54 protein-coding genes, 4 tRNA genes and 1 riboswitch (1 of these 59 running past the window's edge) are annotated in these 55,836 nt (G+C 58.6%); of the genes, 36 read left to right on the top strand and 22 right to left on the bottom strand.

The window, feature by feature from the left end; translation table 11 throughout:
• Positions 1-2,690 carry the 3' portion of a retention module-containing protein gene (locus D3Z90_RS19745; protein WP_256658260.1) on the top strand. 8,104 nt of this gene lie to the left of the window's left edge, so the window shows 2,690 of its 10,794 coding nt (coding positions 8,105-10,794); the start codon falls outside the window, past its left edge; the stop codon is at positions 2,688-2,690.
• A 64-nt stretch (positions 2,691-2,754) separates the two neighbouring features.
• Here D3Z90_RS19745 and D3Z90_RS19740 read toward each other — a convergent pair whose 3' ends face one another.
• Both D3Z90_RS19740 and D3Z90_RS19735 read right to left on the bottom strand, forming a co-directional pair.
• On the bottom strand, positions 2,755-3,120 hold the full coding sequence (locus D3Z90_RS19740; RefSeq protein ID WP_136477611.1) for a YbaN family protein: 366 nt from the start codon (positions 3,118-3,120) through the stop codon (positions 2,755-2,757).
• 10 nt (positions 3,121-3,130) lie between these two features.
• A complete protein-coding gene (locus tag D3Z90_RS19735) occupies positions 3,131-3,724 on the bottom strand; it encodes a YecA family protein (protein ID WP_136477610.1) in 594 nt (197 codons plus the stop codon).
• A 247-nt stretch (positions 3,725-3,971) separates the two neighbouring features.
• Here D3Z90_RS19735 and recQ point away from each other — a divergent pair, with 247 nt between their 5' ends.
• On the top strand, positions 3,972-6,107 hold the full coding sequence (recQ, locus tag D3Z90_RS19730) for a DNA helicase RecQ (RefSeq protein WP_136477609.1): 2,136 nt from the start codon (positions 3,972-3,974) through the stop codon (positions 6,105-6,107).
• Between the two features lie 117 nt (positions 6,108-6,224).
• Positions 6,225-6,659, top strand: a complete 435-nt coding sequence (locus tag D3Z90_RS19725) for a MarR family transcriptional regulator (RefSeq protein WP_136477608.1) — start codon at positions 6,225-6,227, stop codon at positions 6,657-6,659.
• Positions 6,660-6,665: 6 nt separating this feature from the next.
• Here D3Z90_RS19725 and D3Z90_RS19720 read toward each other — a convergent pair whose 3' ends face one another.
• A complete protein-coding gene (locus D3Z90_RS19720) occupies positions 6,666-8,852 on the bottom strand; it encodes a patatin-like phospholipase family protein (RefSeq protein WP_136477607.1) in 2,187 nt (728 codons plus the stop codon).
• Between the two features lie 69 nt (positions 8,853-8,921).
• On the opposite strand from D3Z90_RS19720, the gene D3Z90_RS19715 reads away from it, so the two are divergent.
• Positions 8,922-9,206, top strand: coding sequence for a SelT/SelW/SelH family protein (locus tag D3Z90_RS19715; RefSeq protein WP_136477606.1), 285 nt, complete (start codon positions 8,922-8,924; stop codon positions 9,204-9,206).
• Here the strand turns inward: D3Z90_RS19715 and D3Z90_RS19710 are convergent, their stop codons facing one another.
• The 4 genes from D3Z90_RS19710 to D3Z90_RS19695 form a co-directional block, all read right to left on the bottom strand.
• Positions 9,207-10,091 (bottom strand): DMT family transporter, encoded by an 885-nt coding sequence (locus D3Z90_RS19710; RefSeq protein ID WP_136477605.1) that lies wholly within the window; start codon positions 10,089-10,091, stop codon positions 9,207-9,209.
• 121 nt (positions 10,092-10,212) lie between these two features.
• Entirely contained in the window at positions 10,213-10,977 is a 765-nt protein-coding gene (locus D3Z90_RS19705) for an AraC family transcriptional regulator (RefSeq protein ID WP_136477604.1), read from the bottom strand.
• Between the two features lie 37 nt (positions 10,978-11,014).
• Positions 11,015-11,608, bottom strand: a complete 594-nt coding sequence (locus tag D3Z90_RS19700) for an HD domain-containing protein (protein ID WP_136477603.1) — start codon at positions 11,606-11,608, stop codon at positions 11,015-11,017.
• Between the two features lie 96 nt (positions 11,609-11,704).
• Positions 11,705-12,016: a DUF962 domain-containing protein gene (locus D3Z90_RS19695; protein WP_136477602.1), complete on the bottom strand. Its 312-nt coding sequence runs from the start codon at positions 12,014-12,016 to the stop codon at positions 11,705-11,707.
• Positions 12,017-12,175: 159 nt separating this feature from the next.
• On the opposite strand from D3Z90_RS19695, the gene D3Z90_RS19690 reads away from it, so the two are divergent.
• Positions 12,176-13,267, top strand: coding sequence for an AraC family transcriptional regulator (locus D3Z90_RS19690; RefSeq protein WP_136477601.1), 1,092 nt, complete (start codon positions 12,176-12,178; stop codon positions 13,265-13,267).
• Here the strand turns inward: D3Z90_RS19690 and D3Z90_RS19685 are convergent.
• Positions 13,224-14,678: a TrkH family potassium uptake protein gene (locus tag D3Z90_RS19685; RefSeq protein WP_136477600.1), complete on the bottom strand. Its 1,455-nt coding sequence runs from the start codon at positions 14,676-14,678 to the stop codon at positions 13,224-13,226. The genes D3Z90_RS19690 and D3Z90_RS19685 overlap by 44 nt on opposite strands.
• Before the next feature lie 100 nt (positions 14,679-14,778).
• On the opposite strand from D3Z90_RS19685, the gene D3Z90_RS19680 reads away from it, so the two are divergent.
• Positions 14,779-15,333 carry an NAD(P)H nitroreductase gene (locus tag D3Z90_RS19680; protein ID WP_136477599.1) on the top strand — a complete coding sequence of 185 codons (555 nt, stop codon included), beginning with the start codon at positions 14,779-14,781 and terminating at the stop codon, positions 15,331-15,333.
• Positions 15,334-15,414: 81 nt separating this feature from the next.
• On the opposite strand, the gene D3Z90_RS19675 is transcribed toward D3Z90_RS19680, so the two are convergent.
• From D3Z90_RS19675 to D3Z90_RS19650, 6 genes are all read right to left on the bottom strand, one after another.
• Positions 15,415-16,731, bottom strand: a complete 1,317-nt coding sequence (locus D3Z90_RS19675; RefSeq protein ID WP_136477598.1) for a HAMP domain-containing sensor histidine kinase — start codon at positions 16,729-16,731, stop codon at positions 15,415-15,417.
• Between the two features lie 66 nt (positions 16,732-16,797).
• Positions 16,798-17,211, bottom strand: coding sequence for an LTXXQ domain protein (locus tag D3Z90_RS19670; protein WP_136477597.1), 414 nt, complete (start codon positions 17,209-17,211; stop codon positions 16,798-16,800).
• A 119-nt stretch (positions 17,212-17,330) separates the two neighbouring features.
• Positions 17,331-18,008: a response regulator transcription factor gene (locus D3Z90_RS19665; protein ID WP_136477596.1), complete on the bottom strand. Its 678-nt coding sequence runs from the start codon at positions 18,006-18,008 to the stop codon at positions 17,331-17,333.
• Between the two features lie 7 nt (positions 18,009-18,015).
• On the bottom strand, positions 18,016-18,420 hold the full coding sequence (locus D3Z90_RS19660) for a translation initiation factor 2 (RefSeq protein WP_136477595.1): 405 nt from the start codon (positions 18,418-18,420) through the stop codon (positions 18,016-18,018).
• 119 nt (positions 18,421-18,539) lie between these two features.
• Positions 18,540-18,839 (bottom strand): YciI family protein, encoded by a 300-nt coding sequence (locus tag D3Z90_RS19655; protein WP_136477594.1) that lies wholly within the window; start codon positions 18,837-18,839, stop codon positions 18,540-18,542.
• Position 18,840: 1 nt separating this feature from the next.
• Complete coding sequence (locus tag D3Z90_RS19650) at positions 18,841-19,443, bottom strand: septation protein A (RefSeq protein WP_136477593.1); 603 nt, start codon at positions 19,441-19,443, stop codon at positions 18,841-18,843.
• 66 nt (positions 19,444-19,509) lie between these two features.
• Here D3Z90_RS19650 and D3Z90_RS19645 point away from each other — a divergent pair, with 66 nt between their 5' ends.
• The 7 genes from D3Z90_RS19645 to arfB all read left to right on the top strand — a co-directional run bounded on the left by D3Z90_RS19645 (position 19,510) and on the right by arfB (position 26,463).
• Positions 19,510-20,373, top strand: coding sequence for a PHP domain-containing protein (locus tag D3Z90_RS19645; RefSeq protein WP_136477592.1), 864 nt, complete (start codon positions 19,510-19,512; stop codon positions 20,371-20,373).
• Between the two features lie 13 nt (positions 20,374-20,386).
• Positions 20,387-21,016: an L-threonylcarbamoyladenylate synthase gene (locus D3Z90_RS19640; protein ID WP_136477591.1), complete on the top strand. Its 630-nt coding sequence runs from the start codon at positions 20,387-20,389 to the stop codon at positions 21,014-21,016.
• 128 nt (positions 21,017-21,144) lie between these two features.
• On the top strand, positions 21,145-21,843 hold the full coding sequence (locus D3Z90_RS19635; protein ID WP_168198523.1) for a ScpA family protein: 699 nt from the start codon (positions 21,145-21,147) through the stop codon (positions 21,841-21,843).
• Positions 21,844-21,857: 14 nt separating this feature from the next.
• Positions 21,858-22,631, top strand: coding sequence for an SMC-Scp complex subunit ScpB (scpB, locus tag D3Z90_RS19630; protein WP_136477589.1), 774 nt, complete (start codon positions 21,858-21,860; stop codon positions 22,629-22,631).
• 147 nt (positions 22,632-22,778) lie between these two features.
• Positions 22,779-23,915, top strand: coding sequence for a 23S rRNA pseudouridine(2605) synthase RluB (gene rluB / locus D3Z90_RS19625; RefSeq protein WP_136477588.1), 1,137 nt, complete (start codon positions 22,779-22,781; stop codon positions 23,913-23,915).
• A gap of 630 nt (positions 23,916-24,545) precedes the next feature.
• A complete protein-coding gene (locus D3Z90_RS19620) occupies positions 24,546-25,964 on the top strand; it encodes an amino acid permease (protein WP_136477587.1) in 1,419 nt (472 codons plus the stop codon).
• 85 nt (positions 25,965-26,049) lie between these two features.
• A complete protein-coding gene (arfB, locus tag D3Z90_RS19615; RefSeq protein WP_136477586.1) occupies positions 26,050-26,463 on the top strand; it encodes an alternative ribosome rescue aminoacyl-tRNA hydrolase ArfB in 414 nt (137 codons plus the stop codon).
• Positions 26,464-26,551: 88 nt separating this feature from the next.
• On the opposite strand, the gene D3Z90_RS27155 is transcribed toward arfB, so the two are convergent.
• The 4 genes from D3Z90_RS27155 to phhA form a co-directional block, all read right to left on the bottom strand.
• Positions 26,552-26,680, bottom strand: a complete 129-nt coding sequence (locus D3Z90_RS27155; RefSeq protein WP_256658259.1) for a hypothetical protein — start codon at positions 26,678-26,680, stop codon at positions 26,552-26,554.
• Between the two features lie 180 nt (positions 26,681-26,860).
• Positions 26,861-28,054: an amino acid aminotransferase gene (locus D3Z90_RS19610; RefSeq protein ID WP_136477585.1), complete on the bottom strand. Its 1,194-nt coding sequence runs from the start codon at positions 28,052-28,054 to the stop codon at positions 26,861-26,863.
• The gene (locus D3Z90_RS19605) at positions 28,054-28,410 is read right to left on the bottom strand and encodes a 4a-hydroxytetrahydrobiopterin dehydratase (protein ID WP_136477584.1); all 357 of its coding nucleotides are present in this window, start codon (positions 28,408-28,410) and stop codon (positions 28,054-28,056) included. Before D3Z90_RS19605 ends, D3Z90_RS19610 begins: the two co-directional genes overlap by 1 nt.
• Before the next feature lie 42 nt (positions 28,411-28,452).
• Entirely contained in the window at positions 28,453-29,241 is a 789-nt protein-coding gene (gene phhA, locus D3Z90_RS19600) for a phenylalanine 4-monooxygenase (RefSeq protein WP_136477583.1), read from the bottom strand.
• Between the two features lie 291 nt (positions 29,242-29,532).
• Between phhA and D3Z90_RS19595 the strand changes: the two genes are divergently transcribed.
• Positions 29,533-31,092: a sigma-54-dependent transcriptional regulator gene (locus tag D3Z90_RS19595; RefSeq protein ID WP_136477582.1), complete on the top strand. Its 1,560-nt coding sequence runs from the start codon at positions 29,533-29,535 to the stop codon at positions 31,090-31,092.
• Between the two features lie 121 nt (positions 31,093-31,213).
• Here D3Z90_RS19595 and D3Z90_RS19590 read toward each other — a convergent pair whose 3' ends face one another.
• Positions 31,214-31,474 carry a DUF2790 domain-containing protein gene (locus D3Z90_RS19590; protein WP_136477581.1) on the bottom strand — a complete coding sequence of 87 codons (261 nt, stop codon included), beginning with the start codon at positions 31,472-31,474 and terminating at the stop codon, positions 31,214-31,216.
• 406 nt (positions 31,475-31,880) lie between these two features.
• Between D3Z90_RS19590 and acs the strand changes: the two genes are divergently transcribed.
• The 13 genes from acs (at position 31,881) to astE (ending at position 46,439) form a co-directional block, all read left to right on the top strand.
• Positions 31,881-33,842 carry an acetate--CoA ligase gene (gene acs, locus D3Z90_RS19585; protein ID WP_136477580.1) on the top strand — a complete coding sequence of 654 codons (1,962 nt, stop codon included), beginning with the start codon at positions 31,881-31,883 and terminating at the stop codon, positions 33,840-33,842.
• A gap of 515 nt (positions 33,843-34,357) precedes the next feature.
• Positions 34,358-35,143: an ABC transporter substrate-binding protein gene (locus tag D3Z90_RS19580; RefSeq protein ID WP_136477579.1), complete on the top strand. Its 786-nt coding sequence runs from the start codon at positions 34,358-34,360 to the stop codon at positions 35,141-35,143.
• Positions 35,144-35,233: 90 nt separating this feature from the next.
• Entirely contained in the window at positions 35,234-35,923 is a 690-nt protein-coding gene (locus D3Z90_RS19575; protein WP_136477578.1) for an ABC transporter permease, read from the top strand.
• The gene (locus D3Z90_RS19570; RefSeq protein ID WP_136477577.1) at positions 35,920-36,618 is read left to right on the top strand and encodes an ABC transporter permease; all 699 of its coding nucleotides are present in this window, start codon (positions 35,920-35,922) and stop codon (positions 36,616-36,618) included. Before D3Z90_RS19575 ends, D3Z90_RS19570 begins: the two co-directional genes overlap by 4 nt.
• A gap of 66 nt (positions 36,619-36,684) precedes the next feature.
• The gene (locus D3Z90_RS19565; protein ID WP_136477576.1) at positions 36,685-37,449 is read left to right on the top strand and encodes an ABC transporter ATP-binding protein; all 765 of its coding nucleotides are present in this window, start codon (positions 36,685-36,687) and stop codon (positions 37,447-37,449) included.
• Between the two features lie 98 nt (positions 37,450-37,547).
• Positions 37,548-38,528: a transcriptional regulator ArgR gene (gene argR, locus D3Z90_RS19560; protein WP_136477575.1), complete on the top strand. Its 981-nt coding sequence runs from the start codon at positions 37,548-37,550 to the stop codon at positions 38,526-38,528.
• 279 nt (positions 38,529-38,807) lie between these two features.
• The gene (locus D3Z90_RS19555) at positions 38,808-40,028 is read left to right on the top strand and encodes an aspartate aminotransferase family protein (RefSeq protein WP_136477574.1); all 1,221 of its coding nucleotides are present in this window, start codon (positions 38,808-38,810) and stop codon (positions 40,026-40,028) included.
• A gap of 131 nt (positions 40,029-40,159) precedes the next feature.
• Positions 40,160-41,179, top strand: coding sequence for an arginine/ornithine succinyltransferase subunit alpha (gene aruF / locus D3Z90_RS19550; protein ID WP_136477573.1), 1,020 nt, complete (start codon positions 40,160-40,162; stop codon positions 41,177-41,179).
• 74 nt (positions 41,180-41,253) lie between these two features.
• A complete protein-coding gene (gene astA, locus D3Z90_RS19545; protein WP_136477572.1) occupies positions 41,254-42,279 on the top strand; it encodes an arginine N-succinyltransferase in 1,026 nt (341 codons plus the stop codon).
• Positions 42,276-43,742, top strand: a complete 1,467-nt coding sequence (gene astD / locus D3Z90_RS19540) for a succinylglutamate-semialdehyde dehydrogenase (RefSeq protein ID WP_178084221.1) — start codon at positions 42,276-42,278, stop codon at positions 43,740-43,742. The genes astA and astD overlap by 4 nt, the downstream gene beginning before the upstream one ends.
• A 24-nt stretch (positions 43,743-43,766) precedes the next feature.
• Positions 43,767-45,116 carry an N-succinylarginine dihydrolase gene (astB, locus tag D3Z90_RS19535; RefSeq protein ID WP_136477570.1) on the top strand — a complete coding sequence of 450 codons (1,350 nt, stop codon included), beginning with the start codon at positions 43,767-43,769 and terminating at the stop codon, positions 45,114-45,116.
• A 14-nt stretch (positions 45,117-45,130) separates the two neighbouring features.
• Positions 45,131-45,421: a topoisomerase II gene (locus D3Z90_RS19530; protein ID WP_136477569.1), complete on the top strand. Its 291-nt coding sequence runs from the start codon at positions 45,131-45,133 to the stop codon at positions 45,419-45,421.
• A 10-nt stretch (positions 45,422-45,431) separates the two neighbouring features.
• On the top strand, positions 45,432-46,439 hold the full coding sequence (gene astE, locus D3Z90_RS19525) for a succinylglutamate desuccinylase (RefSeq protein ID WP_136477568.1): 1,008 nt from the start codon (positions 45,432-45,434) through the stop codon (positions 46,437-46,439).
• Positions 46,440-46,504: 65 nt separating this feature from the next.
• Here the strand turns inward: astE and D3Z90_RS19520 are convergent, their stop codons facing one another.
• Positions 46,505-47,011, bottom strand: coding sequence for a 6,7-dimethyl-8-ribityllumazine synthase (locus D3Z90_RS19520; protein ID WP_136477567.1), 507 nt, complete (start codon positions 47,009-47,011; stop codon positions 46,505-46,507).
• Positions 47,012-47,104: 93 nt separating this feature from the next.
• A riboswitch (FMN riboswitch) is annotated at positions 47,105-47,256 on the bottom strand.
• A gap of 235 nt (positions 47,257-47,491) precedes the next feature.
• Here D3Z90_RS19520 and alaS point away from each other — a divergent pair.
• The 8 genes from alaS to mgtE all read left to right on the top strand — a co-directional run bounded on the left by alaS (position 47,492) and on the right by mgtE (position 54,234).
• A complete protein-coding gene (gene alaS, locus D3Z90_RS19515; protein WP_136477566.1) occupies positions 47,492-50,110 on the top strand; it encodes an alanine--tRNA ligase in 2,619 nt (872 codons plus the stop codon).
• A gap of 88 nt (positions 50,111-50,198) precedes the next feature.
• Positions 50,199-51,434: an aspartate kinase gene (locus tag D3Z90_RS19510; RefSeq protein WP_136477565.1), complete on the top strand. Its 1,236-nt coding sequence runs from the start codon at positions 50,199-50,201 to the stop codon at positions 51,432-51,434.
• Positions 51,435-51,615: 181 nt separating this feature from the next.
• Positions 51,616-51,804 (top strand): carbon storage regulator CsrA, encoded by a 189-nt coding sequence (gene csrA / locus D3Z90_RS19505; RefSeq protein WP_002554426.1) that lies wholly within the window; start codon positions 51,616-51,618, stop codon positions 51,802-51,804.
• Positions 51,805-51,876: 72 nt separating this feature from the next.
• Positions 51,877-51,967: transfer RNA gene (locus D3Z90_RS19500), tRNA-Ser, on the top strand.
• Positions 51,968-52,075: 108 nt separating this feature from the next.
• Positions 52,076-52,152: transfer RNA gene (locus D3Z90_RS19495), tRNA-Arg, on the top strand.
• Between the two features lie 76 nt (positions 52,153-52,228).
• Positions 52,229-52,305 (top strand) — tRNA-Arg (locus D3Z90_RS19490).
• A 77-nt stretch (positions 52,306-52,382) separates the two neighbouring features.
• A tRNA-Arg gene (locus tag D3Z90_RS19485) sits at positions 52,383-52,459 on the top strand.
• 332 nt (positions 52,460-52,791) lie between these two features.
• Entirely contained in the window at positions 52,792-54,234 is a 1,443-nt protein-coding gene (gene mgtE, locus D3Z90_RS19480; RefSeq protein ID WP_136477564.1) for a magnesium transporter, read from the top strand.
• Between the two features lie 65 nt (positions 54,235-54,299).
• On the opposite strand, the gene D3Z90_RS19475 is transcribed toward mgtE, so the two are convergent.
• Positions 54,300-54,626, bottom strand: a complete 327-nt coding sequence (locus D3Z90_RS19475; RefSeq protein ID WP_038616878.1) for an Arc family DNA-binding protein — start codon at positions 54,624-54,626, stop codon at positions 54,300-54,302.
• 344 nt (positions 54,627-54,970) lie between these two features.
• Here D3Z90_RS19475 and phnN point away from each other — a divergent pair, with 344 nt between their 5' ends.
• The gene (phnN, locus tag D3Z90_RS19470) at positions 54,971-55,567 is read left to right on the top strand and encodes a phosphonate metabolism protein/1,5-bisphosphokinase (PRPP-forming) PhnN (RefSeq protein ID WP_136477563.1); all 597 of its coding nucleotides are present in this window, start codon (positions 54,971-54,973) and stop codon (positions 55,565-55,567) included.
• 3 nt (positions 55,568-55,570) lie between these two features.
• On the opposite strand, the gene D3Z90_RS19465 is transcribed toward phnN, so the two are convergent.
• Complete coding sequence (locus tag D3Z90_RS19465) at positions 55,571-55,786, bottom strand: hypothetical protein (protein ID WP_136477562.1); 216 nt, start codon at positions 55,784-55,786, stop codon at positions 55,571-55,573.
• Positions 55,787-55,836 lie beyond the last annotated feature (50 nt).

Here is a 55,836-nt window from a genome sequence, read left to right as displayed (position 1 = left end):
TCGTTGGTTTCCCGCAATCTGGAACGACGCCACTGGGCAACGCTCTGACCATAACCGGCTTCAATCCGACAACCGGTGTTGTGAGTTACTCGTACACCCTGCAGGACAACGAAAGCCATGCCAATGGCAATGGCACCAACAGCCTCAATGAAGCCATTGACGTCAGCGCAACCGACAAGGATGGCAGCACTGCCCATGCGACCCTCGATGTAAACATCGTTGATGATGTGCCCGCCGTGGTCGGTGCCGATCGTTCGGTGACGCCGGGGCAGGTGGACTCCAACCTGCTGCTGATCATTGACGTATCGGGCAGCATGAACGATCGCTCGGGTGTTCCCGGCAAGACGCGTCTGCAACTGGCCAAGGATGCCATTAGCACCTTGCTCGACAAGTACGACGAAATGGGGGACGTCAAAGTCCAGATTGTCACGTTCAGTTCCAATGCATCGGACCCATCCGGTGTATGGGTGTCGGTCGCCGAGGCCAAGCAACTGGTTGCCGGGCTGACCGCGGGGGGCGGCACCAACTACGACCAGGCAGTAGCGGTAGCGAAGTCGGCATTCGCCAACGCTGGCAGTTTGACCGGAGCGCAGAACGTCGGTTATTTCTTCTCCGACGGCAACCCATCGACAGCTTCACAAGGCATCGGGCCGGCCGATGAGGTTTCCTGGAAGAATTTCCTCGACAGCCATGGTATCAAGTCGTACTCCATCGGCCTGGGTTCTGGGGTCGATGTCGATAACCTCAACCCCCTGGCCTATGACGGCAGCACACACACCGATACCAACGCGGTGGTGGTCACCGACCTCAATGTGTTGAATCAGGTACTGTCAGGAACGGTACAGGGTGCACCTATTACCGGCAGCTTGATGAGTGGTGGGATTTTTGGTGCCGATGGCGGCTTTATCAAAGCCCTGCTGGTCGATGGCACGACCTACACCTATGATCCGAAAGCCAATGGTGGCAACGGTAGCTATAGCGCCGCCGGTGGCGTTGATCGCGGCAGTTTCGATACCGCAACCAACACCTTCAACATCAAGACCGTGCATGGCGGAACCTTGCTGGTCGATATGGATACCGGCGAATTCACTTACACCCCTCCAAAAGACACCGGTGCGACGGTGACCGAGACCATCGGCTTCACCGCCAGTGACACAGACGGCGACCTGAGCAGCGCCAACCTGGTCGTCAATGTCTATTCCAACGCCGCACCGGTGGCGGGTGCCGACCACATCATCACCAACATTCTTTCCAGTACCATCACCTTGCCGGCAGAGGCGCTGCTGGCCAATGACAGTGACGCCAACAACGATACACTCACGGTCTCGCCGATCACCTTCAACACCGACTGGGCAGCCAAGGGGGCTGGCTTCACAGTGGGCAACGGCCTGCCGACGCTCAGCTTCACCGGCAGCTCTGCCCAGTTCAGGGATGTAGCGCGCAGCTCGTTCCGCACGGCAGCGAACACCACCACAGCGGCATTACTGGTCAATGGGTGGCTGGGATCGCTCTCCAGTGGTGCCAATGCTGAGGATGTGCTGACTGTTTCTTTGAAGAAAGGTGAGTCGCTAAAACTTGATCACGACCGTCCGCTCGGCAACATCCTGATGGAATGGAAGGATGAAAACGGCAACTATCAGACCATTGCCGATGGTCACAGTTTTACTGCCGATCACGACGGGGTGTACAGCATCCATGTGACCAACCTGTCCAACCCTTTGGGAGGTAATGCCAATGGTTCGGAAAACTATGGCCTGACCATGACGGTCGACTACGCCAATGCTGAAAACCAGACCTATAACGGCACCTACACAGTCAGTGACGGGCATGGTGGCAGTGCAACGGGTAACGTGGATATTTCCTACCAGAGTGGTAGCACATTGACCGGCACCGCTGGCGATGACACCTTGCTCGGCGGCAGTGGCCACGACACCCTCAATGCCGGCGCTGGCAACGATGTGTTAATCGGTGGCGATGGCAACGACATTCTCAACGGTGGCGATGGCAATGACTTGTTGATCGGCGGTGCCGGCAATGACCAGCTCAACGGCGGCGCTGGAATCGATACCGCCAGTTACGCTGGTGCCGGCAGTGGCGTAACTGTCAGCCTGGCCAGCGCTGGCGCGCAGAATACCGGAGGGGCAGGCACCGATACCTTGACCGGTATCGAAAACCTGATCGGCTCAGATTACAACGATCACCTCACCGGTGACGGCAATTCCAACTTGCTTATCGGTGGCCTGGGCAACGATACGTTGATTGGCGGTGGCGGCAATGATGTGTTGATCGGTGGGGCCGGTAACGACACCCTGACCGGCGGCAGCGGCAACGACATCTTCCTGTGGCAGCAGGGTAACACCGGGCGAGATGTGGTGACCGACTTCACTCCGGGTTCCGATCGGCTTGATCTGTCTCAATTGCTCCAAGGCGAGAACGCCACTTCGGCTTCACTGGATGACTACTTGCACTTCAAGGTTACCGGCAGTGGTTCCGGGGTGGTGTCTACCATTGAGGTCAGCGCGGTAGCGGGGGCTGCACCGACCCAGACCATCGATCTGGCAGGGGTCAACCTGGCGGAGCATTACGGGGTGACAGCGGGGGCGGGTGGGGTGATTGCTGCAGGGCAGGACACCGCGACCATCATCAACGGAATGCTCAATGATCATTCGTTGAAGGTGGATACGGTCTGAGGCGTGCGTTTTGGGAGCTGCGCAGCCAATCACAGGTTGGCCTCAGCTCCTGAACGTATGGAACTCAGGAAGGGCGGCGCAGTGTCTTCTGGCGCAAGATATAAATACTGACCAGCACGGCGCTGGTCAGCATGAATCCGCGTGCCCAGATCAACGGTACCAGATAACAGGACACGCCAATGCTCAGCCACATCAGGCCAATTGCATAGACTTTGCCTTTGAGGGGAATGCCTTCACCACTGAGGTAATCGCGTATCCACGGTCCCAGCCGCGGATGATTGACCAGCCAATGGTGAAAACGCGGCGAGCTGCGCGCAAAGCATGCAGCAGCCAACAGTAGAAATGGAGTGGTCGGCAACACTGGCAGGAAAATGCCGATCACTCCCAACGCGACGCTGAGCCAGCCGATGGCCAGCAGCAGGTAGCGCATTTACGTCGACTCAGTGGTGGCGAGGCTTGAGCAGTGCAGGTGCAGGCTTCTCGTCTGGCGCATGCTGCAGCAGGTACAGGGCAGTCAGGGCCTCTGGGATTTGCACGATCATGTCATCCATCAGATTGGCATCGCTGGCGATATCGGCGAATTCAGGTTGCTCATCGAACAAGCCCGAACCGACCATGATCGGCAGCAGCATTTCGCTGACTTCTTCTTCGGCGGTTTCGAACCAGGCCTCTTCACGCATGAATACGCCTTCCATGAAGCCGATGCACCAGCCACGCAGGTCGGAATCGTCCGGCTCATCGCCAAGGTCCAGGTCGCACGGCAGCTCGAAGTCTTCGTCGCTGGCCAGCTGGCGCGCGATGTGCGCCTTGAGCTGGATCAGTGTGGATTCGATCTCTTCACGCTGGGCATCGTCTTTGTAACGAGGCTCTTCAGCGAACAAGGCGTCGATCCATTCGCGATCAGGAACCGCTTCGGTACCAATCGACAATGCAGTCAAGTAGCCGTGTGCGGCAACGTAGTCCAGTGCTTCTTCGTGCAGCTCGTCGGCGTCGAGGAAGGCTTGCAGGCGGGTCAATTGCTCGGCGAAGGACATTACAGGGCTACCTTGGGAATAAACGATGATCGAATTCTAGCATCTTGCGGCCGTTACGAGGCAAAGGATGACGCCTATCGCAGAGCACCCTGTGCAGGTCGACGCTCGGGTATAATGCGCGGCTTTTGTATCTGGCCACCGGCTGATGCGCGGGTCAGGTAAAAGCCGCTTACGCATTTACAGGTGTGGCGGGGAAGATTTTCATCCAGCCTGTGGCCAGGATGGTTCTGCGATTTATGGAGTTTCTATGCTCGAACAGGCTCAGCGCGTCCTCAAGGACATCTTCGGCTATGACAGCTTTCGAGGGCGCCAGGGGGCGATCATCGAATGCGTGGCCAAAGGTGGCGATGCGCTGGTACTGATGCCTACCGGGGGCGGCAAGTCCCTGTGCTTCCAGGTGCCGGCACTCCTGCGTCCGGGGCTGGCGGTGGTGGTTTCGCCGCTGATTGCACTGATGGAAGATCAGGTGGCCACGCTCGATGAGCTGGGGGTGGCGGCGGCTTCGCTCAACTCCACCTTGAGTGCCGAGCAGCAGCGTGAGCTTGCCGGGCGTATTCGTCGAGGCGAAGTAAAAATGCTCTACCTGGCACCAGAGCGTCTGGTGCAACAACGCATGCTGGACTTCCTGCGCACGCTGGATATCGCGCTGTTCGCGATTGACGAAGCCCACTGCGTATCGCAATGGGGGCATGACTTCCGTCCCGAGTATCTGCAACTGGGGCAATTGGCAGAACTGTTTCCGCATGTGCCGCGCATCGCCCTGACCGCAACTGCTGACATGCGTACGCGCGAAGAAATTGTCACGCGTCTGCACTTGCAGAATGCCGAGCGCTTTCTCTCGAGCTTCGACCGACCCAATATTTTCTACCGCATCGTGCCCAAGGAGCAGCCGCGCAAGCAATTGCTGGCGTTCCTCGGCGAGCGTCGCGGTAATGCCGGTATCGTTTACTGCCTGTCGCGTAAAAAAGTCGACGATGTTGCCGCCTACCTTTGCGACCAGGGCTTCCCAGCGCTGCCTTACCACGCTGGTCTGCCGGCGGAAACGCGAGCTTCCAACCAGCGCCGCTTTCTCAATGAGGAAGGGCTGATCATGGTTGCCACGATTGCCTTCGGCATGGGTATCGACAAACCCAACGTGCGCTTCGTTGCCCACCTGGACCTGCCCAAGTCGCTGGAAGCCTACTATCAGGAAACCGGTCGCGCCGGACGCGACGGTCTGCCTGCCGATGCCTGGATGGCCTATGGTCTGCAAGACATGGTCATGCTCAAGCAGATGTTGCAGAACTCCGAGGGTGACGAGCGCCACAAGCGTATCGAGCAGCACAAACTCGACGCCATGCTCGCACTGTGCGAGGAAACGCGTTGTCGCCGGCAGATTCTGCTCAATTACTTTGACGAAGAATTGCCTCAACCCTGCGGCCATTGCGACAACTGCATCGACGGCGTGCAGACCTGGGATGCCACCGAACCTGCGCGCCAAGCCCTTTCGGCGGTGTATCGCACGGGGCAGCGTTATGGTGTAGGTCACCTGGTTGATGTGTTGTTGGGCCGGGACAACGAAAAAGTCCGCAGCTTCGGCCATGAGAAACTCGCCGTTTATGGTGTTGGCAAGGCCCGTTCCGAAAGTGAATGGCGCTCATTGTTTCGTCAGTTGGTAGCTCGCGGTTTGGCCGATATCGACCTGGAAGGATATGGCGGCTTGCGCTTGTCCGACAGCTGCCGGCCGCTCCTGCGCGGCGAAGTGAGCCTGGAGTTGCGCCGTGATCTCAAGCCGCAAACCAGCAGCAAGGGCAGTAGCAGTGGCGGCAGCCCGGCCAGTCAGCTGGTGCGTGGTGACGAGCGCGAGCAATGGGAGGCGCTGCGGGCATTGCGGCGCAAGCTGGCAGAGGAGCACGGTGTGCCACCTTATGTCATCTTCCCGGACTCCACCTTGCTGGAAATGCTGCGCAGCCAACCTTCAAGCCTTAGCGAAATGGCCCAGGTCAGCGGCGTGGGTGCGCGCAAGTTGGAGCGCTACGGCGAAGCCTTCCTTGAAGTCTTGGGAGGGGCAGCCGAAGCGCCACCGCAGGTCACTGACTTGCGTCATGAGCTGACCAGCCTGGCGCGTGCAGGTATGACTCCTGCACAAATCGCCGGGCAGCTCAATTGCAGCGAAAAGAACGTCTACAGCATGCTGGCTGAGGCCATTGGCCGCCATCAATTGTCGCTGGAGCAAGCCTTGGACTTGCCCGAAGATCTGCTAGCCGAAGTTCAGGATGCCTTCCTTGATGGCGAGGGCGAATTGCCGCCGGTATCCGCCATTGCCGAACAGTTCGGCAGTCGTGTGCCAGAAGGGGTCTTGTACTGCGTTCGAGCGGCATTGGCGGCAGAATTCGAGATGTAAACGGCGTTTCGTCATCTTTTATAACGATTGTCAGACAGATTGAACCTTGAGGAGTCTTGCCTGTTGCGCAGGAGCATGGTTAGCTGACTAATAATTAGTACTGATGATGAGTTTTCTATGCCGTTGACCGATCAACACCGCTTCGGAATGCAGTTGGCGCATATGTCCAGAGGTTGGCGCGCCGAGCTGGATCGACGCCTGGCGGGACTGAATCTGTCCCAGGCTCGCTGGCTGGTATTGCTCCACCTGGCTCGTTTCGACGAAGCACCTACTCAGCGTGAGCTGGCCCAAAGCGTGGGCGTAGAAGGCCCGACTTTGGCGCGCCTGCTCGACAGCCTGGAATCCCAGGGCCTGGTCCGTCGCCAGGCCGTACTGGAGGACCGTCGAGCGAAGAAAATCCATTTGTGCCCGCCAGCCAAACCGTTGATCGATCAAATCGAAACCATTGCCAACGCTTTGCGCGCCGAGTTATTCATTGGTGTCGACGAAGAGGACATGCGCGTGTGCATGAAGGTCCACGCGCGCATCCTCGCCAACCTGGAAAAAACCTGAACGGCTTCAGAAGGTGTGGCCCAGGTTGAGGTACAACGCCTTCTGATTTTCGCTGTTGGCCCCGTAACTGAAGTTCAACGGGCCCAACGGCGTTTCGAAGCCGACAAAGATACTGGCGGCGTTTATGTAACCACTGTCGAATTCGTTGTCGTTGTTCCACACCTTGCCACGCTCCAGCGACCCTCCTATGTAAAGCGGAAAGTCCAGTGGCAGGTACGCGCGGGGCGTCAGTCTGCGGTAATAGACCATGCGCATCAGACTCATGTTCTGCCCGGACACCGAATCCTGGCGAAAGCCCGACAATTGCCTGGCGCCACCGAGCACAAAGCTTGAAGTCACCACCTCGGCGTCGTCCAGAGTCCTTCCATACTGAGATCCCAGCACCCAGGTGTTGGCGCCGCTGCTCAGGGCCTTGTCCAACTTGAAAGTCCATTGCCGGTAACGTTGGTCAGACCCAAGGTCGGGCTCGAACTGGCGCAGGGTCAGGCTGATGTCTTCACCACTGTGAGGGAAGTAGACATTGTCCAACGTGTCGAATGAATACTTCAGTTCGTAGAACCCTTCGTTGAAGCTGAAGTGCGGCAGGTCCTGGTCACCAATGCGTACATCAGCATTGCCCCAGGCCTGGCCTACACCGAAGCGTACTTCGCCGCTGGTGCCGATCTGACGTCCCAGGTTCAGGCCGAATCCGTAACGCTCCAGCCGGTATTCGGCAACCGGATCGTCTTCCAGGGTCGCTTCGATGTTCTGCGAGCCCAGATCGATATAGGGGGCGACGAAGTAACGCGAACCGGCGTCCAGGGGCTGGTAGAACTCGCTGTACAATTCCTGCTGGTCGCCGATCTGCGCCCGGGTAAGCCACTCGGCACCCAGGCGGTTGATGCCGTTCACCCGGTAGCTGGCGCCGATATTGAAGGCGCTGTCGCCGCGCATGTCATCGGACAGGTTCAAACCCAATCGCAGATAGTCAGTACCTCCACGGCGCCCGCGGGCATTGATTACCAGGGTGTTGTCATTGCCTTTGTGCACAACCCGATACTGCACACGGTCGAAGTAGTCCAGGCCATAGAGGGTGCCCATGTCGGTCTGCAGGCGCCCTAGCTCAAGGGGCTGGCCAATGGGCTGGCGAATGTAGAAACGGATGACGTCATCGCTGACTTTCGAGTCGTTTTCGATCTTGATCGAGGTAATGACCGGTGTGCGCTGGCTGGGTGAGCGGGCGACCTTCAGTTCTTCATCGTTATCAGGACGTTTGAGCACCGCCAGGCGCGCATCCAGGGCGCGGGCGGCCCGATAGCCCGCTTCGATCATTTCCTCGGCGCGGCCGAAGTCGGTAACGCCGAAACTGGCCAGCGGTGGCTCGATCAGAATGTCGTCACGGTGCAAGGTTGCCAGTTGCTCTTCGGAGTTGCGCCGAGTCATCAGGGTGATCGACTGGTTGAGTACATCAACTACGGTCGCCAACTGCTTGCGCGTGCGCAAAGGCGTACCGATATCGACGACAATCGCGATGTCTACGCCCATCTCGCGCGCGACATCCACCGGGATGTTGTCGACCATGCCGCCATCGACCAACAGTCGGCCGTCCAGTTCCACTGGGGCGAACACAGCGGGAATCGACATGCTGGCGCGAATGACCTGAGGTAGGTGGCCGCGGCGGAACACCGCTTTTTCACCGCTGGCGATGTCGGTGGCTACTGCCCGAAAAGGAATAGGCAGCTTGTCGAAATCGCGGGTATCACTGGTGTGCGCCAGCATGCTTTCCAGCAGCAGTGCCAGGTTCTGTCCCTGGATCACCCCCAGTGGCAGGCCAAGGCTGCCATCGTCGCGGAAACTGAGTTTCTGTTTGACCAAAAAGTCGCGGTCATCCTGCTTGCGCCGAAACGGTACGTCTTTACGCGGCGGCGCATCAGACAGTGCCTGCTTCCAGTCGATGTTCAAGGCGAGCTTTTCCAGCTCGTCGACCTTGTACCCCGAGGCGTACAGCCCACCCACCACCGCGCCCATGCTGGTACCGGCAATGGCATCGACCTTGATCCCTTGCTCCTCAAGCGCTTTGAGTACACCGATGTGGGCAAGGCCACGAGCGGCACCACCGGACAATACCAGGCCCACTTTCGGACGTGGGGGTTCGGCAGCCACAAGCGGGAGGGAAACAACGATCAGCAACAGACTCAACAGCAAGCGGTGCATCATGGCTCTCGGAGCGAAGGCTAAAGACCGCTAGTATAAGCGCGACCGCCTGTCAGGAAACTGTTACCCATGAATGCTCGTAAAGCCGAAGTCGTAATCACCTATTGCACTCAGTGCCAGTGGCTGTTGCGTGCCGCCTGGTTGGCCCAGGAACTGCTCAGCACGTTCAGTGACGACCTTGCCCGGGTCGCGCTCGAACCCGCCAGCGGTGGCGCATTTCGCATTACCTGTGACGGCGTGCAGATCTGGGAGCGTAAGGCCGATGGTGGTTTTCCTGAAGCCAAGGTGCTCAAGCAGCGGGTCCGTGATCAGATCGATCCGCAGCGCGACCTTGGTCACAATGATCGCCCCTGATCAACCTTGAGCGGCAACTGACTTGTTGGATTGGTTGCTGCCTGCAAGGCGACTGGATATCACGATCGCAAGAATGATCAGCACACCGCCCAGCAGCATTCGTGGGGTGGGTGCTTCGGCGAAAATCAACCAAGCCAGGGCAATGCCGTAAACCGGCTCCAGAGCGAATACTACAGCGGCAGTGCGGGCCTTGATGACGGCCAGGCTGGCAACGAATAAACTGTGGGCGACGCCGGTGCAGAACACCCCGAGCAACGCGATCCACAGCCAGTCGATCGCCGAGACGTCGACAAGCGCCGGGGCGGCTGCCGGCAGCAGGCACAGCGCGACCACCGCATTCTGGCACATCGCTGCCTGCACGGCCGGAATACGTCCGCTGGCGGCGCGATTGGTCAGCGACAGCAATGAGAACAGCAAGCCCGACAGCAAGGACCAGAGCAGCCCGCCGGTAGCCTGACTGGCGAGGTCGAATTCCGGGGTGACCAACACCAGGCCGATGCTCACCAGCAACACCAGGATGATTTCATTGCTGCGTACCCGCTCCCTGAACAGCAGCCCTTCAAGAATCACGGTAAACGCAGGGAAACTGGCAAAACCCAGGGTGGCGATAGCAACGCCCGCCACCTTCACGGCAATGAAGAAGCTTACCCAGTGACCTGCGAGCAACACGCCCCCCAACAGCAAGCGGCGCCAGTCCTGGCTTTGCAGTGGTTGCCAGGCCTTTTTTGCAAAACGGGCGAAAAAGGCGAGGGCCAGCACTGCGAACGCGGCGCGGCCAAAAACAATTATCGAGGGACCCGCCTGGGCCAGTTTGCCAAATACGCCAGTCAAGCCGAAGAACAGTGCGCCGATGTGCAAGGCGCCGAGGGCGGTGCGGTGGTTCATGGGATTCCTATGCGCCTGGCTGAAGGCAGCGGTGTTGCGCTGAAGTTTGGGTGCTGGCCTTGCCAGTATTGGACCTCAGTTTACGAGGGCATAGCGCTCGGTGTCTGTTGCCGAACTCGCGTCAATTGTCGCCAGACTCTTGGCGCAAGGCCCTGGGTGAACAGCCGAAGGCGTTCAGGATGGCGGCGGAGAAGGCGCTTTGCGAGCCGTAGCCCACCTGCGCGGCAATCTCGCCGATCGGTCGCGTGCTGGTTTGCAGCAGTTTGCGCGCCTTGAGCAGGCGGCGTTGGCGGATATAGTCCATCGGTGTCATGGACGCTTCGGCGATGAAGCGGGCATGCAGTCGGGCATTGGAAAGCCCGGCGAGACGGGCAAGATCGGCTACCTGCAACGGGTATGCGGCGTGCTTTTCGATATGCGCATCAAAGCGGGCGAAGGGAAGCTGTTTTTGTGCAATGGCCGGTCGAGCGGCACCGTTCAGGCTGGCAAGCAAGAGTATCGCACCCTGTTGGGCGATCAGTGGATCGGTTACCTGGCCTGCCGCCAGCCAGTCGACCAGTAGCTGTTGGTGGTTGTCCAGTTCGCGTGTACCACGATGCTCCAGCAGTCGCTGGCTTGCCGAGACCTGTTCGCCCATGCTGCTGTTGATCCAGGCATCGCCAGGCACATCAAGGACCAGGCAGTGGCTCCCGGCAACACTGCCGCAGGTGTGGTGGGTGCCTGCTGGCACCACGATCAGCCCGTGGCGTTGGATGCGGGCGCCTTGACCATCGAGTTCGAAGTCCAGTTGCCCACTCAGGCCGAACACCAGTTGGGGGTGCTCATGGCTGTGGGCGATCAGGTCGTCACTGTAGTGACGCAGGGAAAGTATCGAGCCGCTGTTCATTGCCGTGTCCTCTACGCGGTAACGGCAGTGTACAAGCTCATGCGTCGGCATTCATCGATTGCAGCGCTGCTTTGTAGAGCGATTGCCTCGGCTGGGCGAACAGACGCCTGAGCATCGGCTCGAAAAAGCTCAGCGGCAGGCTGTCGTAGTGGGGGTCAAAGGCGGCGGCGTCGTAGCGCGCGCAGAACTCGATGGTTTGTTGGTACTGCGGGTGATCCTCGAATTGCTCGCGCAGATGCCGGTCCATCCCCAGGTGATGGAAGAAGTAATAGCCCTGGAATACCCCATGCTTCTCTACCATCCAGAGGTTTTCCGGGCTGACGAAAGGCTTGAGGATGGCTGCAGCGATATCAGGATGGTTATAGCTACCCAGGGTGTCGCCGATGTCGTGAAGCAGCGCGCAAATCACATACTCTTCGTCGCGTCCATCCCGCCAGGCACGGCTAGCGGTTTGCACGCAGTGACTGAGGCGATCAATGGGGAAACCGCCGAAATCACCATCGAGCAGGCGCAGGTGCGCGAGGATCCGGTCGGCGAGTTGGCTGGCGTAAGCCCTGAAATCGCTGGCGATGATCGCCCAGTCCTGCTGCGTGCCATCCTGCATGTGCGTAAAGCGGGCCTGCTCGGTCATTGACGTTCCAAAGAGTGGTCTAGGGCCTCACTCTACCTTGGCCGTTTATCGGAGCAGTGGCCGCGCAGGACGCGTTTCTGACCTTGTGGGCCGAAATCAGAACGGGACCTTGCCGCGCAGCATGTCGCGGTACATGGCGAAATCGCCAATCAGGCTGTACAGCGGATGCCTGAAGGTTGCCGGGCGATTGCCCTCGAAAAAGAAGTGTCCGACCCACGCGAACCCGTAGCCGGCGAACGGAATCGCCAGCAACACGATCCATTTGCCACTGGCAATCGTGTAGGCGAGCAGGGCGATGACCAGGCTGGTACCAACGAAGTGCAGGCGCCGGCAGGTGGGGTTGCTGTGCTCGTCCAGGTAATACGGGTAAAACTCGGCAAAGCTGCGAAATTGCTGAGGACTGTTCACGTCGTAGCTCCTGAAACTCTCGATACGGTGAAGATACACGGCGTGGAGCCTGAACTGAGTCTAGAGTGAGTAAAACCATTGCGCAGTGACAATGGGCGCCAATTGAGTATCCTTTGAGTTCACCGCAGGAGCGGTCAGTTCGAACATAAGAAGCCAGCCATGAGCGAGAGAACCACGTCAGCAAGCTGGGCATCAGGGATCGTCAAGGCACTCGAGCTCGAAGGGCTGGATTGTCGTGCAATGTTCCAACAACTCGGCCTGGATTTCGCCGCCCTGGATGACCCCGACGCACGTTTTACCCAAGACTCCATGACCCGTTTATGGCAAATGGCGGTCGACCTTTCCGGCAATCAGGCCATCGGCCTGAACATGGCCCGGGTGGTTCGTCCGGCCTCCTTTCATGTGGTCGGCTACGCCTTGATGTCGAGCCGTACCTTGGCCGAAGGGTTTGAGCGATTGGTGCGCTTTCAGCGCATCATTGCCGAGAGTTCCGACTTGAGCTTTCGCCAGGAACCAGAAGGTTACGCGTTAATTCTCACTGTCCACGGTGATCATCTTCCGCCTACCCGGCACAGCGCTGAAGCGTCCCTGGCCTGTGCCTTGTCGCTGTGCGGCTGGTTGAGCGGGCGGGTAATTCAGCCGCGACGGGTATTGGTCCAAGGGCCGCAGCCAGTCGACCTGACGCCGTACAAGACAGCTTTCCATGCACCCCTGGTATTTGGCGCGGCTCATGATGCATTGATATTCGAGCGGGCTGACATGGAGGCGCCATTACCGACGGCTAACGAAGCCATGGCCGTGTTGCACGACCGGTTTGCCGGTGAGTATCTGGCCCGTTTTTCCGAAAGCCGCGTCACCCATCGTGCACGTCAGGTGCTGTGCCGAGTGTTGCCGCAAGGAGAGCCCAAGCGCGAGACGGTGGCGCAGGCTCTGCATTTGTCCCAGCGTACCTTGCAACGGCGCCTGCAGGACGAAGGCACCAGCTTTCAGACCTTGCTTGACGACACCCGCCGAGAGTTGGCCGAGCAGTACCTGGCGCAGCCGGACATGACACTGCTGGAAACTGCCTACTTGCTGGGCTTTGCCGATCCAAGCAACTTCTTCCGGGCGTTTCGTCGGTGGTTCGACGTTACTCCCGGCGAGTATCGGGCTCGAATTGCGCTGGGCACAGCTGTTGCGCCAGAAACCGAAGCGGTGGAGGTCGCGGTCAGTGACGCCAGAACGCCGGCATACACAGCACCAACACCGTAATGATTTCCAGACGTCCCAGCAGCATCCCGAACGCCAGGATCCATTTGGCCGCATCCGGCAATGTCGCAAAGTTGCCGGCCGGGCCAATGGTTTCACCCAGTCCCGGACCTACACCGGAGACGGTACTGGCAGCACCGGTCAAGGCGGTCATCCAGTCTACGCCGAGCAATGACAGGAGCAGGGCGATTACGCAGATGGTGATGGCAAAGAAGAACGAGAAAGTCAGGATCGAGCGCACGATCTCTTCGTCCAGACGATGACCGTTGTACTTCTGCTTGATCACGGCGCGAGGGTGAATGAGTTGATTGAGGTTGGCCTTGAGCAGGATGTAGGCAACCTGAAAACGGAAAATCTTGATACCACCAGCGGTCGAGCCCGAGCAACCACCAACGAAGCCAAGGTAGAAGAAAAGCATCAGCGAGAAGTTGCCCCACAGGCTGTAGTCGCCCAGGGCAAAGCCGGTGGTGGTCACTACCGAGGTGACGTTCAGCGCCACATGGCGCAATGCATCCAGCCAGTGCAGGTCAGTGGTCGCCCAGTACCAGGTGCCCAATACCAGCCAAGTGACCAGCAGCATGGCCAGAAGACCCTGGACCTGCTGGTCCTTGATCAGCGCCTTGCGATTGCCGCGCAGGGTAGCGACGTAAAGCGCGAACGGCATACTGCCGAAAATCATCACGACCACGGCAACCCAATGCACCGCCGGCTGGTGCCATTTGGCCAGAGATTGGTCGGAGGTAGAGAAACCGCCAGTGGAAATTGCCGACATGGCGTGGTTGATGGCATCGAATACGCTCATGCCGGCCAGCCAGAATGCAAGGCCCCCCAAGGCAGTGAAGCCGATGTACACCGCGACGATGGATTTGGCAACCATGTGCGACCGCGGCATGACTTTTTCGGAACGGTCCGAAGACTCGGTCTGGAACAGGCGCATACCACCGATGCGCAGCAGCGGCAAAATGGCTACCGCCATGGCGATAAAACCGATGCCGCCGAGCCAGTGCAGAAGCGAACGCCACATCAGAATGCCTGGCGACATGGTGTCCAGGCCGCTGAGTACCGTGGCGCCGGTCGCGGTAATACCGGACATGCTCTCGAAGAATGCGTCGGTATAGCTGATGTGTTGAGTGAGCAGGAACGGTAGCGCGGCGAAGATACACACCACCAGCCAACTGCTGACGGTAAGCAGATACATGTCGCGCGGACGCAAGTGCACATGCTCTGGGCGCCCCTGGATCACCAGGGCAAGGCCGGCGATAAAGGTGATCATGCTGGCCCACAGGAACGACGGCAGGTCACCAGTGCGATCAAAGATCACCAGGGTGGCCATGGGCACAACCATGCTGATCGCCAGGGTGATCAGGAAGATGCCGATGACAAATCCAATGATCCTTAAGGTCGGCAACGCCATGTGATCTGCTCTGACTTGAAACGGAAGGGCGCCATTCTACCTATGGCCCTTTTTAAGTAAACGCTAGAATAGCTGCACATTTCTCTTTAGGGGGTAGCCAATGGAGGCTCTCGACGCATTGCTCAACCGTGTTTCTGTACCACGGCTGATGGAACCCGCACCTAATGCTGCTCAGCGCGAGGGCTTGTTTCAGGCTGCCCTGCGGGCGCCGGACCATGGTCAATTGCGGCCGTGGCGCTTCTTGACGGTCGAGGGCGAGGGGCGTGAAAAACTGGGGGCGTTACTGGCCGAAGCGGTGCAGGCCGAGGGTGACGCCACTGAAGCGGCGCTGGACAAGGCCCGCGCCATGCCAATGCGCGCACCGCTGCTGGTGGTGGTTATCGCGCGCTTGCAGGATCACTTCAAGGTGCCGGCCTCGGAGCAACGTCTGGCCGCTGGCTGCGCAGCCCACGGCATTCTATTGGCGGCTCATGCCCAAGGGATTGGTGCTGTCTGGCGAACCGGCGAGCTGTCGTACAGCAAGCATGTAGCCAAGGGGCTGGGACTGGCTGACAACGAAGAGATCATCGCCTTCTTGTACCTGGGCACTCCGCAGTCGGAGCCCCGTACCGCGCCAGTGCTGGCAACGGCGGATTTCGTTTCGGCCTGGGAGTAGTACTGGCGCCATCGCGGGCCAAGCCCGCGCCTGCAGGCAGATTGCGCAAGGTAATTGTGCAGGAGCGGGCGCGGTTTCAGGTCAGGCACTGAGCTCCAGCCGGGCAACAAAACCACCCTCTGGATGATTTCCCAGGGTCAGGCTTCCACCGTGCCGCTCTGCTGCCTTGCGCGCAATGGCCAGACCCAGGCCATGACCTGCAGCGCTCTGGCCCGGGGCGCGGAAGAACGGCTCGCCCAATTGCCCAAGGTGTTCTTCGGCCACGCCCGGGCCGTGATCGCGCACACTTATCACGATGCGGTCGTTGTCACGCAAGGCTGAAATTTCAATCGCTTGCCCTTGCGGGTTGAAGCGCACGGCATTGCGCAGCAGGTTATCTACCGCACGCTCGATCAGGGTTGGCCAGCCCTGCAGGCTCAACCCTGGTTCAAGCTGCAACTGGATGTCCTGTTCCGGCGCACTGAGCTGGGCATCCTTGTGCAGGGACTGCAGCAGCGCATCGAGGTCCACCGGTTCGGCGCGCGATTGTTCGGCGTCCACTCGTGCCAGCACCAGAATTTCACTGATCAGTGCTTCCAGGCGGTCGCATTCCCGCGTCAGGCGTGGCCATAACGCTTCGCGTTGTTCCGGTTCGGCCCGCTCGGCGAGAGCCAGGGCAATGCGCAGGCGCGCCAGCGGCGAGCGCAACTCGTGGGACACATCGCGCAGCAGTTGGCGCTGGCTGCCGATCATGCTCTGCAGGCGTGATCCCATACGGTTGAAGTCATTGGCTAACACGCCGAATTCATCGCGGCGACTGGCCAGGCGCGCCAGGCTGTTCTGTTGATAGGTAGTTTGTCCCAGGTCATGTACGGCTCCGCGCAAGCGGCTGAGCGGACGGGTAATGGACAGCGTTACCAACAGGCTGAACAGGGTCAAGACCACCAGGGCAATGCCCAATGCACTCAATGGCCATAGCAGGCTGTCACGGTGCCAGGCATCCAGTTCGGGATGGGGAATGCGATAGATCAGCAAGTACGTCTCGCCAGTCTCGGGACTGGTGTATTCCTCGGTCAGGCGCCGCCAGGGCAAGCGCCGGTCGTCGTTGTGTCGCCGTGCCTCGAAAGCTGCGGCACGCCGTGGGAAGGTGCCAGGTACCACTGCATCGCCACTGTCGTTGAGTACTTGCACATCGATGTTGTAGTGGCGCTTGCGATGCTCCAGAAAGTGCTGGGCGTTCTCGGGGCCCTTTTGTTCGTAGCGTTGGGTCCAGGTCTTGGCCAGGGTATTGAGACCCGGGTGACGGCTGAGAATCCAGGCATCCTGGTTCAACATGTGCCCGAGCAGAATCGACAGGCCGGCGACCAGGGCAATGGCCAGCCAGAAACTGGCCAGGATGCGCCAGAACAATGAACGCAAGGGAGGCTCCTTCAACGGCAAAAAAACCGGCTTGCACAGAGGCAAGCCGGGCGGGTGGCTGTCAGCTTACTGGGCCTTGTTGGCTTTTTCAGCTTTCCAGGCTTTGAACTCGCTCCATTCGGCGCGACGTTGGTCCTGGTCTTTTTTCAGCTCATCGAATTTCTTCTGCTGATCAGGCTTGAGCAGTGCGCGGATTTCAGCCTGAGTCTTGTCTTTTTTGCTTTGCAGTTCATCTTTCAGCGCTTTCTGATCGGCGGCCGGAAGTTTTTCCAAATAGCGTTGGGTGATTTCATGGCGGCTTTTCATTTGCTCGCCCATCAGCTTGCCGATCTGCTGGCGTTGTTCACGGCTCAAGTCCAGCTGGGCGTAAGGCGCTTCGCCGCGATGGTGGTCGCCGTGGCGCGGCCCGCCTTCTGGCATGGCCATGGCAACGGTCGGCAGTGCAGCAGCGAACATCAGGGCGATAAGGGTCTTGCGCATGGTGTCTCTCCTATCTGAGGCCGGTAGTTACCGGATGTGCCCAGTCTAGGGAGATCAAGGTCAGCGGCGGTCAGGCAAGGGTAAAGCTTGAGTAAAGATGATTGAGCGCCGTCCTGACATTACAGGCTGTAGTAATAGCCGCGGCTGCGCAACGCTACGATGCGTGGGCGTCCGTCTGGGTGTGGGCCGATTTTCTTGCGCAGGTTGCTGACGTGCATGTCCAGGCTGCGATCGTACAGGGTCAGCTTGCGACCCAAGGCGATCTGCGCCAGCTCCTGCTTGTCCAGCGGCTCGCCTGGCTGGCGTAGCAGTGCTTCGAGAATGCGGCTTTCGGATAGCGTCAGGGTCAGGTCCTGCTGATCGATGCTGACCACGCCACGCGCCGGGCTGAAGCTCAGGTCGCCAATTTCGATCTGGCTGGGCGTGGCGTTGGGATGGCTTCGGCGCAGTACTGCGCGTAGGCGAGCGGTTAGCTCGCGAGGGTCGCAGGGTTTGGCCAGATAATCATCGGCGCCCAGTTCCAGGCCCAGAATACGGTCCAGGGGTTCGCCCCGTGCAGAAAGCATCACCACCGGAAGCTCGGTGTGCTCGCTACGCAGTTGCTTGAGCAGTTCCAGGCCACTGCCGTCAGGCAGCATGACGTCCAAGACCACCGCTGCGGGCGCTTGTTCAGCCAGGGCGCGACGGGCGCTCTGGCCGTCGTGACAGGCGCGTACGGAGAAACCTTCCTGGGTCAGCCAGCTGCCGAGCAGCTCGCAGAGTTCCTGGTCATCATCAATCAGTAACAGCTCGCTCATGACTCACTCAATTCAACCATTGCCGACGCTTTCTGTGTCCGCCACTGGCAAAGATACCGCAGAGCGCAGCCAAGAGGGCAACTCCTCCACCAATCACGAACCATTGTTGCTGGTCGGTGATCAGGCGTTCCGGGGCCTTGGCCTGGAGTTCCTTGAGGGCCAGCTTGAGGCGCTGGTTCTCCTGGCGCAGTCGCGTGAGCTGCGCGCTCTCGCGTTCGCTGTCGGCATTGTGCAACTGCTGGGTCAGCGTTTCGCGCAGGCGTTCACTTTCCTGCAGGCGCTGTTGCAATTCGGTTATCTGGCTGCCGGCACTCAGTGACAGCGGGGTACTTGGCGCATTGGGCTCTTCGGCCTGGGCGAGCGGGGTCAGCAACAACAGGCACAGCAGCAGGGGCAACGGACCTTGACGCATTGGAACTCCTGATTCTTGTCGATTCAGCAGGTTGTCGGCTGGTAGATAAGAATAATGAGCAGCTGCATCAGTAAAAGGCGGGAAGGCGGTGCGCGCAGTGGCGCACCGCTTGAAGCGGCTTACGGCAACACTTGCTTGAACGGTTTGACGATGACGTTGGCATATACGCCTGCGGCGATATATGGGTCGGCATCGGCCCAGGCCTGGGCGGCGCTCAGGGAGTCGAACTCGGCAACGATCAGACTGCCCGTAAAGCCCGCTGCACCCGGGTCGTTACTGTCGATGGCAGGGTGCGGGCCGGCCAGCACCACGCGACCTTGTTCCTTGAGTTGCTGCAGACGTTCGATATGCGCAGGGCGCGCAGCCAGGCGTTTTTCCAGAGAGTCGGCAACGTCGCTGGCAATGATGGCGTAGAGCATGTCAGTCCTTAGGAGTAGTTGGGGGAGTGGTGGTGTCGCTGTCATGTATGTGGCGGGACAGATACAGGCCTTGGCCGACCAGGAACAGTACCGTCATGCCCAGGCTGCCGAACACTTTGAAGTCGACCCAGATGTCCTGGAAGGTGAAGGCAACGAACAGGTTGGCTGCGCCGCAGAACAGGAAAAACGCGATCCAGGCGACGTTCAGGCGCGACCAGACGTTTTCCGGCAGGCTGATGGCGTGGCCCATGATGCGCTTGATCAACACTCGGTCACCGATGAAGTGGCTACCGGTAAATGCCAGGGCGAACAGCCAGTTGACTACCGGAGCCTTCCACTTGAGGAAGGTTTCGCTGTGGAACGCCAAGGTCAGACCGCCGAACACCAGGCAGGCGAGCAAGGTCAGCCATTGGCCTTTTTCCAGCTTGCGCTGGCGAAGGAACAGCGCGCCGTAGACCACAACCGAGCTGATAATCAGCATGGCCGTGGCACTGAAGATACCTCCAATTTCGACACTGTGACCGGCAAATTCGACGGTACGTGGATCGAGTTTGAAGACGATGAAGAACAGGAGCAACGGGATGAAATCGATGAATTGTTTCACAGTGGCAGCCAGAAGCAGGATGTGACGGCATAATAACAAACATCAATGACAGCGAAAGCGCCACCTATGAATGTTGATCTGCACTGCCACAGTACGGCCTCTGACGGCGCCTTGTCGCCGACGGCACTGGTTGCCCGGGCCCATGAGCAAGGTGTGCGGATGCTCTCGTTGACAGACCATGACACCCTCGAGGGGCAACTGGAGGCGCGTGCCGCCATGCAGGCCCTGGGTATGCAGTGGGTCAGCGGCATCGAGTTGTCGTGTACCTGGGGCGGCGCAACCATCCATGTGCTGGGCTACAACTTTGACCTGGACGCCGCGCCGTTGCTTGACGCCGTCGAGTCGCTTCATCGCGGACGCTGGCTACGTTCCGAAGAAATCGACCGGCGGCTAGCGGCCAAGGGAATGCCCGGAGCGCTGGAGGGGGCACGGGCTATTCAACAGGAGATGGGCGACAGTGGAAATGCCCCTGCACGCCCGCACTTTGCCGAGTACCTGGTGCGCGCAGGCTACGTCAAAGACCGCGGCGAAGCGTTTCGCAAGTGGTTGGGGGCGGGCAAGCTGGGCGACGTCAAACTGCACTGGCCAACCCTGGATGAGACCGTCGAAACCCTGCGCAAGTCCGATGCCTGGGTGAGCCTGGCGCATCCAATGCACTACGAATTGACACGTAGTAAGCGCCGCCGGCTAATTGCCGACTATATTCAAGCAGGCGGGCAGGCACTGGAAGTGGTCAATGGGATGATGCCGGCCGAACAGGTGGGCACAATGTCCATCCTGGCGCGTGAGTTCGGTCTGCTGGCAAGTGCTGGCAGTGATTTCCATGGCCCTGGCACCTGGGGCGAGATTGGTGTCTATCGGCCATTGCCAGAGGACCTGCCACCTTTGTGGCGTCGTTTCAAACATGAGCAGCCTATCGCGGCCGTCTGAACAGGAAGAGAATGTGAGTCAGTTTTTCCAGATTCATGCGGAAAACCCGCAACCGCGCCTTATCAAACAGGCCGTCGAAATCATTCGCAAGGGCGGGGTGGTCATCTATCCGACCGACTCCTCCTACGCCATGGGCTGTCAGATTGGCGACAAGAATGCGGTAGAACGCGTTCGACGCCTGCGACAGCTGGACAAGAACCACAATTTCACACTCATTTGCTGCGACCTCTCGCAAATGGGTGTGTTTGCCAAGATCGACACGTCGATTTTCCGCCTGATCAAGGCTCATGTGCCGGGTCCCTATACTTTCATTCTCAACGCCACTCGCGAAGTGCCACGCCTGCTGCTCCATGAAAAGCGCCGGACCATCGGTATGCGCGTGCCATCCAACCCGATTGCCCTGGCGTTGTTGGCAGAGCTGGGCGAGCCATTGATGAGCGTGAGCCTGATCATGCCCGGCGAAGATGAGCCGATGACCGATCCGTATGAGATCCGCCAGGCCTTGGAGCATCACGTTGACCTGATCATCGATGGCGGCTTTGGTGACCTCAAGGCGTCCACGGTGATCAACCTGGCCGGTGATGAGCCTGAAGTCATTCGAGTCGGTTGCGGCGATCCGACCCCTTTTATGGTCGAAGCGTGAGTCAGTCCTCCCTCTCTGAGCCAAGTATCGATCCACAAGCGGGCGCCCAACAGGAATTGCCACTGGTATTGGTGTATGGCGAAGCCATGACCGAAATGCCGGTGGATCTGTACATTCCGCCGGACGCACTGGAAGTGTTCCTCGAAGCGTTCGAAGGTCCCTTGGACCTGTTGCTCTACCTGATTCGCAAACAGAACGTCGATATTCTCGATATTCCGGTGGCAGAAATCACTCGCCAGTACATGGGCTATGTCGAGTTGATGAAAACCGTGCGCCTGGAACTGGCTGCGGAATATCTGGTGATGGCAGCGATGCTGGCCGAGATCAAGTCGCGCATGCTGTTGCCACGATCTGCCGACATAGAGGAAGAAGAGGGTGACCCGCGTGCCGAGCTGATTCGCCGCTTGCAGGAGTACGAACGCTTCAAGGCCGCAGCCGAGGGTATCGAGGGCCTCAGTCGAGTCGGGCGCGAGATCATCGTGCCGCGCCTGGACGCACCGCAGGCCAAGGTTCGCAAGCTTCTGCCCGAGGTCAGCCTGGAAGAACTGCTGCTGTCGATGGCTGAAGTGCTGCGCAGGGGGGATTTGTTCGAGAGCCACCAGGTGAGTCGTGAAGCATTGTCCACCCGTGAACGCATGAGCGACGTGCTGGAGCGCCTGAAAGGCGGGGGCTTTGTACCGTTCGTCGAACTGTTCACTGCCGATGAAGGTAAGTTGGGTGTGGTAGTTACTTTTATGGCAATTCTTGAGTTGGTGAAGGAATCCTTGATCGAACTGGTGCAAAATGAGCCTTTTGCGCCGATCCACGTCCGCGCCCGGGCCGAGTGACAACGAACAACGCCATGAACCTGAACGATCCGCGCGACCTGGCGCCTCTACTCGAAGCCTTTTTGCTGGCCTCTGGAAAACCGCAATCCCTGGAGCGCTTGTTCGAGCTGTTCGAAGAGGCTGAACGCCCTGAGCCTTCTGTATTCAAGAAGGCCTTGGAAGTGCTCCGCAAGTCCTGCAGCGGCCGGGCCTTCGAACTCAAGGAGGTGGCTTCGGGCTATCGCCTGCAAATTCGCGAAGATTACGCCCCGTGGGTGGGGCGCCTGTGGGAGGAGCGGCCGCAGCGCTATTCCCGTGCGTTACTGGAAACCATGGCGTTGATTGCTTATCGACAGCCCATTACTCGTGGCGAAATCGAAGACGTGCGGGGCGTGGCGGTCAACACCAATATCGTCAAGACTCTGCTTGAGCGCGAGTGGATTCGTGTCGTCGGTTACCGTGAAGTACCCGGCAAGCCGGCGATGTTCGCCACCACCAAGGCCTTTCTCGATCACTTCAATCTGAAGAACCTCGATGACCTGCCGGCTTTGGCCGACCTGCGCGACATGGAGCCAGAGCCTGTCCTGGAACTCGATGATGCGCCAGTGCCGGCCCACTTGCAGGCCCTTGCCGATGAGAGCGCCGAGCCGCCCGCAGCCAAGGAGGAAACCAGTTTTCGCACGCTGCTGGTTGAACTGGACACCATGGAGGAGGGGCTCAAGACCGACTTTGACGACCTGCTTGAGGAAGAGCCGGCGGCTGAAGAGGCTCCAGCGCGGGATCCGGAAGCTGAAACGCCGAGGCAGTAACCTCGCCTTTGAGCGGAATTAAGCGGGGTACACGAGAATTTCGGCTAGTCTCAGGTGCGTTCGTTGCGCGATCAGCGTATGATTCGCGACCTTTTTGGCGCTTGTTCGCCTAAACAGATTTCAAATCTTACACCGGGAGGTGCCCAGATGAGTGATAAAGACCTGCAAGAAACCCAACCATTGCCGCCGTCAGGCGAGAAACTGCAAAAAGTTCTCGCGCGCATCGGCGTGGGCTCGCGTCGTGACGTCGAGGCCTGGATCGGCCAAGGCCGTATCAAGGTCAACGGCGTCAATGCCACCTTGGGTCAGCGTGTCGATCTGCATGACGCGATTTCCGTCGACGGCCGCGTGATCAAGCGTGAAGAGTCTGCCGAGACTGTGCGCCGGGTGATCATGTACAACAAACCCGATGGCGAGATCTGCACCCGCGACGACCCGGAAGGCCGCCCAACCGTGTTTGACCGTTTGCCACGTCCGAAGGAAGGCCGCTGGATCAATATCGGTCGTCTGGACATCAATACCACCGGTTTGTTGATGTTCACCACCGATGGTGAGTTGGCCAATCGCTTGATGCACCCCTCCTATGAGATGGACCGTGAGTATGCGGTACGGGTGCGCGGTGAAGTCGATGAAGACATGATCGCTCGCTTGAAGGCGGGGGTCGTGCTTGAAGACGGCCCGGCACGTTTTACCGACATCAAGGAAGCCCCTGGCGGTGAAGGTTTCAACCACTGGTACCACTGCGTGGTGATGGAAGGCCGCAACCGTGAAGTTCGTCGCCTGTGGGAGTCCCAGGGCTTGGTGGTAAGCCGCCTGAAGCGCGTGCGTTTTGGTCCGGTGTTCCTCAATTCCGACCTGCCTATGGGCCGCTGGCGTGAAATGAGCCAGCAGGAAGTGGACATTTTGGCCGCCGAAGTGGGGTTGACCCCTGTGGCAATGCCCGCCTTGAACCACAAGAGCAAAGACAAACTTGAGCGCCTGCAGCGCAAGTCGACCCGTCCGATGGGACGTGGCGAGCGCGTACGTACACTGCGTCCTGCACAGGATGGCGCATCGGCAGAGCGTCCAGCACGCCAACCGCGTGGTGGTGAAACCGAGCGCCCAGCGCGTCAGCCGCGTGTTGCTGAGGCCGAGCGCCCTGCTCGCCAGCCGCGTGGCGAAGCCCCACGCAAGGACGCTGGTCGGGGTCGTAGCACCGTGGCTGAGCGCCCGAGTGATATGAACAAGCGCGGCAAGCCGGCACCCAAGCGTCCAGGCAGCACCCGGAACAAGCCACGTCCGTAAAGGCCGAGCTGTCAGAGGAAGCCAACCTTCGGGTTGGCTTTTTTTTGTCTGAAAAATCCTAGGGTTACCGCTCGATGCGCAAGTGTTGGAAAGTTTTTCAACCAGCTTGTAAATAAATCGTTACAAAGTGCGCTGATCGTTGTTGGGGTTTGTGCGAAATCACGAAGCTGTAAACAGAACTTGCCGAAACCCTCGTGCTCGGGCGTTTTACGTGTACGTCAAGGCCTTGCCTGGAGGCCGTGGGGGCGGTGAGATAGAGGCATTGCTGTGTGCAAAGCCGGGCCGCAGAGCCGGGCACAAAAATAAGAACAAATGGAGGCGCCATGTACGCCGATTACTTCCCCAGGCTTCATTCCTACCTCAGGAGCGGTGCGTTTTGTCATCAGACATTTACGCAACGTGTTGACCCCTGCGCGTCTGCAGGGGTATACAATGCGCCGCGTTTTACCTGTGACCCCAATGCGTACCGCGCACTCTTGCTGACATCCAGCTGATTTACCCACGGCTTTTGCCCTGGATAGGCAGCAGTTGTCCAAGATCCTCAAGGTAACCACCTTGTTAATTCCGCTGCGCCACGAGCGCGGTGGGTCCGATTTCGTCACAGATAAAAACAAGCAGGTGACTTCGTTCATGAGTGGACCAAACACGCATTCAGGCGAGCTGAAACGCGGCCTGAAAAATCGCCACATCCAATTGATCGCCTTGGGCGGTGCAATCGGTACAGGGCTGTTCCTGGGATCGGCCGGGGTGATGAAATCGGCGGGCCCGTCGATGATTCTGGGCTATGCGATCTGTGGCTTCATCGCGTTCATGATCATGCGCCAGCTCGGTGAGATGATCGTTGAAGAGCCGGTGGCCGGGTCGTTCAGTCACTTTGCGCACAAGTACTGGGGTGGTTTCGCCGGCTTCCTCTCGGGCTGGAACTGCTGGGTGCTGTATATCCTGGTGGGGATGTCTGAGCTCACGGCCGTTGGCAAGTACGTTCATTACTGGTGGCCAGAGATTCCGACCTGGGCATCGGCCGCGGCGTTCTTCATTCTGATCAACGCAATCAACCTGGCCAACGTCAAAGTGTTTGGCGAGGCGGAGTTCTGGTTCGCGATCATCAAGGTCATTGCCATTGTCGGCATGATTGCCCTGGGTAGCTACATGCTGGTCAGCGGCAGTGGCGGTCCACAGGCATCGGTCAGCAACCTGTGGGAGCATGGCGGCTTCTTCCCCAATGGGGTGAGCGGTCTGGTCATGGCGTTGGCGATCATCATGTTCTCCTTTGGTGGCCTGGAAATGCTCGGTTTCACCGCAGCTGAAGCCGACAAGCCGAAAACCGTGATCCCCAAAGCAATCAACCAGGTGATCTACCGCATCCTGATTTTCTACATCGGTGCCCTGATCGTGCTGCTGTCGCTGACTCCTTGGGACAGCCTGGTGACCAGCCTCGACGCTTCCGGCGGCACCTATGGCGCCAGCCCGTTCGTTCAGGTGTTCTCGTTGCTGGGTAGTGATGTCGCTGCGCATATCCTCAACTTCGTGGTACTGACTGCAGCGCTGTCGGTGTACAACAGCGGCACCTACTGCAACGCCCGCATGCTCTACGGTATGGCTGAGCAGGGTGATGCGCCGGCGGGCCTGGCGAAGATCGACAAGCGCGGTGTGCCGGTGCGTTCGATCCTGGCGTCGGCGGCAGTCACGCTGGTGGCGGTACTGCTCAACTACTTCATTCCGCAGCATGCGCTGGAACTGTTGATGTCGCTGGTGGTAGCTGCCCTGGTGATCAACTGGGCGATGATCAGCTACTCGCACCTGAAGTTTCGCCAGCACATGAACAAGACTGGCCAGAAGCCGCTGTTCAAGGCACTCTGGTATCCCTATGGCAACTACATCTGTCTGGCCTTCGTGGTGCTGATTTTGGGCATCATGCTGCAGATTCCGGGAATTCAGGTTTCGGTGTATGCAATTCCGGTGTGGCTGGTGGTGATGTTTGCCTGCTACGGCCTCAAGAGCAATCGCCGTACCCGCGCTGTAGCGGACGCAGGTGCTGTTACCAAGTAAGAGCGGTCTGTGTTGAAAGAGCCCGGCCTTGCGCCGGGCTTTTTGTTTTTGCGGTATCCTCAAGGCCTATTCAGGCTTGTGACATATGTTGATCATTTCCAATAACGTGCATATTCCCGACCAGGAAATCGAACTGACCGCCATTCGTGCCCAAGGCGCTGGCGGGCAGAACGTCAACAAGGTTTCCAGTGCCATGCACCTGCGCTTCGACAGCCAGGCTTCCTCTCTGCCCCCGTTCTACAAGGAGCGCTTGCTGTCTTTGCGCGATAGCCGCATTACCCGTGATGGGGTCATCATCATCAAGGCTCAGCAATATCGAACCCAGGAGCAAAACCGCACGGATGCCCTGGAGCGCTTGCGCGAGTTGATTCTGGCGGCAGTGAAGATAGAAAAGGCGCGCCGACCGACGCGGCCGACCCTGGGCTCGAAAACTCGGCGTCTGGACACCAAGAATAAGCGCGGCGCAATCAAGGCTGGGCGTGGAAAGGTCGATTATTGAGGGGGCGGGGCGTTTCTTGACAGTGTGAAAACGTCTTGAGAAAGAACGCCTGGAACGGCCGTTTTCACACAGTCTGATTGTTGCGCTGTTATTCCTGGTCGGCGCTGGGGTTTTCGTCGCCGTCGTGATCAGCCTGGGCTGGTTCGGCGCTGTGAGTGGCAGGTGTCTGCTCTTCTGGGTTCAGGCTTGGGAAGGGAAAGTTCGGGATCTCATGCATCTCGTCGTTCCTCGCAAGTGTGTGGAAAGGCTGCGCAAGGCGCGCATGGCTTATTGATAGCTCGTGCAGGATACAGGAGTCTGCGTGACAGTATGAATTTTCCTGCCTGATGGTAATCGCGGGGCAGTTCGTCCTTCCAGGCTGATCGCCTGTGGGGAGCGAGCTTGCCCCGTGATCAATTCACCGACAAACGTCGGCGATGGCCGCAGCCAGTGCCCCGAGGCGTGTGGCATCGGCGCCTGCGATATTGGCCCGGCCGGTGCCGACCATGTACACGCTGTGCCGCTCACGCAGTTGCTTGACCTGCTCTGAAGACAGCCCGGTGTAGGAGAACATTCCGCGTTGCGTGGCGATGTGGGCAAAACGGTCGCTCAGGCCATGAGGGGCCAAGGCTTCGACCAGTCCCACGCGCAGTTGAGCGATTCGCTGGCGCATGGCCTCGACTTCTTCAACCCACAGCTGCTTGAGTGCAGCATCCCCCAGAATCTGCGCCACTACCGCAGCGCCGTGATCCGGTGGCGTCGACCAAAGGTTGCGCGCCAGCAGCGCCAATTGACTGCGAACATCCTGCAGTTTTTCGGCTTCATGGCTGCACACCAGCAGGGCGCCGGTACGATCGCGGTAGAGTCCGAAGTTTTTCGAGCAGGAACTGGTGATCAGCAGCTCAGGCAGCTCGCTGGCAAACAGCCGTACTGCCCAGGCATCTTCTTCCAGGCCGTCACCGAAACCTTGATAGGCGAAGTCGATCAGTGGCAGCAGCTCGCGGCGGCGCACCACTTCCAGTACCGCGCGCCAGTCGTCCTGGGTAAGGTCGAAGCCGGTCGGGTTGTGGCAGCACGCATGCAGCAACACCACATCACCCTTGGGTACGGATTCAAGTGTGGCAAGCATCGCGCTTACGTTGAGGCGGTTGTCCATACCCACATAAGGATAATGACTGACCTTGAGGCCGGCGCCGGCGAAAATGGTCTCGTGGATGGGCCAGGTCGGATCGCTCAGCCAAATGCCGCGACCCGGCAGGCAATGCGCGATAAATTCTGCCGCAAGGCGCAAAGCGCCCGTACCACCGGGAGTCTGAGAGGCGCCAGCACGCTTGCTGGCCAGCACTGGAGAATCGCTTCCAAGGACCAACTCAGCGATCAGACGCCCGAAGTCGGGATCGCCGTGACCGCCGACGTAGCTTTTGCTCTGTTGCGTGTCGAGCAAGCGCTGTTCGGCGAGTTTGACTGCCGCAGGAATAGGCGTAAGGCCTTGGGCGTCCTTGAATACACCCACTCCCAGGTCGAACTTATGCTGATTGCTGTCGTTGGCGTATGCCTCCATCAGCCCCAGGATCGGATCGCCAGGTACGCGCTCAATCGCGCTGAAGTGCATTACTTGCGACCTTCTGCGGTTTGGGCGACCTCGTCGGTGCGCGCGGCCATGATGAAGTCGTTGCGGTGCAGGCCTTTGATCGAGTGGCTCCACCAGGTAACAGTGACTTTGCCCCATTCGGTCAGCAGACCTGGGTGATGGCCTTCAGCTTCGGAGATTTCGCCGACTGCGTTGGTAAAGGCCAGGGCGTGTTTGAAATTCTTGAACAGGAAGACTTTTTCCAGCTGCATGATGCCGTCACGGACTTCGATGTTCCAATCCGGGATCTGCTTGATCAGTACCGGCAGTTCTTCGTCGCTGACCTGTGGTGCATCGGCGCGGCAGGCTTCGCAGTGGGCTTGGTTCAAGGCGTTCATAAGGTTTTCCGCAAGTGGTTTGTTATTGGTTTGCAAGGTTGCTCAGGCAGCAACCTTAGGTGGAAATTTCGGTGCGTGCAGGCCCATCTTCATCGCGGTGTGGACCATGGCCATGATGTCTTCGTGGGCCAGGTCGAACAGGCGCTTGAGGTTTGGCAGGGCAAAATACAGCGGCTGCAGGATGTCGATACGATAAGGCGTACGCATGGCTTCCAGCGGATTGAAGGGCTGGTGCTCGGGCTCATCGGACAGGCTATAGACTGTCTCTTTTGGCGAGGAGAGGATGCCGCCGCCATAAATCTTGCGGCCCTGCGGCGTGTCGACCAGACCAAATTCGATGGTCATCCAGTAGAGCCGCGCGAGGTACACACGCTCTTCCTTGGTCGCGCTCAAGCCGAGCTTGCCGTAGGTGTGGGTGAATTCGGCAAACCAGGGATTGGTCAGCAGCGGGCAGTGACCGAAGATCTCGTGAAAAATATCCGGCTCTTGCAGGTAGTCGAGTTCTTCTTCAGTACGAATGAAGGTCGCCACTGGAAAGCGTTTGCTGGCCAGCAGTTCAAAAAAGGTCTGAAAAGGGATAAGGGCAGGCACACGGGCGACTTGCCAGCCAGTGGTGGCACCCAGCACTTTGTTGATCTCACCCAATTGCGGGATGCGGTCGTGGGGCAGGCCCAACTGCTCGATGCCGTCCAGGTATTCCTGGCACGCACGGCCTTCGATCACTTTCAGTTGGCGGGTAATCAAGGTGTTCCACACCGCATGTTCCTGCTGCGGGTAGTCGATAAACCCGTGCGCATCGGGCTCGCGAGCCACGTATTGCGTCTGTTTCATACTGCTCTCCTGCTGAGGGCCTTTTTTGTTATGTGATCAAGCCGTTGCATAAGAGATAACCCGTGACGTAAGGCTTTGCACCGGCCAAAGCGGTTATTCAGGTCGCGGAGTCGAGCTTATTCTGTAACGATAATTTTACAAAGATGACAAAGGTCTGAAAAATCGGGGGGTCTTCTCCCTGGGTAAGCCTATTTTTGTCACGTAATCTTTACGGAAATTCTTCTGGGTGCGTAAATAAGTGGGCCGGCTAGCTGCGCCAGGCTCGCCCCGGACTTATCTCTAGGACATTTCATGCGTATCAAAGTGCATTGCCAGAACCGCATCGGCATTCTGCGCAACATTCTCAACCTGCTGGTGGAGTACGGAATCAACGTCGCTCGTGGCGAGGTAGGGGGCGAGCATGGCAATGCCATCTATCTGCATTGCCCGAACCTGATCAACCTGCAGTTCCAGGCCCTGCGACCCAAATTCGAGTCGATTACCGGTGTGTTCGGGGTCAAGCGCGTAGGGCTGATGCCAAGCGAGCGGCGGCACATGGAGCTCAATGCGTTGCTCGGTGCGTTGGATTTCCCCGTGCTGTCGATCGATATGGGCGGCTCCATCGTCGCCGCCAACCGTGCAGCGGCACAGTTGCTCGGGGTGAGGGTGGATGAAGTCCCGGGCATTCCGTTGTCGCGTTACGCCGAGGATTTTGATCTCCCTGAGTTGGTGCGTGCCAACAAGTCGCGTATCAACGGTTTGCGTGTGAAGGTCAAGGGTGACGTGTTCCTCGCAGACATTGCACCGTTGCAGTCCGAGCACGATGACAGTGAGGCGCTGGCGGGAGCGGTGTTGACCTTGCATCGGGCGGATCGCATCGGTGAGCGTATCTACAATGTTCGCAAGCAGGAGTTGCGCGGTTTCGACAGCATTTTCCAAAGTTCACGGGTGATGGCTGCTGTGGTGCGTGAGGCGCGACGCATGGCACCGCTGGATGCGCCACTGCTGATCGAAGGCGAAACTGGCACCGGCAAAGAGCTGCTGGCGCGCGCCTGTCACCTGGCCAGTCCACGGGGGCAGGCGCCATTGATGGCGCTCAATTGTGCAGGCCTGCCTGAGTCCATGGCCGAAACCGAACTGTTCGGTTACGGTCCAGGCGCATTCGAAGGGGCGCGTGCCGAAGGCAAGTTAGGCCTGCTGGAGCTGACCGCAGGCGGCACGCTGTTCCTCGATGGCGTAGGTGAAATGAGCCCGCGGCTGCAGGTCAAGTTGCTGCGTTTCCTGCAGGATGGCTGCTTTCGCCGGGTTGGCAGTGACGAAGAGGTTTACCTGGATGTGCGGGTGATTTGTGCAACCCAGGTCGATCTGTCGGAGCTGTGCGCACGGGGTGAGTTTCGCCAGGACCTTTACCATCGATTGAACGTGCTCTCCCTGCATATTCCGCCGTTGCGTGAGTGCCTTGATGGCTTGCCACCTCTGGTCGAGCATTTCCTCGACCAGGCGAGTCGGCAGATTGGGTGTTCGTTGCCGCGCCTGGCGCCGGCAGCCATGGAGCGTCTGAGTCAGTATCACTGGCCGGGTAACGTGCGCCAGTTGGAAAACGTTCTGTTTCAGGCGGTGTCGTTGTGTGACGGCGGGGTGGTCAAGAGCGAACACATCCGCTTGCCAGACTATGGTACGCGCCAGCCGTTGGGCGAGTTTTCCCTGGAGGGAAGTTTGGGGGATATTGTCGGACGGTTTGAAAAGGCAGTGCTCGAACAGTTGATGAGCGAGTTCACCAGCAGTCGGGCTTTGGGTAAGCGGCTCGGCGTTTCTCATACAACGATAGCCAACAAGTTGCGCGAACATGGTGTTGGCAAGTCGGTAGATTAAACGCGATTAGTTGCGAGGTTGTTTGGGAAGGGGTAGTACGCGGTAATTATTAAGAGCACGTTAATTTGAACCGCGCGCCTCGGTCCGAAGCGATCAAGGCGCGGCGAGCAGTAACTACTTATTATCCATTCGAGCAGCCGTTGCCCATTACGCGGTACTCGAGAATATGTCGTTGGCCCTGCGAGTCCTCATAGGTCATACGCGCTGGAACCACTTCGCAGACGTTGGGGACTTCGCTCATTGAGATAACTTTGGCGATGTCCAGGTGCTGCGAGTAACTGTACTGTTCAACCGGAATCTGCTCGGCGCCACCGTTTGCAACTTCGTCGGCGATTGCCGCGGTGCAAAGACTGCCGAGTGCCAATGCCAGTAAAGCTTTCATTTTCATTTTACCTGTCTAAGGTCGTAAGAGGGTGCGCGACGCTTGTGGCGCCGCGTGTACAACTAAAGTTCAACTATCTGGGTTATCTCGGGATTAACGGCCTTCGTGGGGGCTGTAACAAGAAGTTAATCTCGATGCCGTTGCTGGCGAGGTGAATTTTAGGTGGGGCAATGGCCGTTAAACAGATGGCGTTTTGATAAACACTGTTGGCGAAAACTGTAACAATCAGGCCATTGACAGCTTTTGGAATTATTTTTATATGTGCCGAGGCCCGGTCTTGAGCCTGCGGCCGATTGCGTGGATGCAAAAGGTCCTGGCGGTACTACCAACGTCGAATGGCCAGTCAGGTCTGGTACAGTTACAACGAGGTCATACAAAAACAACTATTACACCGAGGTAGATAAAGATGAGTGCGGCTCCCCTGTATCCCGTTCGTCCCGAGGTTGCGGCCAATACCCTGACTGATGAGGCGACCTACAAGGCCATGTACCAGCAGTCGGTTATCAACCCGGACGGCTTCTGGCGTGAGCAGGCCCAGCGCCTGGACTGGATCAAGCCCTTCACCAAGGTCAAGCAAACTTCCTTCGACGATCACCATGTCGATATCAAATGGTTTGCCGACGGCACTCTCAACGTCTCCTACAACTGTCTGGATCGCCACCTTGCCGAGCGTGGCGATCAGCTCGCAATAATCTGGGAAGGTGACGATCCTTCCGAGCATCGCAACATCACCTACCGTGAGCTGCACGAAGAAGTGTGCAAGTTCGCCAACGCCCTGCGTGGCCAGGATGTGCACCGTGGTGACGTGGTCACCATCTATATGCCGATGATTCCAGAGGCGGTAGTGGCGATGCTGGCGTGCGCGCGCATCGGCGCCATTCACTCGGTGGTTTTCGGTGGCTTCTCGCCAGAAGCGTTGGCCGGTCGCATCATCGACTGCAAATCCAAAGTGGTGATCACCGCCGACGAAGGTCTGCGTGGTGGTCGTCGTACGCCGCTCAAGGCCAATGTCGACCTGGCCTTGACCAACCCGGAAACCGCCAGCGTGCAGAAGATCATCGTGTGCAAGCGCACCGGTGGTGACATTGCCTGGCACCAGCATCGTGATATCTGGTACGAAGACCTGATGAAGGTCGCCTCTAGCCACTGTGCGCCTAAAGAGATGGGCGCCGAAGAAGCGCTGTTCATCCTTTACACCTCTGGTTCTACCGGTAAGCCCAAAGGAGTGTTGCACACCACTGGCGGCTACATGGTTTACGCGGCACTGACGCACGAGCGGGTATTCGACTACCGTCCGGGTGAAGTCTACTGGTGCACCGCCGACGTCGGTTGGGTCACCGGCCATAGCTACATCGTCTATGGTCCACTGGCCAATGGTGCTACCACGGTACTGTTCGAAGGTGTGCCGAATTATCCGGATATCACCCGTGTGTCGAAGATCATCGACAAGCACAAGGTCAATATTCTCTACACCGCTCCAACCGCTATCCGCGCAATGATGGCTGAAGGTCAGGCTGCTGTTGATGGTGCCGATGGTTCAAGTCTGCGTCTGCTCGGTTCGGTGGGTGAGCCGATCAACCCGGAAGCCTGGAACTGGTACTACCAGACGGTTGGCAAGGAGCGTTGCCCGATTGTTGATACCTGGTGGCAGACCGAGACTGGCGGTGTGTTGATCAGCCCATTGCCGGGTGCCACCGCACTCAAGCCCGGTTCGGCGACCCGTCCCTTCTTTGGTGTGGTCCCGGCCCTTGTGGACAACCTCGGTAACCTGATCGATGGCGCTGCCGAAGGCAATCTGGTGATTCTTGACTCTTGGCCGGGTCAGTCGCGTTCGCTGTACGGTGACCACGATCGCTTCGTCGACACCTACTTCAAGACATTCCGTGGCATGTATTTCACGGGAGACGGCGCTCGCCGTGATGAAGACGGTTACTACTGGATCACCGGCCGTGTCGATGACGTGCTCAACGTATCGGGCCACCGCATGGGTACCGCCGAGATCGAAAGTGCCATGGTTGCCCACTCGAAAGTGGCTGAGGCTGCAGTGGTTGGTGTGCCGCACGACATCAAGGGGCAGGGTATCTATGTGTACGTGACCCTCAATGGTGGCGAAGAGCCGAGTGAGGCGTTGCGCCTGGAGCTGAAGAATTGGGTGCGCAAGGAAATTGGCCCGATTGCTTCGCCGGATGTCATTCAGTGGGCGCCTGGGCTGCCGAAGACCCGCTCGGGCAAGATCATGCGCCGTATTCTGCGCAAGATCGCCACGGCGGAGTACGATGGCTTGGGTGATATCTCTACGCTGGCCGACCCGGGTGTGGTTCAGCAACTGATCGACACCCACAAGGATATGAGCAGGGTCTCGGCCTAAAGGTATCGCGGTGCAGGTTCTCTTCCGAGCCTGACCATGCTCCACAAAGCCCCGCCAGGCAGTGCCTGCGGGGCTTTGTGCTTTCTGTTACTCCGACAATCATCGGTAACCAATCTGTCACCTGTCCCGCCCGGTAACGGGGCGAAGGGAAACATCGGAATCCCATTTCGGTGCAATCACGACGACGAATCGAGCCCACTGAAAGGCTACACTTGCCGGATTAGAAGGCTTTGCCAATAATAGGCCCGCTTATTGCTTCATTGATTGGTTATTTGTCTTTTGCTTTTGCATATTCTGCGAAAGCTGTCAATATCTCCGCCCCTTGGTTCCTGCGCTTCTATAACTAGTTGTCGCATTGAGGAAACATCGGCTTCGGAGCTGTCGCTAAAATGCCGATCACTCGCTCGTGGTGTGTCAGACGTTTCGTCGACCCTGCGCAGCTCGCGTTGTACCCATTCGCAAATTGGGCAGTTGTTACCGCTGCCCGGTGTTGCCCTTTACCGATGGAGTTCCAGATGAAGAAACTCGCACTGCTTGGCGCACTGGCGCTGTCCGTGTTTTCCCTGGCATCGCTGGCTGATGAGAAACCGCTGAAAATCGGTATCGAGGCCGCTTACCCACCGTTCGCCTCGAAAGCGCCTGATGGCAGCATCGTTGGCTTCGACTACGACATCGGCAACGCCTTGTGCGAAGAGATGAAGGTCAAGTGTACCTGGGTCGAGCAAGAATTCGACGGCCTGATCCCAGCACTTAAAGTGCGCAAGATCGACGCCATTCTCTCGTCCATGTCGATCACGGAAGACCGCAAGAAGTCCGTGGACTTCACCGGTAAGTACTACCTGACCCCGGCACGCCTGGTGATGAAGGAAGGCACCACCGTCAGCGACAATCTGTCCGAGCTCAAGGGCAAGAAAATTGGTGTGCAGCGTGGCTCGATCCACGATCGCTTCGCCAAAGAAGTCCTGGCTCCGCAAGGCGCGACCATCGTTCCATACGGCACTCAGAACGAAATTTATCTGGACGTAGCGGCGGGTCGTCTGGATGGCACCGTGGCCGATGCTACGCTGCTGGAAGATGGCTTCCTGAAGACTGACGCTGGCAAGGGCTATGCCTTCGTTGGTCCGTCCTTCACCGACGTGAAGTACTTCGGCGACGGCGTCGGCATTGCCGTACGCAAGGGCGACAAGGCCAATCTGGATCGTATCAATGCGGCCATCGCCGGTATCCGCGCCAATGGCAAGTACAAGCAGATCCAGGACAAGTACTTCAACTTCGACATCTACGGCCCTGAAGCCAAGTAAATCGTCGACGTGTCACCTGTGTAATGGTGCAAGCAGCAGAGACTCTGAGGTTTGCACCATTTTTTCATCCCAAAGGTCGAGGACCTCATCATGTTGAAAGGCTACGGGGCAGTTATCCTCGACGGCGTGTGGCTTACGCTGCAGCTTGCCTTGTCGTCTATGGCCCTTGCCATTGTACTCGGCCTTATCGGTGTATCCCTGCGTCTGTCGCCAGTGCGCTGGCTGGCCTGGCTGGGTGACCTGTATTCCACGGTAATTCGCGGGATTCCCGACCTGGTACTGATTCTGCTGATTTTCTACGGCGGTCAGGACCTGCTCAATCGCGTTGCGCCGTTGTTCGGTTACGACGACTACATTGATCTCAATCCGCTGGTAGCGGGTGTCGGCACCCTGGGCTTTATTTTTGGTGCCTACCTTTCAGAGACATTTCGCGGCGCTTTCATGGCCATTCCCAAAGGGCAGGCCGAGGCCGGCGTGGCGTATGGCATGAGCAGTCTGCAGGTGTTTTTCAGGGTCATGGTGCCGCAGATGATCCGCCTGGCCATTCCAGGTTTCACCAACAATTGGCTGGTTCTGACCAAGGCTACGGCTCTGATTTCCGTCGTCGGTCTGCAGGATATGATGTTCAAGGCCAAGCAGGCCGCGGATGCCACGCGTGAACCTTTCACCTTCTACTTGGCGGTCGCAGCCCTTTACCTGGTGATCACCAGTGTCTCGCTGCTGGCCCTGCGTTACCTCGAGAAGCGCTACTCGGTTGGCGTAAAGGCGGCTGATCTATGATTTTCGACTACAACGTCATCTGGGAAGCGATGCCCCTGTATCTGGGTGGTTTGCTGACTACCCTCAAGTTGCTGGCGCTGTCGCTGTTCTTCGGTTTGCTGACGGCCATCCCACTGGGGTTGATGCGCGTTTCCAAGCAGCCGCTGGTCAACCTGACTGCCTGGCTTTACACCTATGTGATTCGCGGCACGCCGATGCTGGTGCAGTTGTTCCTAATCTACTACGGACTGGCTCAATTCGAGGCGGTGCGTGAGAGCTTCCTGTGGCCGTGGCTGTCCAGCGCTACCTTCTGTGCTTGCCTGGCCTTTGCCATCAATACCAGTGCCTACACCGCGGAAATCATTGCCGGCAGCCTCAGGGCTACGCCGCATGGCGAGATCGAGGCGGCCAAGGCCATGGGCATGTCGCGGGTCAAGATGTATCGCCGCATCCTGCTGCCGTCGGCGTTGCGCCGGGCTCTGCCGCAGTACAGCAACGAAGTGATCATGATGCTGCAAACCACCAGTCTGGCGTCGATCGTTACCCTGATTGACATCACTGGCGCAGCGCGCACGGTCAATGCCCAGTATTACCTGCCGTTCGAAGCCTACATCACTGCCGGCGTGTTCTATCTGTGCCTGACGTTCATTCTGGTACGCCTGTTCAAGTTGGCCGAGCGCCGCTGGCTTGGCTACCTGGCACCGCGCAAGGGCTAAGGCCTGCGGTAACTTTTTTGCCCTGGGCGTTAGCTCAAGACTGACAGCTTTGTGAGAACCGACAGCATGTACAAACTTCAAGTCCAAGACCTACATAAACGCTATGGCAGTCACGAAGTGCTCAAGGGCGTGTCCCTGGCCGCAAAGGCGGGCGACGTGATCAGCATCATCGGCTCCAGTGGTTCGGGCAAAAGTACTTTCTTGCGTTGCATCAACCTGCTCGAGCAGCCGCATGCGGGCAAGATCCTGCTCAACAACGAAGAGCTCAAGTTGGTGGCCAACAAGGACGGCGCACTGAAGGCGGCCGATCCCAAGCAGTTGCAGCGCATGCGTTCGCGCCTGTCGATGGTGTTTCAGCACTTCAATCTGTGGTCGCACATGACCGCCTTGGAAAACATCATCGAGGCACCGGTTCACGTGCTCGGCATGTCGAAAAAGGATGCCTTGGAAAAAGCCGAGCATTACCTGGCCAAGGTCGGTGTGTCGCATCGCAAGGATGCCTACCCTGGGCATATGTCCGGCGGCGAGCAGCAGCGTGTGGCCATTGCCCGTGCGCTGGCGATGGAGCCGGAGGTCATGCTGTTCGACGAACCTACGTCGGCGCTCGACCCCGAGTTGGTCGGTGATGTGCTCAAGGTCATGCAGTCTCTGGCCCAGGAAGGCCGGACCATGGTGGTCGTCACCCACGAAATGGGCTTTGCCCGCGAAGTGTCGAACCAGTTGGTGTTCCTGCACAAAGGCCTGGTGGAGGAAGCCGGTAACCCGCGCGAAGTGCTGGTCAATCCGCAATCAGAGCGCCTGCAGCAATTCCTGTCAGGCAGCCTGAAGTAAGATTGCTGTTTTGCACCAAAATGGGTCATGCTGCGAACTGATCGCAGCCTGACCGGGCTTTATCTTCTTGACCTTTCTCAGGTTTCGGACCGCACCCAATGACCACCCAGCGAATCGGTTTTCTCATCTGGCCAAGCACCAAAGCCCTGACCCTGGCGCTGGCCGAAGAGGTTTTACGGGTTGCTCAGCGGGTGCATCCAGAGGTGGTCTACGAGTTGTCGTTCCTGCAGGCCGAACCCGCCGTTGAAGGTGCCTGGCGTCTGCCTGGCGAGCCTTGGGTCGGGCGCCTGGAAGGTTGCCAGAAACTGTTTTTGCTGGCGGATGAGCCACCTGCAGCGGTGGCCTCTGGGCTGGCCAGCGCTCTCAAGCAGTTGGCCCGTGCCGGTTGTGTTGTCGGCGGGCTGTCGGCCGGGGTTTATCCGTTGGCGCAATTGGGCTTGCTCGATGGCTACCGTGCAGCGGTGCACTGGCGGTGGCAGGATGATTTTGCTGAGCGCTTTCCCAAGGTCATTGCCACCAGTCACCTGTTCGATTGGGATCGTGATCGCCTGACGGCATGTGGCGGGATGTCGGTTATCGACTTGCTGTTGGCAGTGCTGGCTCGCGACCATGGTGCTGAACTTGCGGGTGCGGTGTCTGAAGAGTTGGTGGTCGAGCGGATTCGCGAGGGCGGTGAGCGCCAGCGCATTCCATTGCAGAATCGCCTGGGCTCGAGTCACCCGAAGCTGACCCAGGCGGTGTTGCTGATGGAGGCCAACATCGAAGAGCCGTTGACCACGGACGAAATTGCCCAGCACGTGTGCGTGTCGCGGCGTCAGTTGGAGCGCATCTTCAAGCAATACCTCAATCGCGTACCCAGCCAGTATTACCTGGAGTTGCGCCTGAACAAGGCGCGACAGATGTTGATGCAGACCAGTAAGTCGATCATCCAGATTGGTTTGTCCTGTGGTTTTTCCTCAGGCCCGCATTTCTCCAGTGCTTATCGCAACTTCTTTGGCGCAACGCCACGTGAAGACCGTAACCAGCGACGAAGCAGCAGTCCTTTCGAGCTGTCCTCGGTGCCTGCCGAACGCGGTTAACGTTTTAATCGCCTCGCGGTGCAGGCCCGGATTTCGGTCTGGCCGGACAGGGTAGGGGCCTGCGATTGATCCATCCGAACAGAATCTCCCACCCGTCCCTCGCACCGTTTAAACTGCGCCTTTGCGACCCTATTTGTCGCATTGCCGAAAGCCTTGGTAAAACAGGGTTTGGCGCTATAAGAAGTTGTCGCTTGGCGACAAGGTAGCGCGCCAATCTGTCCTTACAATCCCCCCATCGCTCGCCAGTTCCAGGCAGGCGTTCCTCTTCAGGAGACTCCGATGTCCGTTGAGCAAGCTCCGGTGCAACGCGCCGATTTCGACCAGGTAATGGTTCCCAATTATGCACCGGCGGCTTTCATCCCCGTTCGTGGTGCGGGCTCCCGAGTCTGGGATCAGTCGGGCCGCGAGCTGATCGACTTCGCCGGCGGGATTGCCGTTAACGTTCTGGGACATGCTCATCCGGCGCTGGTCAGCGCGCTGACCGAGCAGGCTAATAAGCTGTGGCATGTGTCCAACGTGTTTACCAATGAGCCGGCCTTGCAGTTGGCCCATAAGCTGGTCGATGCCACGTTCGCTGAGCGCGCGTTCTTCTGCAACTCCGGCGCTGAAGCCAACGAGGCTGCCTTCAAGCTGGCCCGTCGCGTGGCCCATGACCGTTTCGGTCCGGACAAGCACGAGATCATTGCGACCGTTAACAGTTTCCATGGTCGTACCCTGTTCACCGTGAGCGTGGGTGGCCAGCCGAAGTATTCCGACGGTTTCGGTCCGAAGATCACCGGCATCAGCCATGTGCCATACAACGATCTGGAAGCCCTCAAGGCACAAATTTCCGACAAGACCTGCGCCGTCGTGATCGAGCCGATCCAGGGCGAGAGCGGTGTGGTCCCTGCTGACCAGGCCTACCTGGAAGGCGCGCGTGCGCTGTGCGATAAGCACAACGCGCTGCTGATCTTCGACGAAGTGCAAACCGGCGTTGGCCGTACCGGTGAATTGTTCGCCTATATGCACTACGGGGTCACACCAGACATCCTGTCCAGCGCCAAGAGCCTGGGCGGCGGTTTCCCGATCGGCGCCATGCTGACCACCGAAGCTTTGGCCAAGCACCTGACCGTCGGCACCCACGGCACCACCTACGGTGGCAACCCGCTGGCCTGCGCAGTAGCCAATGCGGTGATGGACGTGGTCAACACCCCTGAGGTGCTGGCTGGGGTCAAGGCCAAACACCAGAAATTCAAGGCTCGCCTGGAGCAGATTGGTGAGAAGTACGGGCTGTTCACCCAGGTTCGTGGCATGGGGCTGTTGATTGGCTGCGTGCTGTCCGATGCCTGGAAAGGCAAGGCCAAGGATATTTTCAACGCTGCCGAGCAAGAAGGCTTGATGGTCCTGCAGGCAGGCCCGGATGTTGTGCGTTTCGCCCCAAGCCTGGTGGTCGAAGATGCCGACATCGACGAAGGTCTGGACCGTTTCGAGCGTGCTGCAGCAAAACTGACCCAGGCTTGATTGACGCCCAGGTATGTTCATCGGTCCTTCGGGGCCGGTGAATCCGAATTCCAGAGCACGTGCCCAAGGGTACCTGCTGTTTTTTTCTGTGCTGGCGATGGCTGGCCTGTTTTCCCGAAAGGAGTGACACCATGCTGGTGATGCGCCCCGCGCAAGTGGCTGATCTAGGCGAAGTACAGCGTCTGGCAGCGGACAGCCCCATTGGTGTCACGTCCTTGCCAGATGATGCCGGTCGTTTGAGCGACAAGATTGCCGCTTCAGAGACCTCCTTCGCTGCCGAGGTCAGTTTCAACGGCGAAGAGAGCTATTTCTTTGTCCTTGAAGACAGCATTACCGGTAAGCTGGTCGGCTGCTCGGCGATTGTGGCGTCGGCGGGCTATTCCGAGCCGTTCTACAGCTTCCGTAATGAAACCTTTGTACACGCCTCGCGTGAGCTGAAGATCCACAACAAGATTCATGTGCTCTCGCAATGTCACGACCTGACAGGCAATAGCCTGCTCACCAGCTTTTATGTATTGCCGGAACTGGTCGGTACGGGCTGGTCGGAGCTCAACTCCCGTGGCCGCCTGCTGTTCATGGCCGCGCACCCGGAGCGCTTCGCCGATTCGGTGGTGACCGAAATCGTGGGCTACAGCGACGAAAACGGTGATTCGCCATTCTGGGATGCCATCGGGCGTAACTTCTTTGACCTCAACTATGCCGAGGCCGAGCGCTTGTGCGGCCTGAAAAGCCGGACCTTTCTGGCCGAGCTGATGCCGCATTACCCGATTTACGTACCGCTGCTGCCCGATGCCGCGCAAGAGGCCATGGGCCAGGTGCATCCACGTGCGCAGATCACCTTCGACATCCTGATGCGTGAAGGCTTCGAGACGGATCACTACATCGACATCTTCGATGGCGGTCCGACATTGCATGCGCGGGTCTCGAGCATCCGTTCGATAGCCCAGAGCCGGGTTGTGCCGGTCAAGCTCGATAGCACGGAGGTCAAGGGCGGGCGTCCCTATCTGGTCTGCAACGGCCAACTGCAGGACTACCGCGCCGTATTGCTGGAGCTCGATTGGGTGCCCGGCAAGCCGGTCACCTTGAGTCTTGAAGCAGCCGAAGCCCTGGGCGTCGGTGAAGGCGCCAGTGTGCGCCTGGTTGCGGTTTGACCCCTGCGGCTTGATAGCCGAGCACCCCAGATCGAGTTTCGCGGTGGCCACAGGTCGCCGCCCGAGGAGATAGCATGATCGTTCGTCCCGTATGCAGCAGCGATTTACCGGCGCTGATCGAATTGGCGCGCAGCACAGGCACTGGCCTGACTACCTTGCCGGCCAATGAGGAGCGCCTGGCGCACCGGGTCAGTTGGGCTGAGAAGACCTTCCGTGGCGAGGCTGAGCGCGGCGATGCGGACTACCTGTTCGTACTGGAAAACGACGAAGGTGAGGTTGTCGGCATTTCCGCAATTGCCGGTGCTGTCGGCTTGCGGGAGCCTTGGTACAACTACCGGGTCGGCCTGACTGTCAGCGCTTCTCAAGAACTGAACATTTATCGGGAAATCCCGACGCTGTTCCTGGCCAACGACCTGACCGGCAACTCCGAACTGTGCTCGTTGTTCTTGCGCAGTGACTATCGCACGGGCCTCAACGGTCGCCTGCTGGCCAAGGCACGCATGGTGTTTATCGCCGAGTTTGCCGAGTTGTTTGGCAACAAGATTATCGCCGAGATGCGCGGTATGTCCGATGCGCAGGGACGTTCACCATTCTGGGAGAGCCTGGGGCGCCACTTTTTCAAGATGGAATTCAGCCAGGCCGATTACCTTACCGGTGTTGGTAACAAGGCATTCATCGCCGAGTTGATGCCCAAGTTCCCGCTGTACACCTGCTTTCTTTCCGAAGACGCACGTGGCGTGATCGGTCGTGTGCACACTGACACTGAGCCGGCGCTGGCTATGCTCAAAAGCGAAGGTTTCAGTTATCAGGGGTATGTCGACATCTTCGACGCAGGCCCTGCCGTGGAGTGCGAAACCAGCAAGATCCGTGCGGTGCAGGACAGTCAGGCGCTGGTACTGGCGGTAGGGACGCCGGGCGACGATGCCACCCCTTTCCTCATTCATAACCGTAAGCGCGAAGAGTGCCGCATTACTGCGGCGCCAGCGCGCCTCGCGGCCGGCACTCTGGTGGTCGATCCATTGACCGCGAAACGCTTGCGCCTGAGTGCCGGTGACCAGGTGCGTGCCGTGCCACTGTCTGCTGCCCGGGAGGCCAAATAATGACGACTCACTTTATCGCCGGTAACTGGCAGGCAGGGCAGGGTGAAGCGCTGCAATCACTGGATCCGGTCAGCCAGAAGGTCGTCTGGGAAGGGCAGGGGGCCAGCGCCGAACAAGTCGACAGCGCCGTCAAAGCCGCTCGCAAGGCGTTCAACGGCTGGGCGTTGCAGTCGCTGGAGGCACGTATCAGTGTGCTGGAAGCGTTTGCCGCAGCACTCAAGGCCAGTGCCGATGAGTTGGCGCGCTGCATCGGTGAAGAAACCGGCAAGCCACTCTGGGAGTCCGCTACCGAAGTGACCAGCATGGTCAACAAAGTTGCGATCTCGGTGCAGAGCTACCGCGAACGTACCGGTGAAAAAAGTGGGCCGCTGGCCGATGCTACCGCCGTGCTGCGGCACAAGCCCCATGGTGTGGTGGCGGTGTTCGGCCCCTACAACTTTCCCGGTCACTTGCCTAACGGCCATATCGTTCCGGCGCTGCTGGCCGGTAATACCGTGGTGTTCAAGCCCAGTGAGCTGACCCCGAAAGTCGCCGAGTTGACGGTCAAGTGCTGGATCGAAGCCGGCCTGCCAGCGGGGGTCTTGAACCTTGTTCAGGGTGCCCGGGAAACGGGTGTCGCCCTAGCTGCCAATTCGGGTATCGACGGGTTGTTCTTCACCGGCTCCAGTCGCACCGGCAACCTGCTGCATCAACAATTCGCCGGCCGCCCGGACAAGATTCTGGCGCTGGAGATGGGCGGCAACAACCCGCTGGTGGTGGACGAGGTCAAAGACCTGGATGCTGCGGTCTACACCATTATCCAGTCGGCCTTCATCTCGGCAGGTCAGCGCTGTACCTGTGCTCGCCGTCTGCTGGTGCCGCAAGGTGCGTGGGGTGACTCGCTGATCAGGCGTCTGGTCGAGGTGTGCAAAAACATCACTGTTGGCGCTTTCGATCAACAGCCAGCGCCGTTCATGGGCTCGGTGATCTCACTCGCTGCAGCCAAGGCCCTGCTCGACGCCCAGGCGCAGTTGCTGGGCAACGGTGGTGTGTCGCTGCTGGAGATGACTCAGCCACAAGCATCGGCGGCCTTGCTGACACCGGGTATCGTCGATGTCACCGCGGTTGCAGACCGCCCTGACGAAGAGTTTTTCGGGCCGCTGCTGCAGGTGATCCGCTACAGCGACTTCGATGCGGCAATTGCCGAGGCCAACAATACCCAGTACGGCCTTGCTGCAGGTCTGCTGTCCGATTCTCACGCGCGCTACCAGTACTTCTGGCTGCAAAGCCGTGCCGGCATCGTCAACTGGAACAAACAACTGACCGGCGCCGCCAGCAGCGCGCCTTTTGGTGGCGTGGGAGCCAGCGGCAACCATCGCGCCAGTGCTTACTATGCGGCCGATTACTGCGCATACCCGGTAGCCTCGCTGGAGACCGCCAGCCTGACCCTGCCTGCCACGCTGACGCCAGGCGTCTCCCTATAACAAAAGGTCCACGGAGCCTTGCCGATGAAATCGTTTGAAGTGAACTTTGATGGTCTGGTGGGACCGACGCATAACTACGGCGGGTTGTCTTACGGTAACGTTGCCTCGCAAAGCAACAGCCAGCAGGGCTCCAACCCGCGCGAAGCTGCACTCCAGGGCCTGGCGAAGATGAAGGCGCTGATGGAAATGGGCTTCCAGCAAGGTGTTCTTGCTCCGCAGGAGCGCCCGGACGTTGCTGCCCTGCGTCGCCTGGGGTTCTCTGGTAGTGATGCAGAAGTCATCCAGCGCGCCGCGAAAGAAGCGATGCCGTTGCTGGTTGCCAGTTGCTCGGCTTCGAGCATGTGGGTCGCCAACGCCGCCACTGTAAGTCCAAGTGCCGATACGGCCGATGGTCGCGTCCATTTCACCGCTGCCAACCTCAATTGCAAATATCACCGCAGCATCGAACACCCGACCACCAGTCGTGTACTTGGGGCGATGTTCGCTGACAGCAAACATTTCGCTCACCATGCCGCGCTGCCTGCAGTGGCTCAGTTCGGTGATGAAGGTGCTGCCAACCATACTCGTTTCTGCCGCAGCTACGGCGAAGCCGGCGTGGAGTTCTTCGTCTACGGTCGCAGTGCTTTTGACAACCGCTATCCAGCACCGCAGAAATACCCGGCGCGCCAGACCCTCGAAGCATCCCAGGCGGTCGCCCGCTTGCATGGCCTGAGTGAGGACGGTGTGGTTTTCGGCCAGCAGAATCCTGCGGTTATCGATCAGGGCGTGTTCCATAATGACGTGATCGCGGTGGGCAACGGTGAGGTGCTTTTCTACCACGAAGACGCCTTCCTCGAGACCGAGGCGATGCTTGGCCAACTGCAGGCTAAACTGGCTAAACGGGGTGGCAACTTCAAGGCGATCTGCGTGCCACGCTCGGCTGTGACGGTAGAGGATGCAGTGCGTTCGTACCTGTTCAACAGTCAGCTGTTGTCCCGCGCCGACGGTTCGATGCTGCTCATCGTGCCTGAAGAATGCCGCAACAATGAGCGGGTCTGGGCTTACCTGGCGAGTTTGACCAGCCAGGCTGGTCCGGTTGGCGAGGTCAAGGTTTTCGACCTCAAGCAGAGCATGCAAAACGGCGGAGGTCCGGCTTGCCTGCGTTTGCGCGTAGCGCTGAAAGAAACTGAACTGGCAGCGGTCAATCCAGGGGTTATCATGACGCCTTCGTTGTACGACACCCTGACCCAGTGGGTCGACAAGCACTACCGCGACCGCCTGGTTGAAACCGACCTGGCGGATCCGCAGTTGTTGCTGGAGTGTCGAGCTGCGCTGGACGAACTGACCCAGATCCTGAAGCTGGGTTCGGTTTATCCGTTCCAACTCCAACCTTGATAGAGAACTCGACTATGTCCGACGCCCTGCGACTGATCCTTGAAGATGAAGATGGCACCCAGCTGGAAACTTCCTGCACCCGCTTTGCGGTGGTCTGGCAAGGCAAGGAGGTATGGATCCAGCAGGATGGCCGTGGTCAGTTGCTGATCGGCGTCGACGTCGAAGAAGACGACGAAGAGTACGCCAACCTGCTGCTGCGTCCGTTGGCTACCAACCTGGTAAGCCTGCAGCTGGAAATGGAACCGGCAGATGCCGGCGACGATGAAGATCACGTCCATGGTCCTGATTGCGGCCACCATCACTAAGGAATAGCCCATGCTCGCCCTCGGCAAACTGCTCGAACTGACCCTTGCCGGTCGTGAACCGGCAGAGAAGACCCAGCTGACTGTCGACGGCGTGCGTATGCGCTGGCTCGGAGAGGGCGCGCTTGAGGTGCGTCCCCCAGAGGCTCGTGACAATGGTATGGACCTGCTGCTCTCGGCGGGCATCCATGGCAATGAAACTGCGCCGATCGAGCTGCTCGACGATCTGCTCCACGGCATTGCCGGCGGTGAAATCAAGCCGCGGGCCAGAATTCTGTTTCTGTTTGGCAACCCCGAGGCAATCCGTAAAGGCGAGCGTTACATCGAGCAGGACGTCAATCGCCTGTTCAATGGTCGGCACGAGCTTTCCAGTGGTTCGGAAGCGCTGCGCGCTTGTGAGCTAGAGCGTTTGGCGGCGGTCTTTTTCGGTGTGCCCGAGCGTGTCCGGCTGCACTACGATCTGCACACAGCCATTCGTGGTTCGAAAATCGAGCAGTTCGCTTTGTACCCCTACAAGGACGGTCGTCAGCATTCGCGTCGCGAGTTGGCACGCTTGCGTGCAGCCGGCATGGAGGCCGTGCTGTTGCAGAGCAAGGCTTCAGTGACCTTTACCGCATACACCTATGAGCAGCTGGGTGCAGAAGCCTTTACCCTGGAACTCGGCAAAGCGCGTCCCTTTGGGCAGAACGAGCAGGTCAACCTCGACCGACTGGAAACTCGCCTCAAGCAAATCATCGAAGGCAACGAGCCTGAAGCGCCAGAAGCACTGGATGGCTTGCAATTGTTCAGCGTAGCGCGCGAAATCATCAAGCACAGTGACAGCTTCCACCTGCACCTGCCGGCGGATATCGAGAACTTCTCGGAACTGTCCAAGGGCTACTTGCTGGCCGAAGACTTGGCCAATACGCGCTGGATTGTGGAGGAGGAGGGCGCTCGCATCATCTTCCCCAACCCCAAGGTCAAGAATGGATTGCGCGCGGGGATTCTAGTGGTGCCGACTACGCCCGATCAGTTGGCCTGAGTAAAACCCTGTCGGTTCTCAGTTGGCCAAGGTAGAAGCGTTGCTCCCACCTCGGCCACTGCCAATCAACCTACGCGTTTTTGCGGCGCTTCGATGCGACGTACAGCGCGCAGCTTCTGCAGGGTGTCGGCGCAGGTCTTCGCTGCCTCGGCGCCTTTGACCAGGAAGTGCTCGAAGTAGAAGTTCTGATGCTCATCGCCTGCGTGAAAGTGATGCGGGGTGAGTACCGCGGAAAACACCGGTACTTCAGTTTCCAGTTGCACCTGCATCAGGCCGCTGATCACCGCCTGGGCCACGAATTCATGGCGATACAGACCTCCATCGACGACCAGACCAGCGGCAACGATGCCGGCATAGCGGCCGGTACGCGCCAGCAGTTTGGCGTGCAGGGGAATTTCGAAGGCGCCACCGACTTCAAAAAAGTCGATGTCACTGGCCTGATAGCCCAAAACGAGCATTTCCTCGACGAACGCTTTGCGTGCCTGATCGACAATATCCTTGTGCCAGCAGGCTTGGATAAACGCGATCCGCTCGTGGGAAGGGTTTTTGCTATCAATTGCGGTAGGTTGCATTGAAACGGACTCCTGTTTGTATGAGAAACAGGGCATCTGGATCGAAAGGGACTTCGCCACGCAGGTGCGCAGCGACAGGCACGGCGGTGCCTATCCCGTTCTCTCTTCATCCGGACTATGACCGTCGGCCCCGGAATCACACCGGGTCTGCTGACCTTGCAGGCAAACCTGCAAGCGCTCGCGGGCTATGCGCATTGCGCGCAATTACCGCCGGTGGGGAATTGCACCCCGCCCTGAGAACGTTGCCACCGGTCGTCGGCGGCAGCGAATTATTAGCACATTCGCCGCTTGAACGTATAGGCTGCTAACGATTTTTTTGTCGGATGAATGCCATTTCATCGAGGAAACCGTTGCAAGCAGTCCAATTGACGGTTTCTATAGCATAAACACACTGCACCCAGGCCTAAGGCCCGATATAATGCGGCCCTTTGCCGTCGTTTCGTCAATTTGACGCAGGCCGCCGTTTCCGTGGAAGAACCTATGAAAAGCGCAGAAATCCGTGAAGCCTTCCTTCGCTTCTTCGAAGAGCAGGGACACACCCGAGTTGCCTCCAGCTCCTTGATTCCGGGCAACGACCCGACCCTGCTGTTCACCAACGCGGGGATGAACCAGTTCAAGGATTGCTTCCTTGGCCAGGAAAAGCGCGCCTATACCCGCGCGACCAGCAGCCAGAAGTGTGTGCGCGCGGGCGGCAAGAACAGCGACCTGGAAAACGTCGGCTACACCGCGCGTCACCATACGTTCTTCGAAATGCTGGGTAACTTCAGCTTCGGTGACTACTTCAAAAAAGACGCAATCACCTATGCCTGGACCTTCCTGACCAAGGTGCTTGGCCTGCCAGAGGAAAAACTCTGGGTGACCGTGTATGCCAGCGACGATGAGGCATACGACATCTGGACCAAGGAAATTGGTGTGCCAGTCGAGCGCATGGTGCGCATTGGCGACAACAAAGGCGCACCGTACGCGTCCGATAACTTCTGGACCATGGGTGATACCGGCCCGTGCGGTCCTTGCACCGAGATCTTCTACGACCACGGCGCGGACATCTGGGGTGGCCCGCCTGGCTCGCCGGAAGAAGACGGTGACCGCTACATCGAGATCTGGAACAACGTATTCATGCAGTTCAACCGTACTGCCGATGGCGTACTGCACCCGCTGCCAGCACCTTCGGTAGATACCGGTATGGGCCTGGAGCGTATCAGTGCGGTGATGCAGCACGTGCACTCGAACTATGAAATCGACTTGTTCCGCAGTCTGCTCGATGCTTCTGCTGCTGCCATTGGCTGCAAGAACGAAGAACAGTCGTCGCTCAAGGTAGTCTCCGACCACATTCGCTCCTGCGGTTTCCTGATCGCCGATGGCGTGCTGCCATCGAACGAAGGACGTGGCTACGTGCTGCGTCGCATCATTCGCCGCGCTTGCCGTCACGGTAACAAGCTGGGTGCCACCGGCAGCTTCTTCTACAAGATCGTTGCAGCCCTGGCGACCGAAATGGGCGAAGCTTTCCCGGAGCTCAAGCAGCAGCAAGCCAACATCGAGCGTGTGCTCAAGGCTGAAGAAGAGCAGTTCGCCAAGACCCTGGAGCAGGGCCTGAAAATCCTCGAGCAGGACCTGGCCGAACTCAAGGGCAACGTGGTACCGGGTGATGTGGTGTTCAAACTCTACGACACCTACGGTTTCCCGATGGACCTGACTGCCGACATCGCGCGTGAGCGCGAGCTGACCATCGACGAAGAAGGTTTCGAGCGGGAAATGGAAGCGCAGCGTGAGCGCGCGCGTTCCGCCAGCGCCTTCGGCCTGGACTACAACACCCTGGTCAAAGTCGACGTACCGACCGAGTTCATTGGCTATAGCGCCACTGAAGGCGAGGCGAACATCGTTGCTATTTATAAGGACGGCAAAGTCGTCGAGCAACTGGGTGAAGGCGAGCAGGGCGTTGTGATCCTCGATCGCACGCCGTTCTATGCCGAGTCCGGCGGCCAGGTGGGAGACACCGGCTACCTGCAGGCTGGCAACATGCGCTTCGATGTGCGCGACACCACCAAGACGGGTGGTGCATTCCTGCATCATGGCCAGGTAGCCAGCGGTACGCTGGTGGTCGGCTCCAGGGTCCAGGCCACGGTCGATGCCGATGTGCAGCACGCCACCTCGCTGAACCACTCCGCTACTCACTTGCTGCATGCGGCGCTGCGCCAGGTGCTGGGTGATCATGTACAGCAGAAAGGCTCGCTGGTTGATAGCCAGCGCCTGCGTTTTGACTTCAGCCACTTCGAGGCCGTCAAGCCAGAGCAGCTCAAGGCCCTGGAAGACATCGTCAACCGCGAAGTGCGCAAGAACTCCGAGGTGCAAACCGAAGAGACCGATATCGACACCGCCAAACAGAAGGGCGCCATGGCGCTGTTCGGTGAGAAGTATGGCGATAGCGTGCGTGTACTGAGCATGGGTGGCGACTTCTCCGTCGAGCTGTGTGGCGGTATCCATGCCAAGCGCACCGGCGATATCGGCCTGCTCAAGATCATCAGCGAAGGGGGTGTTGCTTCCGGTGTGCGCCGTATCGAAGCGGTCACTGGCGAAGCCGCACTGGCTTACCTCAATGCTGCCGAAGAGCAACTCAAGGAAGCTGCGCAACTGGTCAAGGGCAGTCGCGACAATTTGATCGACAAGCTCTCGGCAGTGCTGGAGCGCAACCGTCAGTTGGAAAAACAACTGGAGCAACTGCAGGCCAAGGCTGCCAGTGCTGCGGGCGACGACCTGTCCAATACGGCTGTCGATGTCAAGGGCGTCAAGGTCCTGGCCGCGCGCCTGGATGGTCAGGACGGCAAGGCGCTGCTGGCGCTGGTCGATCAACTGAAGAACAAACTCGGCCGCGCAGTGATCCTGCTCGGCAGTGTCCATGAGGAAAAGGTTGTACTGGTTGCAGGCGTGACCAAAGACCTGACTGGCCAACTCAAAGCCGGTGATTTGATGAAGCAAGCCGCTGCCGCCGTGGGCGGCAAGGGTGGCGGTCGTCCAGATATGGCGCAAGGCGGTGGCGTTGACACCGCAGCGCTGGACAGCGCGCTGGCCCTGACCGTGCCATTCGTGGAGCAGGGCGTTTAAGGCACTGTTCGGCCCGTCGTCTAGTGGCGGGCCGCTGTGTCGTTTGAATGTTTATTGGGTGCCCTTCATGGGCTGAGGCGGCTTTGAAATGGCGTTGATCGTACAGAAATTTGGCGGCACTTCGGTCGGCACGGTCGAGCGAATCGAACAGGTTGCCGACAAGGTCAAGAAATTCCGCGAGGCCGGCGATGACCTGGTGGTCGTGTTGTCGGCGATGAGTGGCGAAACCAATCGCCTGATCGACTTGGCCAAGCAGATCAGCGATCAGCCAGTTCCACGTGAACTGGATGTGATCGTCTCCACTGGCGAGCAGGTAACAATTGCCCTGCTGGCCATGGCATTGATGAAGCGTGGGGTTCCTGCGGTGTCATACACCGGTAACCAGGTACGCATTCTCACCGATAGCGCGCACAACAAGGCGCGCATCCTGCAGATCGACGATCAAAAAATCCGTGGTGACCTCAAGGCCGGCAAGGTGGTTGTGGTTGCAGGATTCCAGGGCGTCGACGAGCAAGGCAACATCACCACCCTCGGGCGCGGCGGTTCCGACACCACCGGTGTAGCCCTGGCGGCAGCACTGAAGGCTGACGAGTGCCAGATCTACACCGATGTAGATGGGGTCTACACCACTGATCCACGTGTGGTGTCCCAGGCTCAGCGCCTGGACAAGATTACCTTCGAAGAGATGCTGGAGATGGCCAGCCTCGGTTCCAAGGTGCTGCAGATCCGTGCCGTCGAGTTCGCCGGCAAGTACAGCGTTCCGCTGCGCGTACTGCACAGCTTCCAGGAGGGTCCGGGTACCCTCATTACTATTGATGAAGAGGAATCCATGGAACAGCCGATCATTTCCGGCATCGCCTTCAATCGCGATGAGGCCAAGCTGACCATTCGCGGCGTACCGGATACCCCGGGCGTTGCTTTCAAGATCCTCGGCCCAATCAGTGCCGCGAACATCGAAGTCGACATGATCGTGCAGAACGTTTCGCACGATAACACCACCGACTTCACCTTCACCGTGCATCGCAATGACTACGACAAGGCGCACAAGGTTCTGGCAACTACTGCCCAGGAGCTCAACGCACGTGAAGTTGTAGGTGATACCAACATTGCCAAGGTTTCGATCGTGGGTGTCGGCATGCGCTCCCACGCAGGTGTCGCTAGCCGTATGTTCGAAGCACTGGCTAAAGAAAGCATCAACATCCAGATGATCTCTACCTCGGAGATCAAAGTCTCGGTGGTGATCGAAGAGAAGTACCTGGAACTGGCGGTGCGCGCGCTGCACACCGCATTCGAACTGGACGCCCCCGCCCGACAGGGTGAGTAAGGCAATGCCTCAAGGGCGCGGCTTAGCCGCGCCCTTCGCGTTTCTGGCGGGTGTGAGAAATCTGTTGTTTTGCTCGCACTGGTCAATACTTAGGCGTAGGTCGTTGGCCGTCACGGGCTAAAGGCTCAAGCCCTTTTTTGCAGACTGTTATCCCTGAACTGAACTTCGTGAGGAGAAAGATATGCTGATTCTGACTCGTCGGTGCGCCGAGAGCCTAATCATTGGCGACGGCGAAATCACCGTGACCGTGCTCGGCGTCAAAGGAAACCAGGTACGAATCGGTGTGAATGCGCCTAAAGAAGTGGCCGTTCACCGCGAGGAAATCTACCTGCGGATCAAGAAAGAGAAGGACGAAGAACCAAGCCATTAATTTTTATCGATTTTTTTTCAAAAAAGAGTTTGCAAACGGGGAAGGCTCTGGTTATTATACGCCCCGTGTTGCGGAGAGGTGGCCGAGTGGCCGAAGGCGCTCCCCTGCTAAGGGAGTATACCTCACAAGGGTATCGGGGGTTCGAATCCCCCCTTCTCCGCCATTATTCATGTAGGACGCTGTAATCAGCCTGAATCGCGTAAGTCGTTGAAATTAAACGAAAAAGTGGTTGGCAAAAAGATTTAGCGGCCTATAATGCGCGGTAACAAATGCACTCATAGCTCAGCTGGATAGAGTACTCGGCTACGAACCGAGCGGTCGGAGGTTCGAATCCTCCTGAGTGCACCATACGACGAAGCGGTTTCTTCTAGAAAGTTGCTTCAGCTGCAACCAGAGGTGATCTGGTCCATCAAGCGCCAACCCTGCACTCATAGCTCAGCTGGATAGAGTACTCGGCTACGAACCGAGCGGTCGGAGGTTCGAATCCTCCTGAGTGCACCATACGACGAAGCAGTTTTCTTCTAGAAAGTTGCTTCAGCTGCAACCAGAGGTGATCTGGTCTATCAAGCGCCAACCCTGCACTCATAGCTCAGCTGGATAGAGTACTCGGCTACGAACCGAGCGGTCGGAGGTTCGAATCCTCCTGAGTGCACCATACAACAGAAAGCCCGCCTTCTTAGGCGGGCTTTTTGCTTTTCCGTGTCCTATCTTTTTATTGCTGACATGTGTTTTTTTTATCTTGGTTACCGTCGCACTGATAGATGCGCAGGTTGTCTGAGCTATGTCTCGCAAACGATTGTTCTAACCGCGATTTTTTCAGCCCCCTGACAGGTCAAGCGGTGTATGATTGCGCCCGTCAGCCCCGCCGGGGCTTGTGGAATACCACCATGGACTTACCCAGTAGTTACTCAATAGCAAGTTTTGCCAATCAAGATCTGACTGATTGATTCTCCCGGCGTGCTCCGCTGCTGGGAGTGGAGTTCGCCTATGACTGAAATCGAAGCAAAAAAGACGCAAGAGAGCTTGCAGGATCGCCTGGCCCAGGTGGTCGAACTGCTGCAGCGTCAACGCGTGGTCGAAGACCTGACCCATCGGCAGGAAGGTCATCACCACGACCTGGTAGAAAACCTCGTTCACCGCCAGAACCTCGTCGAGCTGCAGCGTAAGCTCGATGACCTGCACTCTGCTGACGTCGCTTATATTCTTGAAGCCCTGCCGCTGGACGATCGTCTGACTGTCTGGCAGTTGGTCAAGGCCGAGCGCGACGGCGACATTCTGCTGGAAGTATCCGACTCTGTTCGAGAAACACTGATCGCCGACATGGACGATCATGAGTTGCTCGCAGCCGCCAAGGAGATGGACGCCGACGAACTGGCTGACCTGGCGCCCGAGTTGCCGCGTGACGTCGTCCATGAGCTGATGGAAACCCTTGATGGCCAGCAGCGTGAGCGCGTCCGCTCTGCGCTGAGCTACGACGAGGAGCAGGTCGGTGCGCTGATGGACTTCGAGATGGTGACCATCCGCGAAGATGTCAGTCTCGAAGTGGTGTTGCGTTATTTGCGTCGGCTCAAGGAGCTGCCAGGGCATACCGATAAACTGTTCGTGGTCGATTACGACGGCATTCTCAAGGGTGTGCTGCCGATCAAGCGTCTACTGGTCAACGACCCGGACAAGAAAGTCGCCGAGGTCATGGCCGACGACCCGGTGGTGTTCCACCCGGAGGAGGATGCCTACGACGCGGCTCAGGCCTTCGAGCGTTACGACCTGGTATCTGCACCGGTAGTGGACAAGAATGGTCGCCTGATCGGCCGTTTGACCATCGACGAGATGGTCGACCTGATCCGTGAGGAAAGTGAGACCGAAGTTCTGAACATGGCCGGTCTGCGCGAAGAAGAAGATATCTTCGCTTCGGTCTGGCGTTCGTTGCGCAACCGTTGGGCGTGGCTGGCGATCAACCTGATCACTGCTTTCGTGGCATCGCGCGTGATCGGCCTGTTCGAAGGTTCGATCGAGAAGCTGGTGGCCTTGGCGGCACTCATGCCCATCGTTGCCGGCATTGGGGGCAACTCCGGCAACCAGACCATCACCATGATCGTGCGGGCCATGGCGCTCGACCAGGTCAGCCCCGGCAATACCACGCGCCTGATGCGCAAAGAGCTTGCGGTCGGCTTGATCAATGGCTTGGTGTGGGGTGGTGTAATCGGTGTGGTGGCTTACCTGCTGTACGGCAGTTGGTCACTGGGTGTCGTGATGACTGCAGCAATGACACTCAACCTGTTGCTTGCGGCATTGATGGGGGTCTTGATTCCAATGACCCTGGCGCGCCTTGGTCGTGACCCGGCCATGGGGGCCAGCGTGATGATCACAGCAATGACCGACAGTGGCGGCTTCTTCATCTTCCTGGGGCTGGCTACTATCTTCCTGCTCTAGTTAGGGCAAATCGCAGCCACAAAAAAGCCAGCTTACGCTGGCTTTTTCAATTGCGTTGGCGATCTTCAGGAGGCGTCTGCAGCCATCTCGACATCGTGGGCAATCAGCGCCACCAGAGCGTTCTGCTGGCGATGGGAAAGTTGACGGAAGCGTTGCAGCAGCTCGCGCTCGTGCAGTGACAGTTCTGGGCTGTCCAGGCGCATGCTCAGTTCATCACCCAAAGCTCCTTCCTGGATCAGGCTCTGTTCCAGGCGGGCGATGATTTCAGAGTTCATGCTGCGGTGGTGGTGGCGCGCTACCTCGGCAATGCGCTCACGCATTCCGTCGGGGAGGCGGACGACGAACTTGTCAGCGGTGCGGCTTGAGTAAACAGCCTGTTTCATTGGGCGCATATAATTGACCGGTTTTAGTTCAGGGGAAGCGGTTCTCGAAATTGGCCGCACGATCACAGTACGACCATCACGGTGACAAAATGTTCAACCTGAATTGTGAATGAGGGTTGGATCATGCCTCATTGTCGCCGGTTCCTTGGCGTCAATTCTGTGACAAATATTGAACCGGATAAAGGCTTTTTGCCAGTACCAATTATCAGAAATGAGCACTGGTTTGAAAAGCTAACATTTTTCCATATTGCAGCCCGTCGGTAGATAGAGCAAAACCGTGTAGGTAACAGGCGAAAAAGCGTGTGGAAAGCGTCTAAAATGCGCAAGCTTTCTTACCAATGAGCATAGTGGCTATGCAGCATGACGCAAGCGCCGAACCCCGTACAGCCTTCTCTGGGGCTTTGATTTATTTGATGGGGCCTTCGGGGGTCGGCAAAGACTCCTTGATCGATGCGGCCCGGGCAAAATTGCTCGAGCGCAACGTTTTCATCGCGCGCAGGGTAATAACCCGTTCCCCTGAAGCCAAGGGCGAGGATGCCATCAGTGTTTCCCTCGAACGCTTCGAGCAAATGTGCGCGGCGGGTGAGTTTGCGTTGAGCTGGCGAGCCAACGGCCTTGCGTATGGCATTTCCAAGGACATCGATAGCGAGTTGCAGCAGGGGCGTACAGTGCTGGTAAACGGTTCACGCGCGCACCTGGGCGAGGCGCGCAAGCGTTACCCTGGTTTGCTCGCGATACTGCTGACCGTTAATCCCCAAGTGCTGCGCCAACGCTTGTTGGGCCGCGGACGGGAGAGCGTGGAAGATATCGAACAGCGCTTGGCGCGCAGCCAGCAGCTGCAATTGGCCGATCAAACTGTATGCGTACTGGACAATTCTGGCCAGCTTGAGGACACCGTCGCGCAGTTAATGGCGTTGTTGCGTGAGCGCGGAGTGCTCAGCGGGCGATAAAGGTCAAAAACTCAGTCGTTCGCCGACAGCCATGACAGGCAGGCCGTTTTTCTGCTGTGAAACGGTGGCGGTAGTTGCAGGGTCACCGAAGACTGCCAATTTTGCAGCCATCGCCGGGGCCCGAGGCATGGACGAAACCGTCGAGGCCTGCGGTTGCAGGACCAAACCTATCAAGGCGACCAATGCCAGGGCGTTGAGCAGAAGCAGTGTGCGGTTCATCTGGCAGACTCCACTGGGGTGAGAGGCGGTTGCCGGGCCTATTTTTTATA

It is taken from the genome of Pseudomonas sp. DG56-2 (genome assembly GCF_004803755.1).
In the GTDB taxonomy this organism is placed as follows: domain Bacteria; phylum Pseudomonadota; class Gammaproteobacteria; order Pseudomonadales; family Pseudomonadaceae; genus Aquipseudomonas; species Aquipseudomonas auratipiscis.
This window is presented reverse-complemented; position numbering and strand designations above follow the sequence as displayed.

Excerpts from the sequence above, each read along its gene's own strand:
- D3Z90_RS19740 (WP_136477611.1), bottom strand. The coding sequence starts at position 3,120 with ATGCGCTACCTGCTGCTGGCCATCGGCTGGCTCAGCGTCGCGTTGGGA.
- D3Z90_RS19735 (WP_136477610.1), bottom strand. The coding sequence starts at position 3,724 with ATGTCCTTCGCCGAGCAATTGACCCGCCTGCAAGCCTTCCTCGACGCC.
- recQ (WP_136477609.1), top strand. The coding sequence starts at position 3,972 with ATGCTCGAACAGGCTCAGCGCGTCCTCAAGGACATCTTCGGCTATGAC.
- D3Z90_RS19725 (WP_136477608.1), top strand. The coding sequence starts at position 6,225 with ATGCCGTTGACCGATCAACACCGCTTCGGAATGCAGTTGGCGCATATG.
- D3Z90_RS19720 (WP_136477607.1), bottom strand. The coding sequence starts at position 8,852 with ATGCACCGCTTGCTGTTGAGTCTGTTGCTGATCGTTGTTTCCCTCCCG.
- D3Z90_RS19715 (WP_136477606.1), top strand. The coding sequence starts at position 8,922 with ATGAATGCTCGTAAAGCCGAAGTCGTAATCACCTATTGCACTCAGTGC.
- D3Z90_RS19710 (WP_136477605.1), bottom strand. The coding sequence starts at position 10,091 with ATGAACCACCGCACCGCCCTCGGCGCCTTGCACATCGGCGCACTGTTC.
- D3Z90_RS19705 (WP_136477604.1), bottom strand. The coding sequence starts at position 10,977 with ATGAACAGCGGCTCGATACTTTCCCTGCGTCACTACAGTGACGACCTG.
- D3Z90_RS19700 (WP_136477603.1), bottom strand. The coding sequence starts at position 11,608 with ATGACCGAGCAGGCCCGCTTTACGCACATGCAGGATGGCACGCAGCAG.
- D3Z90_RS19690 (WP_136477601.1), top strand. The coding sequence starts at position 12,176 with ATGAGCGAGAGAACCACGTCAGCAAGCTGGGCATCAGGGATCGTCAAG.
- D3Z90_RS19685 (WP_136477600.1), bottom strand. The coding sequence starts at position 14,678 with ATGGCGTTGCCGACCTTAAGGATCATTGGATTTGTCATCGGCATCTTC.
- D3Z90_RS19680 (WP_136477599.1), top strand. The coding sequence starts at position 14,779 with ATGGAGGCTCTCGACGCATTGCTCAACCGTGTTTCTGTACCACGGCTG.
- D3Z90_RS19670 (WP_136477597.1), bottom strand. The coding sequence starts at position 17,211 with ATGCGCAAGACCCTTATCGCCCTGATGTTCGCTGCTGCACTGCCGACC.
- D3Z90_RS19665 (WP_136477596.1), bottom strand. The coding sequence starts at position 18,008 with ATGAGCGAGCTGTTACTGATTGATGATGACCAGGAACTCTGCGAGCTG.
- D3Z90_RS19660 (WP_136477595.1), bottom strand. The coding sequence starts at position 18,420 with ATGCGTCAAGGTCCGTTGCCCCTGCTGCTGTGCCTGTTGTTGCTGACC.
- D3Z90_RS19655 (WP_136477594.1), bottom strand. The coding sequence starts at position 18,839 with ATGCTCTACGCCATCATTGCCAGCGACGTTGCCGACTCTCTGGAAAAA.
- D3Z90_RS19645 (WP_136477592.1), top strand. The coding sequence starts at position 19,510 with ATGAATGTTGATCTGCACTGCCACAGTACGGCCTCTGACGGCGCCTTG.
- scpB (WP_136477589.1), top strand. The coding sequence starts at position 21,858 with ATGAACCTGAACGATCCGCGCGACCTGGCGCCTCTACTCGAAGCCTTT.
- rluB (WP_136477588.1), top strand. The coding sequence starts at position 22,779 with ATGAGTGATAAAGACCTGCAAGAAACCCAACCATTGCCGCCGTCAGGC.
- D3Z90_RS19620 (WP_136477587.1), top strand. The coding sequence starts at position 24,546 with ATGAGTGGACCAAACACGCATTCAGGCGAGCTGAAACGCGGCCTGAAA.
- arfB (WP_136477586.1), top strand. The coding sequence starts at position 26,050 with ATGTTGATCATTTCCAATAACGTGCATATTCCCGACCAGGAAATCGAA.
- D3Z90_RS27155 (WP_256658259.1), bottom strand. The coding sequence starts at position 26,680 with ATGCATGAGATCCCGAACTTTCCCTTCCCAAGCCTGAACCCAGAAGAG.
- D3Z90_RS19610 (WP_136477585.1), bottom strand. The coding sequence starts at position 28,054 with ATGCACTTCAGCGCGATTGAGCGCGTACCTGGCGATCCGATCCTGGGG.
- D3Z90_RS19605 (WP_136477584.1), bottom strand. The coding sequence starts at position 28,410 with ATGAACGCCTTGAACCAAGCCCACTGCGAAGCCTGCCGCGCCGATGCA.
- phhA (WP_136477583.1), bottom strand. The coding sequence starts at position 29,241 with ATGAAACAGACGCAATACGTGGCTCGCGAGCCCGATGCGCACGGGTTT.
- D3Z90_RS19595 (WP_136477582.1), top strand. The coding sequence starts at position 29,533 with ATGCGTATCAAAGTGCATTGCCAGAACCGCATCGGCATTCTGCGCAAC.
- D3Z90_RS19590 (WP_136477581.1), bottom strand. The coding sequence starts at position 31,474 with ATGAAAGCTTTACTGGCATTGGCACTCGGCAGTCTTTGCACCGCGGCA.
- acs (WP_136477580.1), top strand. The coding sequence starts at position 31,881 with ATGAGTGCGGCTCCCCTGTATCCCGTTCGTCCCGAGGTTGCGGCCAAT.
- D3Z90_RS19580 (WP_136477579.1), top strand. The coding sequence starts at position 34,358 with ATGAAGAAACTCGCACTGCTTGGCGCACTGGCGCTGTCCGTGTTTTCC.
- D3Z90_RS19575 (WP_136477578.1), top strand. The coding sequence starts at position 35,234 with ATGTTGAAAGGCTACGGGGCAGTTATCCTCGACGGCGTGTGGCTTACG.
- D3Z90_RS19570 (WP_136477577.1), top strand. The coding sequence starts at position 35,920 with ATGATTTTCGACTACAACGTCATCTGGGAAGCGATGCCCCTGTATCTG.
- D3Z90_RS19565 (WP_136477576.1), top strand. The coding sequence starts at position 36,685 with ATGTACAAACTTCAAGTCCAAGACCTACATAAACGCTATGGCAGTCAC.
- argR (WP_136477575.1), top strand. The coding sequence starts at position 37,548 with ATGACCACCCAGCGAATCGGTTTTCTCATCTGGCCAAGCACCAAAGCC.
- D3Z90_RS19555 (WP_136477574.1), top strand. The coding sequence starts at position 38,808 with ATGTCCGTTGAGCAAGCTCCGGTGCAACGCGCCGATTTCGACCAGGTA.
- aruF (WP_136477573.1), top strand. The coding sequence starts at position 40,160 with ATGCTGGTGATGCGCCCCGCGCAAGTGGCTGATCTAGGCGAAGTACAG.
- astA (WP_136477572.1), top strand. The coding sequence starts at position 41,254 with ATGATCGTTCGTCCCGTATGCAGCAGCGATTTACCGGCGCTGATCGAA.
- astB (WP_136477570.1), top strand. The coding sequence starts at position 43,767 with ATGAAATCGTTTGAAGTGAACTTTGATGGTCTGGTGGGACCGACGCAT.
- D3Z90_RS19530 (WP_136477569.1), top strand. The coding sequence starts at position 45,131 with ATGTCCGACGCCCTGCGACTGATCCTTGAAGATGAAGATGGCACCCAG.
- astE (WP_136477568.1), top strand. The coding sequence starts at position 45,432 with ATGCTCGCCCTCGGCAAACTGCTCGAACTGACCCTTGCCGGTCGTGAA.
- D3Z90_RS19520 (WP_136477567.1), bottom strand. The coding sequence starts at position 47,011 with ATGCAACCTACCGCAATTGATAGCAAAAACCCTTCCCACGAGCGGATC.
- alaS (WP_136477566.1), top strand. The coding sequence starts at position 47,492 with ATGAAAAGCGCAGAAATCCGTGAAGCCTTCCTTCGCTTCTTCGAAGAG.
- D3Z90_RS19510 (WP_136477565.1), top strand. The coding sequence starts at position 50,199 with ATGGCGTTGATCGTACAGAAATTTGGCGGCACTTCGGTCGGCACGGTC.
- csrA (WP_002554426.1), top strand. The coding sequence starts at position 51,616 with ATGCTGATTCTGACTCGTCGGTGCGCCGAGAGCCTAATCATTGGCGAC.
- mgtE (WP_136477564.1), top strand. The coding sequence starts at position 52,792 with ATGACTGAAATCGAAGCAAAAAAGACGCAAGAGAGCTTGCAGGATCGC.
- D3Z90_RS19475 (WP_038616878.1), bottom strand. The coding sequence starts at position 54,626 with ATGCGCCCAATGAAACAGGCTGTTTACTCAAGCCGCACCGCTGACAAG.
- phnN (WP_136477563.1), top strand. The coding sequence starts at position 54,971 with ATGCAGCATGACGCAAGCGCCGAACCCCGTACAGCCTTCTCTGGGGCT.
- D3Z90_RS19465 (WP_136477562.1), bottom strand. The coding sequence starts at position 55,786 with ATGAACCGCACACTGCTTCTGCTCAACGCCCTGGCATTGGTCGCCTTG.